Source organism: Plantimonas leprariae, from assembly GCF_008802405.1.
Classification (GTDB): Bacteria; Pseudomonadota; Alphaproteobacteria; order Rhizobiales; family Rhizobiaceae; genus Plantimonas; species Plantimonas leprariae.
In genome coordinates this window covers 1-55562 of record NZ_VZDO01000007.1, presented here as the reverse complement: position 1 = coordinate 55562, position 55562 = coordinate 1, and the positions used below count along the sequence as shown (strand labels likewise).

General features: G+C 69.3%; 54 protein-coding genes (1 of these 54 running past the window's edge). 40 read left to right on the top strand and 14 right to left on the bottom strand.

The annotated features are described in order from the left end of the window. The 3 genes in view from F6X38_RS10325 to F6X38_RS10315 are tightly spaced (at most 13 nt apart) and all read right to left on the bottom strand, a layout consistent with a single transcriptional unit that may run on beyond the window. On the bottom strand, positions 1-351 hold the 5' portion of the coding sequence (locus F6X38_RS10325; protein ID WP_150969652.1) for a DUF1254 domain-containing protein. 261 nt of this gene lie to the left of the window's left edge; the window shows 351 of its 612 coding nt (coding positions 1-351); its start codon is at positions 349-351; its stop codon lies beyond the left edge, outside the window. After that, positions 344-928, bottom strand: a complete 585-nt coding sequence (locus F6X38_RS10320) for a DUF1214 domain-containing protein (protein ID WP_150969651.1) — start codon at positions 926-928, stop codon at positions 344-346. The genes F6X38_RS10325 and F6X38_RS10320 overlap by 8 nt, the downstream gene beginning before the upstream one ends. Before the next feature lie 13 nt (positions 929-941). Further along, positions 942-3113 carry a transglycosylase domain-containing protein gene (locus F6X38_RS10315; RefSeq protein WP_150969650.1) on the bottom strand — a complete coding sequence of 724 codons (2172 nt, stop codon included), beginning with the start codon at positions 3111-3113 and terminating at the stop codon, positions 942-944. A gap of 146 nt (positions 3114-3259) precedes the next feature. On the opposite strand from F6X38_RS10315, the gene F6X38_RS10310 reads away from it, so the two are divergent. Next, entirely contained in the window at positions 3260-3742 is a 483-nt protein-coding gene (locus F6X38_RS10310; protein WP_150969649.1) for a YcgN family cysteine cluster protein, read from the top strand. 7 nt (positions 3743-3749) lie between these two features. Here the strand turns inward: F6X38_RS10310 and F6X38_RS10305 are convergent, their stop codons facing one another. Then, positions 3750-4010, bottom strand: a complete 261-nt coding sequence (locus tag F6X38_RS10305) for a hypothetical protein (protein ID WP_150969648.1) — start codon at positions 4008-4010, stop codon at positions 3750-3752. A 192-nt stretch (positions 4011-4202) separates the two neighbouring features. Between F6X38_RS10305 and F6X38_RS10300 the strand changes: the two genes are divergently transcribed. The 31 genes from F6X38_RS10300 (at position 4203) to F6X38_RS10150 (ending at position 32914) form a co-directional block, all read left to right on the top strand. After that, a complete protein-coding gene (locus tag F6X38_RS10300; RefSeq protein WP_161992702.1) occupies positions 4203-4601 on the top strand; it encodes a hypothetical protein in 399 nt (132 codons plus the stop codon). Positions 4602-4693: 92 nt separating this feature from the next. Next, positions 4694-5914 carry a DNA-packaging protein gene (locus F6X38_RS10295; RefSeq protein ID WP_150969788.1) on the top strand — a complete coding sequence of 407 codons (1221 nt, stop codon included), beginning with the start codon at positions 4694-4696 and terminating at the stop codon, positions 5912-5914. A 73-nt stretch (positions 5915-5987) separates the two neighbouring features. Next, entirely contained in the window at positions 5988-7181 is a 1194-nt protein-coding gene (locus F6X38_RS10290) for a phage portal protein (RefSeq protein ID WP_150969646.1), read from the top strand. Positions 7182-7258: 77 nt separating this feature from the next. Continuing rightward, positions 7259-7591 carry a DUF6107 family protein gene (locus tag F6X38_RS10285; protein WP_150969645.1) on the top strand — a complete coding sequence of 111 codons (333 nt, stop codon included), beginning with the start codon at positions 7259-7261 and terminating at the stop codon, positions 7589-7591. After that, a complete protein-coding gene (locus F6X38_RS10280; RefSeq protein ID WP_150969644.1) occupies positions 7588-8133 on the top strand; it encodes an HK97 family phage prohead protease in 546 nt (181 codons plus the stop codon). Before F6X38_RS10285 ends, F6X38_RS10280 begins: the two co-directional genes overlap by 4 nt. Positions 8134-8153: 20 nt before the next feature. Continuing rightward, positions 8154-9401, top strand: a complete 1248-nt coding sequence (locus tag F6X38_RS10275) for a phage major capsid protein (RefSeq protein ID WP_150969643.1) — start codon at positions 8154-8156, stop codon at positions 9399-9401. Positions 9402-9477: 76 nt separating this feature from the next. Then, complete coding sequence (locus tag F6X38_RS10270; protein WP_150969642.1) at positions 9478-10038, top strand: head-tail connector protein; 561 nt, start codon at positions 9478-9480, stop codon at positions 10036-10038. Next, positions 10039-10371, top strand: a complete 333-nt coding sequence (locus F6X38_RS10265) for a phage head closure protein (RefSeq protein WP_150969641.1) — start codon at positions 10039-10041, stop codon at positions 10369-10371. Beyond that, a complete protein-coding gene (locus F6X38_RS10260) occupies positions 10371-10601 on the top strand; it encodes a hypothetical protein (protein WP_150969640.1) in 231 nt (76 codons plus the stop codon). The genes F6X38_RS10265 and F6X38_RS10260 overlap by 1 nt, the downstream gene beginning before the upstream one ends. A gap of 61 nt (positions 10602-10662) precedes the next feature. Then, a complete protein-coding gene (locus tag F6X38_RS10255) occupies positions 10663-11073 on the top strand; it encodes a DUF3168 domain-containing protein (RefSeq protein ID WP_150969639.1) in 411 nt (136 codons plus the stop codon). Positions 11074-11155: 82 nt separating this feature from the next. Continuing rightward, the gene (locus tag F6X38_RS10250; protein WP_150969638.1) at positions 11156-11569 is read left to right on the top strand and encodes a phage major tail protein, TP901-1 family; all 414 of its coding nucleotides are present in this window, start codon (positions 11156-11158) and stop codon (positions 11567-11569) included. A gap of 2 nt (positions 11570-11571) precedes the next feature. Then, entirely contained in the window at positions 11572-11901 is a 330-nt protein-coding gene (locus F6X38_RS10245; RefSeq protein ID WP_150969637.1) for a gene transfer agent family protein, read from the top strand. 17 nt (positions 11902-11918) lie between these two features. Beyond that, positions 11919-12125 carry a rcc01693 family protein gene (locus F6X38_RS10240; protein ID WP_150969636.1) on the top strand — a complete coding sequence of 69 codons (207 nt, stop codon included), beginning with the start codon at positions 11919-11921 and terminating at the stop codon, positions 12123-12125. Between the two features lie 3 nt (positions 12126-12128). Beyond that, positions 12129-12713 (top strand): phage tail tape measure protein, encoded by a 585-nt coding sequence (locus tag F6X38_RS10235; RefSeq protein WP_150969635.1) that lies wholly within the window; start codon positions 12129-12131, stop codon positions 12711-12713. After that, positions 12714-13349: a DUF2460 domain-containing protein gene (locus tag F6X38_RS10230; protein WP_150969634.1), complete on the top strand. Its 636-nt coding sequence runs from the start codon at positions 12714-12716 to the stop codon at positions 13347-13349. Further along, the gene (locus F6X38_RS10225; RefSeq protein ID WP_150969633.1) at positions 13346-14233 is read left to right on the top strand and encodes a DUF2163 domain-containing protein; all 888 of its coding nucleotides are present in this window, start codon (positions 13346-13348) and stop codon (positions 14231-14233) included. The genes F6X38_RS10230 and F6X38_RS10225 overlap by 4 nt, the downstream gene beginning before the upstream one ends. Then, positions 14233-14667, top strand: coding sequence for an NlpC/P60 family protein (locus tag F6X38_RS10220; RefSeq protein ID WP_150969632.1), 435 nt, complete (start codon positions 14233-14235; stop codon positions 14665-14667). Before F6X38_RS10225 ends, F6X38_RS10220 begins: the two co-directional genes overlap by 1 nt. A gap of 3 nt (positions 14668-14670) precedes the next feature. Then, a complete protein-coding gene (locus F6X38_RS10215; protein WP_150969631.1) occupies positions 14671-18570 on the top strand; it encodes a baseplate multidomain protein megatron in 3900 nt (1299 codons plus the stop codon). Continuing rightward, complete coding sequence (locus F6X38_RS10210; protein WP_246191291.1) at positions 18567-18797, top strand: hypothetical protein; 231 nt, start codon at positions 18567-18569, stop codon at positions 18795-18797. Before F6X38_RS10215 ends, F6X38_RS10210 begins: the two co-directional genes overlap by 4 nt. 92 nt (positions 18798-18889) lie before the next feature. Further along, a complete protein-coding gene (locus F6X38_RS10205; protein ID WP_150969630.1) occupies positions 18890-19153 on the top strand; it encodes a hypothetical protein in 264 nt (87 codons plus the stop codon). A 42-nt stretch (positions 19154-19195) separates the two neighbouring features. After that, complete coding sequence (locus F6X38_RS10200; RefSeq protein WP_150969629.1) at positions 19196-19867, top strand: response regulator transcription factor; 672 nt, start codon at positions 19196-19198, stop codon at positions 19865-19867. After that, complete coding sequence (locus tag F6X38_RS10195; protein WP_150969628.1) at positions 19854-21248, top strand: ATP-binding protein; 1395 nt, start codon at positions 19854-19856, stop codon at positions 21246-21248. Before F6X38_RS10200 ends, F6X38_RS10195 begins: the two co-directional genes overlap by 14 nt. 55 nt (positions 21249-21303) lie before the next feature. Next, positions 21304-21708 carry a hypothetical protein gene (locus F6X38_RS10190; protein WP_150969627.1) on the top strand — a complete coding sequence of 135 codons (405 nt, stop codon included), beginning with the start codon at positions 21304-21306 and terminating at the stop codon, positions 21706-21708. Positions 21709-21830: 122 nt separating this feature from the next. After that, positions 21831-23003, top strand: coding sequence for a c-type cytochrome biogenesis protein CcmI (gene ccmI / locus F6X38_RS10185; RefSeq protein WP_161992701.1), 1173 nt, complete (start codon positions 21831-21833; stop codon positions 23001-23003). Then, positions 23000-23500 carry a cytochrome c maturation protein CcmE gene (ccmE, locus tag F6X38_RS10180; RefSeq protein ID WP_150969625.1) on the top strand — a complete coding sequence of 167 codons (501 nt, stop codon included), beginning with the start codon at positions 23000-23002 and terminating at the stop codon, positions 23498-23500. Before ccmI ends, ccmE begins: the two co-directional genes overlap by 4 nt. After that, entirely contained in the window at positions 23497-25491 is a 1995-nt protein-coding gene (locus tag F6X38_RS10175; protein ID WP_150969624.1) for a heme lyase CcmF/NrfE family subunit, read from the top strand. Before ccmE ends, F6X38_RS10175 begins: the two co-directional genes overlap by 4 nt. 86 nt (positions 25492-25577) lie before the next feature. Beyond that, a complete protein-coding gene (locus F6X38_RS10170) occupies positions 25578-26021 on the top strand; it encodes a cytochrome c-type biogenesis protein (RefSeq protein ID WP_246191299.1) in 444 nt (147 codons plus the stop codon). A 127-nt stretch (positions 26022-26148) separates the two neighbouring features. Further along, positions 26149-27705: a Do family serine endopeptidase gene (locus tag F6X38_RS10165; protein ID WP_150969622.1), complete on the top strand. Its 1557-nt coding sequence runs from the start codon at positions 26149-26151 to the stop codon at positions 27703-27705. Positions 27706-27860: 155 nt separating this feature from the next. Continuing rightward, positions 27861-28538: a response regulator transcription factor gene (locus tag F6X38_RS10160; protein WP_150969784.1), complete on the top strand. Its 678-nt coding sequence runs from the start codon at positions 27861-27863 to the stop codon at positions 28536-28538. A gap of 7 nt (positions 28539-28545) precedes the next feature. Continuing rightward, positions 28546-29991, top strand: coding sequence for a sensor histidine kinase (locus tag F6X38_RS10155; protein WP_150969621.1), 1446 nt, complete (start codon positions 28546-28548; stop codon positions 29989-29991). After that, on the top strand, positions 29960-32914 hold the full coding sequence (locus F6X38_RS10150) for a bifunctional [glutamine synthetase] adenylyltransferase/[glutamine synthetase]-adenylyl-L-tyrosine phosphorylase (RefSeq protein ID WP_161992700.1): 2955 nt from the start codon (positions 29960-29962) through the stop codon (positions 32912-32914). Before F6X38_RS10155 ends, F6X38_RS10150 begins: the two co-directional genes overlap by 32 nt. 7 nt (positions 32915-32921) lie before the next feature. On the opposite strand, the gene F6X38_RS10145 is transcribed toward F6X38_RS10150, so the two are convergent. Together F6X38_RS10145 and pepN are read right to left on the bottom strand one after the other, a co-directional pair. Then, positions 32922-35216 carry a PAS domain-containing sensor histidine kinase gene (locus F6X38_RS10145; RefSeq protein WP_246191290.1) on the bottom strand — a complete coding sequence of 765 codons (2295 nt, stop codon included), beginning with the start codon at positions 35214-35216 and terminating at the stop codon, positions 32922-32924. Positions 35217-35412: 196 nt separating this feature from the next. Next, positions 35413-38064, bottom strand: coding sequence for an aminopeptidase N (gene pepN, locus F6X38_RS10140; protein WP_150969618.1), 2652 nt, complete (start codon positions 38062-38064; stop codon positions 35413-35415). Positions 38065-38246: 182 nt separating this feature from the next. Between pepN and F6X38_RS10135 the strand changes: the two genes are divergently transcribed. From F6X38_RS10135 to F6X38_RS10125, 3 genes are read left to right on the top strand one after another with little or no spacing between them, the layout of a single operon-like run. After that, positions 38247-40547 carry a xanthine dehydrogenase family protein molybdopterin-binding subunit gene (locus F6X38_RS10135; RefSeq protein WP_150969617.1) on the top strand — a complete coding sequence of 767 codons (2301 nt, stop codon included), beginning with the start codon at positions 38247-38249 and terminating at the stop codon, positions 40545-40547. A 45-nt stretch (positions 40548-40592) separates the two neighbouring features. Continuing rightward, positions 40593-41549: a DMT family transporter gene (locus tag F6X38_RS10130; protein ID WP_150969616.1), complete on the top strand. Its 957-nt coding sequence runs from the start codon at positions 40593-40595 to the stop codon at positions 41547-41549. A gap of 4 nt (positions 41550-41553) precedes the next feature. Next, positions 41554-41988 carry a GNAT family N-acetyltransferase gene (locus tag F6X38_RS10125; RefSeq protein WP_150969615.1) on the top strand — a complete coding sequence of 145 codons (435 nt, stop codon included), beginning with the start codon at positions 41554-41556 and terminating at the stop codon, positions 41986-41988. 8 nt (positions 41989-41996) lie between these two features. On the opposite strand, the gene F6X38_RS10120 is transcribed toward F6X38_RS10125, so the two are convergent. Next, positions 41997-42995, bottom strand: coding sequence for a YadA C-terminal domain-containing protein (locus tag F6X38_RS10120; protein WP_150969614.1), 999 nt, complete (start codon positions 42993-42995; stop codon positions 41997-41999). A 113-nt stretch (positions 42996-43108) separates the two neighbouring features. Next, entirely contained in the window at positions 43109-43966 is an 858-nt protein-coding gene (locus tag F6X38_RS10115) for a uracil-DNA glycosylase (RefSeq protein ID WP_150969613.1), read from the bottom strand. A gap of 173 nt (positions 43967-44139) precedes the next feature. Here F6X38_RS10115 and F6X38_RS10110 point away from each other — a divergent pair, with 173 nt between their 5' ends. Both F6X38_RS10110 and F6X38_RS23370 read left to right on the top strand, forming a co-directional pair. After that, positions 44140-45804, top strand: a complete 1665-nt coding sequence (locus F6X38_RS10110; RefSeq protein WP_150969612.1) for an electron transfer flavoprotein-ubiquinone oxidoreductase — start codon at positions 44140-44142, stop codon at positions 45802-45804. 5 nt (positions 45805-45809) lie between these two features. After that, positions 45810-45983 (top strand): hypothetical protein, encoded by a 174-nt coding sequence (locus F6X38_RS23370; RefSeq protein WP_210248886.1) that lies wholly within the window; start codon positions 45810-45812, stop codon positions 45981-45983. Positions 45984-45995: 12 nt separating this feature from the next. On the opposite strand, the gene F6X38_RS10105 is transcribed toward F6X38_RS23370, so the two are convergent. The 4 genes from F6X38_RS10105 to F6X38_RS10095 form a co-directional block, all read right to left on the bottom strand. Beyond that, positions 45996-46955 carry an endonuclease/exonuclease/phosphatase family protein gene (locus F6X38_RS10105; protein ID WP_150969611.1) on the bottom strand — a complete coding sequence of 320 codons (960 nt, stop codon included), beginning with the start codon at positions 46953-46955 and terminating at the stop codon, positions 45996-45998. Positions 46956-47035: 80 nt separating this feature from the next. Further along, complete coding sequence (locus F6X38_RS10100) at positions 47036-48541, bottom strand: AMP nucleosidase (RefSeq protein WP_150969610.1); 1506 nt, start codon at positions 48539-48541, stop codon at positions 47036-47038. A gap of 52 nt (positions 48542-48593) precedes the next feature. After that, positions 48594-48770 carry a hypothetical protein gene (locus F6X38_RS23365; protein ID WP_161992698.1) on the bottom strand — a complete coding sequence of 59 codons (177 nt, stop codon included), beginning with the start codon at positions 48768-48770 and terminating at the stop codon, positions 48594-48596. Positions 48771-48880: 110 nt separating this feature from the next. Then, complete coding sequence (locus F6X38_RS10095) at positions 48881-49225, bottom strand: DUF2147 domain-containing protein (protein ID WP_246191289.1); 345 nt, start codon at positions 49223-49225, stop codon at positions 48881-48883. Between the two features lie 312 nt (positions 49226-49537). On the opposite strand from F6X38_RS10095, the gene F6X38_RS10090 reads away from it, so the two are divergent. Then, entirely contained in the window at positions 49538-49810 is a 273-nt protein-coding gene (locus F6X38_RS10090) for a sel1 repeat family protein (protein WP_150969609.1), read from the top strand. Positions 49811-49826: 16 nt separating this feature from the next. Here the strand turns inward: F6X38_RS10090 and F6X38_RS10085 are convergent, their stop codons facing one another. Beyond that, positions 49827-50972: a pyridoxal phosphate-dependent aminotransferase gene (locus F6X38_RS10085; protein WP_150969608.1), complete on the bottom strand. Its 1146-nt coding sequence runs from the start codon at positions 50970-50972 to the stop codon at positions 49827-49829. Then, positions 50969-51505, bottom strand: coding sequence for a gamma carbonic anhydrase family protein (locus F6X38_RS10080; RefSeq protein ID WP_150969607.1), 537 nt, complete (start codon positions 51503-51505; stop codon positions 50969-50971). The genes F6X38_RS10085 and F6X38_RS10080 overlap by 4 nt, the downstream gene beginning before the upstream one ends. Before the next feature lie 423 nt (positions 51506-51928). Between F6X38_RS10080 and F6X38_RS10075 the strand changes: the two genes are divergently transcribed. Beyond that, on the top strand, positions 51929-53263 hold the full coding sequence (locus F6X38_RS10075) for a porin (protein WP_150969606.1): 1335 nt from the start codon (positions 51929-51931) through the stop codon (positions 53261-53263). A gap of 632 nt (positions 53264-53895) precedes the next feature. Beyond that, positions 53896-55218 carry a porin gene (locus F6X38_RS10070; RefSeq protein ID WP_150969605.1) on the top strand — a complete coding sequence of 441 codons (1323 nt, stop codon included), beginning with the start codon at positions 53896-53898 and terminating at the stop codon, positions 55216-55218. Positions 55219-55562: the final 344 nt, after the last annotated feature.

Genomic DNA, 55562 nt, shown 5'->3' with positions numbered 1-55562 from the left:
GATCGAATAGACGTTGTCGCCGCGCCGCGTATAGATGGAGGCCGACCAGAAGCTCGCCGGCGCATCGCTCGTCAGCCGCACCGGACCGTCCTCCAGGTCGAAACGGCAGCTCGCGGTGACGAAGGCCGGGTCGACGAAGGCGAAGGCGCGACGTCCGGAACCGCCATCGTCGCCGCCCGTCGCCTGCGTGCGCTGGGGATCGATACGCACGACGCCGAACATCGGCCCGAGCTGGCCGAGCCGCCCCCAGGAATTATTGGAGGCAAGCGCCGGCATCGCGAACACCACGCAGATGTGGACGATCGCCGCGCCGACGAGCCCGGCGAGCAGCGTGGCGAAGACCTTAAACACCGGTGCAGGCCTTCCGCTCGACCTTCAGGAGCTCGACCCCGCCGACGCCGCTGGAGGTGGAAGCCGGCGTGTCGTAGAGCGTCAGCACCAGCGCGAAGGACCCGGTGCCGGAAAGCGCCAGCCAGTTGCCGGGGCGCGCCTCCGCGCTGGCCGCGACGACGACCACGTTGTCCTCGCGACGCAGGAGGTTGCGGGAGACCAGCCACCCGGGCCGGCCGTCGCCCGGCTGGACGAGGCGGCCGTCCGGCGTGAAGGCCGCGAGCGTCCAGACGCGGGCGAGCGGCAGGCCGCCGGAAAGCTCGTATGAGCACTCGCGGCGCAACGGCGCGCCGGAGCCGTCCGTGAAGGTCTTGAACTGGATGCCTTCGCCGATGCCGAGCGTCAGGTCGCCGATCTGCGACAGGCGCGCCTTCTCGTAGGGGCTGGCATCCGCCGAGCCGGCGAGGGGGTCCGCCCGCCAGACGCCGATGGCGATGCTGCTGGAGCCGGCGCCGGAGCCGAGCGCCCGGCGGGCGGACCAGCCGCCGAGGCCGAGCGCGATCGCCACCGCCGCGAGAAGCAGGATCAGGGAGCGCAAAAGACGAGCGACCTTACGGGCCGGGAGCCGGGCCGGCGGCGGACGCGTTGGCTGTCAGCGTCGAGGCGTTGGCGGCGACCGTTTCGGGCGCGAGCGGCGGTGCCTTCGCCATGAGGTCCGCGATGCCGCCGAGGACCTTCTGCGTCTCGTTGTTGAGCGAGGGCGGGCGGACCGGCAAGGGCGGGCCGTCCTTCGGCGCTTCCGCGACCTTGTCGGCGGCGGGCTTCGGCGGCGGCAGGTCAATATAGGGGATCTTCTTCAGGTCGATGCCCTGATGCGCCGCTTCCATCACGCGCTGCCAGGCCATCGTCGGAATGGAGCCGCCGGACAGCTTGTTGGTCGGCGTGTAGTCGTCGTTGCCGAACCAGACGGCGGCGGTGAAGTTGCCGGTGAAGCCGACGAACCAGCCGTCGCGATAGCTTTGCGTCGTGCCGGTCTTGCCGGCGGCGAGCGTCATCGTCAGGGCGGCTTTGCGCGCCGTGCCGCGGATCGGGATCTGGACGAGCATCTCGTTCATCGACTTCGCGGCCTGCTCGGACAGGACGCGATGCCGCGGCCCCATGTCCTTCGCCGCGTCCCACAGGATGTCGCCGTTCGTGTCGGTGAGCTGCATGACGGCGTGGCGGTGCGCGTCCATGCCGCCGGCGGCGAAGACGGCATAGCCGGTGGCCTGGTCCATGACGGTGACCTCGGACGTGCCGAGCGCCATGGTCTTGTCGCCTCGGAGCGGCGACTCGACGCCCATCGACTTCGCGAGCGCCGCGACGTTCTTCATGCCGACCTTCTGGCCGAGCCGGGCCGCGACCGTGTTCAGCGATTGGGCCAGCGCGTCGGTGAGCGAGACGCGGCCGGCGAACTTGCGGCCATAGTTCTGCGGCGACCAGTTGCCGATGGTGACGGGGGCGTCGGAGACGATGTCGGTCGGCTTCATGCCGGCTTCCATCGCTGCGGCGTAGACGTAGCCTTTGAACGAGGAGCCCGGCTGGCGGAGCGCGCGCGTCGCGCGGTTGAACTGCGACTCGCCGTAGTCCGCGCCGCCGACGATGGCGCGCACGCCCCCATCGTCGTCGAGCACGACCATCGCGCCCTCGTCCACTTTGTAGGCCTTGCCGAACTGGCGGAGGTGATACTGGATCGACTCGTCGGCGAGCTGCTGCATGCCGGCATCGAAGGTGGTGCGAGCGACGAAGTTGCGGTGCGGGATCTTGTCGGCGATCCGCTGCACCTCGGCGAAGGCGAAGTCGAGGAAGTAGTCGGGCGAGGTCTGCGTGCCGCGGTCGACGGCGGTGGCCGGCTGCCGGCGGGCGGCGACGACCTGGCCTTCCGTCATGAAGCCGGCCTGCACCATGTTGGTGAGGACCTCGTTGGCGCGGCCGCGGGCGGCGGGGAGGTTGATGTGGGGCGCGTATTTCGCGGGAGCCTTGAACAGGCCGGCGAGCATCGCGGCCTCTGGCAGGCTGACCTCGCGGATGTCCTTGTTGAAGTAGAACTCGGCCGCGCTCTCGGCGCCGAAGGCGCCGCCGCCCATGTAGGCTCGGTTCAGATAGGTCTCGAGAATCTGCTTTTTGGTGAGGTGCTCTTCCAGCCAGAGCGATAGGAAGGCTTCGTTGATCTTGCGGTCGATCGTGCGCTCGTTCGACAGGAACAGGTTCTTGGCGAGCTGCTGGGTAAGGCTGGAGCCGCCCTGCACCACGCCGCCGGCGCGGGCGTTCTCGCCGAGCGCGCGGAACAGGCCGATGAAGTCGATGCCCCAATGCTCGAAGAAGCGCCGGTCCTCGGTCGCCAGCACCGCCTTGATGAAGTGGTCCGGCATCTCGTCGACAGGGACCGAATCGGAGCGCAGGACGCCGCGCCGGCCGATCTCGTTGCCGTGCCGGTCGAGGAACAGGACGGAATAGTCGGTTTCCAGCGGCAGGCCGTGCGCCGTCATCTGCATAGCCGGCTGGGCGAGAACGTAGAGGAGGGCGAGACCGCCGAGGCCGAGGGTCAGACCCTCGCAGGACAATTCGACCAGCGCCTTCTTGAAGCCGCGCGCGCGAAAGCGGCGGAAGAAGATGGTGATCGCTTCCCAGAAGCCGCCCGAGCCGTGGAAAAAACGCCAAAGCCCCGAGTCGATCCAAGCGTCGATCTCGATCAGACGCGACGGGACCCAGCGTTTGGCCTTATCCTCGGATGATCCGCGCAATATCTATCCGTTCAAGCCTGCGGTCCGGACGCGCCGCGAACGACGATCGGCCCTTATCACGTCCGCCCCTTCTACGAGATTAAGTGTGGCGGGCATACGGCCGCAACAGGGGCAGCGACCGGCGAACACCTCTCGACGGAAATTTGATGGAAGACGGCAACACACCCTTCTGGAAGACGAAGACGCTGGACGAGATGACGCCGGCGGAATGGGAAAGCCTCTGCGACGGCTGCGGGCGCTGCTGCCTCAACAAGCTGGAGGACGCCGATACCGGCGCGATCGCCTGGACGAGCGTTGCCTGCCGGTTGCTCGATGGCGAGGCCTGCCGCTGCCGCGACTATCCGAACCGCCAGCGGACCGTGCCGGACTGCATACCGTTGAACCCGGACACGGTGCGAGAATTGACTTGGCTGCCGCCGAACTGCGGCTACCGTTTGGTTGCCGAAGGACGCGACCTCTACTGGTGGCACCACCTCGTTTCCGGCGACCGCGACACGGTGCACGAGGCCGGCGTCTCGGTGCGCGGACGGACGGTGAGCGAGGAGGGGATGGATCTCGACGACTTCGAGCGGCACCTCGCGAACTGGCCGGGCCGGATGCCGAAAGGCGCGGCACGGCGGAAACGCTGAGGCGGCGTCAGAAGCGCCGGCCGATGCAGTCGTCGTCGGCCGGATGGAGTTGGCAGTACTGGATGTTCCGCGCCTCGTCGTGCTTGAAGCCGCGCCGGTACTCGCCGCGGGCGAAGCGCTCGGCCTTGGTCTCGTCCGTATCGTTCTGGTTGCCGACTACCGCCACGGCGTCGGCTCGGGCGCTGCGGGAATCGTCGCTGACGCAACCCGACAGGGATGCAACGGTGATGAGTAGTACTGAGGCCGACAGAATTGGGCGCTGACGCATCGTCACTCCTTTTTCATATCGAACTGGAGCGCCGCCGGAAGGCGGCAACGACCGCGGAAACGCGTCGCGGAAAATAGGAAAATAGTCCTTGACTGCGTGACGGTGCTCGGGTAGGTTACGGCTACAGTCGAGAAATTGGGTCGGGCGGGAAGCGGTAAGCTTCGCCGCCCGTTTGCGTTTCCGGGGGCGGGGATGGCGGACGGAACGGCGGACGGCGGCGCGTTGGCGGCTCTGCCGAAGCGGAAGCGGACGATGTCGCAGCGGCTGCTCGCGGTGCTGACAGGCGAGGTCCGGGGGTTCGAGTGGATGATCCGCGCTTCGGCCGCGGCGGAAAGCCAAGGCGAGGACGGCGCATCGCCGGCCGGGGCCAAGGCGCGCGTCGACGCGATCGGCAGCCTGACGAAAACGCTGGAGAAGCTGATCGACCTCGGCCGCGTCGAACTGGCCGCGGCGAAGGGCGGCGCGGAGGAGGAGAGCGAGGCGGTACGGCTGCGCGCCGAACTGATGAAGCGGCTGCGGGCCATCGATGCGAGGCGCGGCAGCGGGCGGCGGCTGTTCGGCGATGCGGCGGAGGCGGCCGGTTTCGCTTGAGCGATGCCGGCGAGGTGCTGACGGACGAGGCGTTCTGGCGGCTGGCGGAGAGGGAAATCGGCCGGCACGGGCGGGCGACGCTGTTGAAGGCGATGCCGGGATGGGCCGAGATCGCGAGGGAGGCGCAGCTTCCGCCGCTTGGCGACTGGCGGCACTGGCTGATCGTCGGCGGGCGCGGCTCGGGCAAGACGCGGGCCGGAGCGGAATGGGTGCTAGGGCTGGTCGCCGGCAAGGCTCCGTTTGCGGCGCGGCCGCACGAGCGGATCGCGCTCGTCGCCGAAACGCTGGCCGATGCGCGGGAGGTGATGATCGACGGCGAAAGCGGCATCCGCACCGTCGCGGTCGGCGAGAGGCCGGTCTACGAGGCGACGCGCCGGCGGCTGGTGTTCGCGAACGGCGCGACGGCGCAGGTGTTCTCGTCGGAGGACCCGGAGTCGCTCCGGGGCTACCAGTTCGACGCGGCCTGGGGCGACGAGCTGGCGAAGTGGGTGCGGGCCGGGGAGACGTTCGACAATCTGCAGTTCGCGTTGCGGCTAGGGAGCCGGCCGCGCGCGCTTTTCACCACGACGCCGAAGCCGGTGCCGCTGCTGAAGCGGCTCATGGCGGACACGGCGACCGCGACGACGCATATGCGGACGGTCGAGAACGAGGCGAACCTCGCGCCGCGCTTCGTCGATGCGATGCGCGGTCTCTACGGCGAAACGCGGCTGGCGCGGCAGGAACTCGACGGCGAGCTGATCGAGAGGCGCGAGGACGCGCTGTTCGACCGCGCCCGGATCGAGCAGCTGCGGGTCGGGCAGGCGCCGGAGCTTCGGCGCGTGGTGGTGGCGGTGGATCCGCCCGCGACAGGCACGGCGCGGTCCGACGCCTGCGGCATCGTCGCGGCCGGCCTCGCGGCGGATGGGACGACCTACGTCGTGGCGGATGCGAGCCGGCAAGGGTTGAAGCCGCCGCAATGGGCGCGGATCGCGGTCGATCTCTACGAGCGGCTGGAGGCGGATCGCATCGTCGCCGAGGTAAACCAGGGCGGCGACATGGTGGCGAGCGTGATCGACGCCGTGTCGCCCGGCGTGCCGATCCAGATGGTGCGGGCGACGCGCGGCAAGTGGCTGCGCGCCGAGCCGGTCGCGGCGCTCTACGAGCAAGGGCGGGTGCGACACGCGGGGAGCTTCCCGGCGCTGGAGGACGAGATGGCCGACTTCGGCCCGGACGGGTTGTCCGGCGGGCGTTCGCCGGACCGGCTCGATGCCTTGGTCTGGGCGGTGACGGCGCTGATGGCGCCGCGGGCCGAGCCGCGGGTGCGGGGGTTGTGAAGCTGCCTCCTTCTCCCGCTTCGGGAGAAGGGAGGGCGCGAACTCGCTGGCATATTCGAAAGAGGAGAGAGGCATGGGACTGCGGTCGGCGATCGCGGCAAGGTTGGTGCGCGCCCGGGCGAACGAGGGCGTGCGCGAGGCGAAGTCGTATGGGTTCGCGGGGACGCTGCTGTTCGCCGGGAGCGAGGGGGCCGGGGCCGCCGAGCGGCCCTACGAGACGCTGGCGCGCGACGGGTTCATGCGCAATCCGGTGGTGCACCGTTCGGTGCGGCTGATCGCCGAGAACGCGGCAGCGGTGCCGCTCCTGCTCTACGACGGCGCGCGGGAGGTGGAGGATCATCCGATCCTCGGTCTCCTGCGCCGGCCGGGCAGCGTCAGCGACGGCGCGGCGCTGGTGGAGGCGGTGTGCGGCCACCTGCTCCTGGCGGGGAACGCCTATCTCGAGGTGCTGACGGTGGACAGCGTCCCGCGCGCCCTCCACGCGCTGCGGCCCGACCGGGTACGGATCGTCATGGGGCGCGACGGCTGGCCGGAGGCCTACGAGTACCGGGCCGGTTCGACGGTGCGGCGGATCGCGATCGAGGAGGAGGGGCCGAGCCCGGTCCTGCATCTGAAGCTGTTTCACCCGCTCGACGACGGGCAGGGTTTCGCGCCGCTCGGCGCGGCGGGACAGGCGCTCGACCTGCACAACGCCGCGGCGCGCTGGAACCGGGCGCTGCTCGACAACTCGGCCCGGCCGAGCGGGGCGCTCGTCTACCAGCCAGGCGACGGCGCGAACCTTTCGCCCGACCAGTTCGACCGGCTGAAGGCGGAACTGGAGGCCGGCTATACCGGCGCGGCGCGGGCCGGGCGGCCGATGCTGCTTGAAGGCGGGCTCGACTGGAAGGCGATGAGCCTCTCGCCGAAGGAGATGGATTTCATCGAGGCGAAGAACGGCGCGGCGCGGGACATCGCGCTCGCCTTCGGTGTGCCGCCGATGCTGCTCGGCGTACCGGGCGATGCGACCTACGCGAACTACGCGGAAGCGAACCGCGCCTTCCTGCGCCTCACCGTCCTGCCGCTGCTTGGGAAGCTGACCGCCGCGCTCGGCGGCTGGCTGGCGGCGCATCACGACGGGGACGGATTGCGGCTCGGCTTCGACGCCGACCGGATCGAGGGTTTGAGCGTCGAGCGCGACGCGCTCTGGGCGCGTGTCGGCGGGGCGGGGTTCCTCGACGAGGACGAGAAGCGCGAGGCGGTCGGCTACGGGCCGAGGAAACGCGGCTGAGGGGTCGGTCGCGACCATCGACGAGGGGTGAAGGGCATGGTGCGGGAAGCGGCAGCGACCTTGCGGGGGAGGGTTGGATGAGCATCGAGGACGGATCGCTTGCGGCGCTCTGGGGAGCGAAGTTCGCGGGTGCGGCGGCGGGGTCGGCGATCTCGGTCGCCTACCTCCTGCCTCACGGGCGACGGGAAGCGGCGGCGCGCTTCATGATCGGCATCGTGACGGGGCTGGTGTTCGGCGCGCCGGCGGGGATGGCGATCGCCGACCGGCTGGCGCTGGCGGACAGGCTGGAGCCGGCGGAGCTGGCGATGATGGGATCGGCGGCGGCGAGCCTTTGCGCCTGGTGGGCGCTGGGCGTGCTGGCGCGCTTCGCCGCGACGCTGTTCGCCGGCAAGGCGGAGGCGGCGCGATGACGGCGGCGGTGATCCGCATCGCGCCGGAGAAGCGCGAGGACGGGACCGTGCGCGGCTATGCCAGCGTGTTCGGCGCGGTGGACCTTTCGGGCGACGAGGTGCTGCGGGGGGCCTTCGCCACCTCGCTGCGCCAGCGCGGGGCGGCGGGCGTGAAGATGCTCTGGCAGCACGATCCCGGCCGGCCGATCGGCGTCTGGACGGCGCTTCGCGAGGACAAGGTCGGGCTCTGGGCGGAAGGGCGGCTGGCGCTGGACACCAGCGGCGGTCGCGAGGCCTACGGACTGATCCGCGCCGGCGCGCTGGACGGGCTGTCGATCGGCTTTCGCACGAAGCGGGCGGAGCGAGGCGGGGGGCTGGCGAAGCGCCGGCTGGCGGAGATCGACCTCTGGGAGATTTCGGTCGTGACCTTCCCGATGCAGGAACTGGCGCGGCTCGCGATGAAGCGGGCGCTGAAGGCGCCGCTCGCGGCGGCCTCCGACCTTGTGGCGCGGATTCGCGCCGGTGCGCGCTCGCTCGGCTCCCCGCTGGGGGTGCCGGCATGACGTTTCAACAGGAGAGAAGCATGACGGACTTCAATCAGGTTCCCGAAACCAAGGCGCGCACCGGCGAGGTCGCCGAGGCCTTCGGCGAGTTCATGCGGGCCTTCGAGAGCTTCCGCGAGGAGAACGACGGGCGGCTCGCGGAGATCGAGAAACGGATGAGCGCCGACGTCGTCACCGACGAGAAGGTCGACCGCATCTCGAAGGCGCTCGACGAGCACGAGAAGCGCGTCGAGCGGCTGGTGCTGAAGGAAATGCGCCCGCGCCTCGGCGGGACCGGCGAGACGGCGGCCGGCGCGCCGAGCGAGCACCGCCAGGCATTCGAATCCTACGTGCGCGGCGGCGACGAGCGCGGCTTCCGCCGCATGGAGGAGAAGGCGCTGTCGTCGCTGACCGGCTCGGACGGCGGCTTCGTCGTGCCGCCGGAAACCGAGCGCGAGATCGGCAAGCGGCTGGCGGCGCTTTCGCCGATCCGCGCGATCGCGGCGGTCCGGACCGTTTCCACGCAGGTGCTGAAGAAGCCGTTCTCGATCGCCGGGGCGCAGGCCGGCTGGGTCGGCGAGGCGGATGCGAGGCCGCAGACCGCGACGCCGCAACTCGCCGAGCTCGCCTTCCCGACGATGGAGCTCTACGCGATGCCGGCGGCGACCAACGCGCTGCTCGACGACGCGGCGGTCGACATCGACCAGTGGATCGGCGAGGAGGTCGAGCAGGCCTTCGCGGCGCAGGAGGGCGCGGCCTTCGTCAACGGCGACGGCGTCAACAAGCCGAAAGGCTTCATGACCGCCGCGACGGTGGCGGAATCGGCCTGGGCCTGGGGGAAGGTCGGCACGGTCTCGACGGGGGCGGCGGGCGCTTTTACGGCCACCAACGGCTCGGATGCGCTGATCGATCTCATCTACGCGCTGAAGGCGGGCTACCGGCAGAACGCGTCCTTCGTGATGAACCGGCGCGCGCAGAGCGTGATCCGCAAGATGAAGGACGCCGACGGCAACTATCTCTGGCAGCCGCCGGCGACGGCGGGCGGCAAGGCGACGCTGATGGGTTTCCCGGTGGTGGAGACCGAGGCGATGCCGGACATCGCCGCCGGCTCGAAGTCGGTCGCCTTCGGCGATTTCGGGCGGTTCTACCTGATCGTCGACCGCCAGGGCGTGCGCGTCCTGCGCGATCCGTATTCCGCCAAGCCCTACGTGCTGTTCTACACGACGAAGCGCGTCGGCGGCGGGATCATGGACTACGACGCGGCTAAGTTCCTGAACTTCGCGGTCTGAGGGCAAGTCGAGGGGCAAGCGGCGAGGGCCGGGCGCGAACGTCCGGCCCCTTTCTTTCTCGGGGCGAGCGGTTGCGATGGTCGTGGTGGAGCTGGGCGGCGGCGGGGCGGAGCCGGTCTCGGTCGCGGAGGCGAAGGCGTGGTGCCGGATCGAGAGGAGTGACGAGGACGACCTGATCGCGGCGCTGGTGACGGCGGCGCGTGAGATGGTGGAGCGGGAAACGCGCGCGGTGCTGGTGAAGCGGGGTTTCCGGATTGCGCTGGAGGCGGTGCCGGCCGACCGCCGGGTGCGGCTGCCGCGGACGCCGCTCGGGGCAGTGACGATGATCACGGCTTACGGGGCGGACGGAACGTCGAGAAACTTTATGCCGGCCGGCGCGACGCCCGATCGAGCGAGCGGGGAGGATGTCGTGGTTCTAGCGGACGACGTGGTTGCCGCGGCGGCGAACGGCGTCGAGGTCGAGTTCATCGCCGGGTTCGATGCGGGGTCGGTGCCGGAAGCGCTGAAGCTCGCGGTGAAGGAGATCGTCGCGGCGAGCTACGAGATGCGCGGGGCGGTGGCGGCGGACATGCAGCCGGGCTTCATCCCGAAGGCGGTGCGCGATCTCCTGGCGCCCTTCCGCGAGCGGAGGCTGTAGATGACGCCGCTGTTCCTCGATCCGGGCCTTCTGCGCAAGCGCGTCTCGCTGCAGGCCGCCGATCTCGTGTCCGACGGTTCGGGCGGTACGGTGCCGAACTGGCGGGAGGTGGCCGAGGTTTCCGTCCGCGTCGAGCCGGTGTCGGTGCAGGCGGCGGAGCGGTTCGAGCGGCGGGAGGCGACGATCACCCATCGCGTCATCTGCAGGGCTCGCGACGATGTCGACCGCGGCATGAGCTTCGTGCTCGGGAACCGGCGGCTCGTCGTCGTGTCGGTGCACGATCCCGACGAGAGCCGACGCTACCTCGTCTGCCGCTGCCAGGAGGAAGTGTGATGCGACTTGCCGCGCGGCTTGCCCGCCGGGTTTCCGGCACGGCGCGGCGTGGCCGCATCGTCGCGGCGGCGCTGGCGAGGGTAGGTGGGCAATCGGCGGAGGGCGAAAGATTGCTCGACCGTGAACTTCCGGCGTCGTCCCTGCTGAGCGGCTTTCACTTCCGCGAAACCTCGCCGGACGAAAGGCCGACAGCCAATAACGGAAATTTCAGCGGGCGCGCCGTCTTGTGAAACGGCGCGACGCACCATCTTTCTCGAATATCGTCGCAATATTGGCGGGAGGAAATACCGCATGCTGCGTTCCAGCGCCGAACTGCAAACCTCGATCTTCAAGGCGTTGACGACGGATGCCGGGATTGTCGCCAAGCTCGGCGGGCCGAAGGTGTACGACGACGCGCCGGAACATGCGAGCTTCCCCTACCTGACGCTCGGCCGCACCACGGTGGTCGACTGGTCGACGGGCAGCGAGGACGGCGCGGAGCACGTCCTGACCCTGCACGTCTGGGGCCGGGGCGGCGGCAAGGCCGAGACGTTCGCGATCATGGACGAGGTGACGAACCGGCTGCACGACGCGCATCTGCCGCTCGGCAGCCACCGGCTGGTGAACCTGCAGCTCCAGTTCGCCGAAGCGCGCCGGGAACCGGACTCGCCGAATTTCCACGGCATTCTGCGCTTCCGCGCGGTGACTGAACCGCTGGCCTGACCGGCTAGACACAATCGAACGAATGCGAAGGGCGGTCCGAGGGGCCGCCCTTTTTCTTTTCCGCGATGGCGAGAGGTGAAGGATGGGCGCGCAGAAGGGCAAGGACCTGCTCCTGAAGCTGGACGCGGCGGGCGGTACGAACTTCCAGACGGTGGCGGGACTGCGCACGAAGCGCATCGCCTTCAACGCCGAAACGGTGGAGATCACCGATTCGGAAAGCGCCGGGCGCTGGCGCGAGCTGCTCGGCGGCGCGGGTGTGCAGCGCGCCTCGATCTCGGGGGCGGGCATCTTCAAGGATCTCGCGTCCGATGCCGCGGTGCGCCAGCTCTTCTTCGACGCGAAGGTCGCGCCCTTCGAGGTGACGGTGCCGGATTTTGGCCGGATCACCGGGCCGTTCCAGGTCGCGGCGCTGGAATATTCGGGCGAGTTCAACGGCGAGGTGACGTTCGAGATGACGCTGGAATCGGCCGGCGCGCTCGCCTTCGCGGCGATCTGACGATGGCGGCGAACCGGCGGCGGGGCGAGGTTTCCGCCATGATCGACGGGCGCGAGCGGGTGTTGTGCCTGACGCTCGGGGCGTTGGCCGAGCTGGAGGATGCCTTCGGCGAGGAGGATATCGGCGCGCTGGCCCGGCGCTTCGGCACGGGCGCGCTTTCGGCACGCGACATCGTGCGCGTCGTCGCGGCGGGTCTGCGCGGGGCAGGCGAAACGATCGCCGACAGCGACGTCGCCGCGATGCGGTTCGAGGGCGGCGCGGCAGGCGCGGCGGCGCTGGTGGCGGATCTGCTTGGGGCCGCTTTCGGCGAGGCGGTGCCCGCAAACCCTTGATTGCGTCGCCGGCTGCGGTGGCGAGCAGGGCCGGCGACGCTTTTCCTTGGGACGAGGCGATGGCGGCAGGCTTCGGCCTGCTCCGCCTGACGCCGGATGCCTTCTGGCGCTTGAGTCCGCGCGAGTTCGCGCAGGCGATCCGGCCTTTCGTGCGCGACGGGCGCGACGCGCCTTCGCGTGCGGCGCTCGACCGGTTGCTCCAGCGATTTCCCGATGCGAGGTAGAGAATGGCGGCGGACGAGACCTATCGCGTCGGCATCGAGGCCGACACGAGCGCGCTCGACAAGGCGCTCGGCGACATGACCGCGAAGGCCAACGCCTTCGGCTCCGCGATGAACGCGGCGTTCCGGGGTGCGGTGGTGAGCGGGCAGTCACTCGACGGCGTGTTCCGGCAACTGGCCTTGCGGATTTCGACGATCGCCTTGAACGCGGCGCTGAAGCCCGTGACCTCGATCGCGGGCGGGCTGATCGGCCAGCTCGCGAACGGCGTCGGCTCACTCTTCGCCGGCGGTGCGGCGGCGAGTGCGAGCGTGGTGCCTTTCGCGAAGGGCGGTGTCGTGGCGAGCCCGAGCTACTTCCCGAACGGCCGGCAGATCGGGCTGATGGGCGAGGCCGGGGCGGAGGCGATCCTTCCACTTCGGCGCGGGCCGGACGGAAGGCTCGGCGTCGCGACCGGAGAGGGCGGCAAGGGTGGCGGCCAGCCGATCGTCTTCAACGTGACGGCGGCGGACGCGGCGAGCTTTCGGCGGTCCGAAGCGCAGATCCAGGCAATGCTGGCGCGGGCCGCCAACCGTGGACGGCGGGGGCTCTAAATGACGATCGCGGCTTTCAGCGAGGAGCGGTTTCCGCTCCGCGTCGCCTTCGGCACGAGCGGCGGACCGGAACGGCGGATCGAGGTCGTGCGGCTTTCGACCGGATTCGAGACCCGCAACCAGCGGCACGCCCACGCCTTCCGCCGCTACGACGCGGGGTCGGGGGTGAAGAGCCTCGCCGACCTCGCCGCAGTGCTCGCCTTCTTCGAGGCGCGGCGCGGCAAGCTCGTCGGGTTCCGCTTCCGCGATCCGCTGGACAGCCGGTCCGGCGCGTTCGGGACCGCGGTGACGGCGTTCGACCAGACGATCGGCACCGGCGACGGCGCGACGAAGAGTTTCGCGCTGGTGAAACGGTATGGGGTCGGGGCCGACGCGTATGTGCGGCCGATCGGGAAGCCGGTCGCGGGCACGCTCGAGGTGGCGGTCGGTGGAACCGCCGTCGGTTCGGGCGTGTCGCTGGACGCCGGGACGGGGATCGTGAGTTTCGCGAGCCCACCCGCGAAGGGTGCCGCAATCACGGCCGGCTTCGAGTTCGACGTGCCGGTGCGCTTCGACATCGACCATCTCGCCGTGAACGTCGCCGCTTTCGAGGCGGGCGACATCCCCACGCTGCCGTTGGTGGAGATCCGGCCATGAGAACCGTTCCGGACGGCCTGAAGGCGCATCTCGCCGGCCAGGCGACGACGCTCTCCCATTGCTGGCGGCTGACGCGGAAGGACGGCGTCGTGCTCGGCTTCACCGACCACGACGAGACGGTGCGCTTCGACGGGACGGTGTTCGAGGCGGCGAGCGGGCTATCCGGCAGCGAGGCGGAGGCCGAGGTCGGACTTGCCGCCGGCACGCAGGAGGTGGACGGGGCCCTCTCGTCGCTGAGTCTCGACGAGACGGATATCGCGGCCGGGCGCTACGACGGCGCGAAGGTCGAGACTTTCGTCGTCAACTGGGCGTCGCCCGAACAGCGGATGCTGCTGGACGTCGCGGAACTCGGCGAGGTGACGCGACGCGGCGAGGCGTTCACGGCGGAACTGCGCGGGATCGCCGCGCAGCTCGATCGCCGGCGCGGGCGCTTCTACCGGCGGCGCTGCGATGCGGTGCTCGGCGATGCGCGCTGCCGGGTGGATCTGGAACAGCCGCGTTTCCGCGCCGAGGTGACGGTGAAGGCGGTCGATGCCTCGGGCATCGTCAGCTTCGCCGGGGCGGAGGGGATCGAACGAAGTTTGTTCGAGCAGGGCCGCGTCGAGTGGACGGGCGGCGCGGCGCGAGGTCTCGTCTCGGATTTGGCGTCGCTTGCCGTAAACGGCGGCGTGCGCGCGTCTTTTCTCGGCGGGGCTCCGGAGGGGATCGTCGTTGGCGACGGGGCGACGCTCAAGGCCGGCTGCGACAAGAGCTTCGCGACCTGTCGGGCGGTCTTCGCGAACGGGCTGAACTTTCGCGGTTTTCCGCATCTGCCGGGCGGCGACGCCGCGTTCGCCTTCGCCAAGAAGGACGGCCGGCACGACGGTTCGCCGGTGGTGCCGTGATGGACGGTCCGGTTCGGGAACTCGTGCTGGCGGCGGCGCGAGGCTTCGTCGGCACGCCGTACCGCCATCAGGGCTCGCGCCGCGGCGTCGGCTGCGACTGTCTCGGCCTCGTTCGGGGGGTGTGGCGAGAGGTGTACGGGCGCGAGCCGGAGGAGGCGGGCGCCTATACGGCGGACTGGGCGGAGCGTGGGCTCGGCGAGCGGCTGCTGGAGGCGGCGGGCCGCCATCTGGTTCCGGTTGCGGCGAACGAGATGCGGCCGGGCGACGTCGCGGTTTTTCGTTGGCGGCCGGAAGCGGTCGCCAAGCATTGCGGCATCCTCGACGAAGGGGATTGCCTCATCCACGCCTACGAGGGGATGGCCGTCGTTTCGTCGCCGCTCGGCCCGAGCTGGCGGCGGCGGATCGTGGGCACGTTCAGGTTTCCGGAGCGCTGATCGATGGCGACGATCCTTCTGCAGGCGGCGGGCGGCGTCTTCGGGACGCTGATCGGCGGTCCGGTCGGCGGCGTGGTGGGGCGGGCGCTCGGCGCGCTCGGCGGCGCGGCGATCGACAGTTCGCTGCTTTCGCCGCAACGCCGCGTGGAGGGGCCCCGGCTCGCCGCCGCGCGCATCCAGGAGGCCGACGAGGGCGCGGGCGTCGCGCGCCTCTACGGCACGGCGCGGATCGCGGGCCAGATGATCTGGACCACGCGCTTCGAAGAAGAGAAGGACACCGAGCGGCAGGGTGGCAAGGGCGGCGGTGGCGAGCAGACCGTCACCACCTACAGCTACTTCGGCAATGTCGCGATCGGGCTTTGCGAGGGGCCGATCGCCTGCATCCGCCGCGTCTGGGCGGACGGCGAGGAACTCGACCTGACGGCTGTGAGCCTGCGCGTTCATCTCGGGCGCGAGGATCAGATGCCGGACCCGCTGATCGAGGCGAAGCAGGGAGCGGGGAACGCGCCGGGCTATCGCGGCCTCGCCTACATCGTGATCGAGCGGCTGCCGCTGGAGAAATGGGGCAACCGCATCCCGCAGATCGCCTGCGAGGTGGTGCGGCCGGTGGGCGATCTCGAACGGAACATCCGGGCCGTTACGATCATTCCCGGCGCCAGCGAGCACGGGCTCGACCCGTCGAGCGTGCGCGAGCGGGTGCGCCGGGGCGAAGATCGGCTGCTGAACCGCAACATGCTGTTCGGCGCGAGCGACTTCGAGGCCTCGATCGACGAGCTGACGGCGCTCTGCCCGAAGCTGGAGCGGGCGGCGCTCGTCGTCGCGTGGTTCGGCGACGACCTGCGCGCCGGCTCGTGCACGATCCGCCCGGGCGTCGAGGCGGGCAGCCGGAACGAGTCGAAGCCGTGGCGGGTCGGCCCGACCGATCGCACCGGCGCGCGGCTGATCAGCGAGAGCGGTGGCGGTCCGGCCTATGGCGGGACGCCGAGCGACGCGGGCGTGCTGCGAGCCATCGCCGATCTGAGAGCGCGCGGGCTGAAAGTCACATATTACCCGTTCCTCCTGATGGACGTGCCCGCCGGCAACAACCTGCCCGATCCTTACGGGTGCGCCGAACAGGCCGCCTATCCCTGGCGCGGTCGCATCACGCTGGACAGGGAGCCGGGCCGGGCGGGATCGGGCGACGGCACGACGGCGGCCGCGGACACGGTGCGGCGATTCGTCGGGGCGGCTCGGGTGGAGCACTTCGCGATCGGCGGCGGAACGGTGAGCTATGCCGGGCCGGCGGAATGGTCTTATCGCCGGATGGTGCTGCATCAGGCGCATCTGGCGAAACTCGCCGGCGGCGTCGATGCCTTCGTGATCGGCTCCGAGCTGCGCGGCCTGACGCGGGTGCGGGATGCGGGCGGCGGTTTCCCCTTCGTTGCGGCGCTGGCCGCTCTGGCGGCCGACGTGAAGCTGGTGCTGCCGCGCGCGAAGGTGATCTATGCGGCGGACTGGAGCGAGTATTTCGGCTACCAGCCGGCGGACGGCTCCGACGACGTCTTCTTCAACCTCGATCCGCTCTGGGCGCATCCGGCGATCGATATGGTCGGGATCGACAACTATCTGCCGATCGCCGACTGGCGGGACGAGGATGCGGGCGGCGAGGGGCTGGACGCGGCGCGCTCGCCCTACGACCGCGACGCGCTTCGGCGCGGCATCGCGGGCGGCGAGAACTTCGACTGGTACTACGCGAGCGAGGCGGACAGGGCGGCGCGGCGGCGCACGCCGATCGCCGACGGGCGCGGCAAGCCGTGGGTGTTCCGCGGCAAGGACCTGAAAGGCTGGTGGTCGAACCCGCATTACGAGCGGCGCGGCGGCGTCGAGGTGGCGGCGAAGAGTGCCTGGGTGCCGATGTCGAAACCGATCTGGTTCACCGAGCTCGGCTGCGCGGCGATCGACAAGGGCGCGAACCAGCCGAACGTGTTCCTCGACCCGAAATCCGGCGAGAGCGCCAAGCCGTACTTCTCGACCGGCGCACGCGACGACCTGATGCAGCGGCGCTTCCTCGACGCCCATCTCGGCTTCTGGGATCCGGCGGTCGAAGGCTTCCGCGACGCGGACAACCCGCTATCGCCGGTCTTTGGCGGCCGGATGGTGGACCCGGCCGGCATCCATCTCTGGGCCTGGGACGCGCGGCCCTATCCGGCCTTTCCAGGTCGGGCCGACGTCTGGAGCGACGGTGCGAACTGGCGGCGTGGGCACTGGCTGACCGGCCGGCTGGGACAGGCGCCGCTGGACGGCCTGATCCGCACGCTGCTCGCCGATCACGGCTTCGCCGCCGTCGATGCCACGCAGGTGGATGCGGTCGTCGCCGGCTACCTCGTCGGCACGCCCGGCTCGGCGCGGGCGCAACTGGAGGAACTTCTGCGACTTTGCGGGGTCGTGACCCATGCGGAGGCCGGCCGGCTCGTGTTCCGCTCCACGGCCTCGCTCGAAACGGCTGCGTCGATCGAGGCCTTTGCCGAGACCGACGAGGACCAGCCCTTCGTGGAGGCGCGGCGGGCGGAAGAAAGCGAGACCGCCGAGGAAGTGGTCGTCGGGTTCATCGATGCCGCGCGTTTCTACCAGCCGGGAGCAGCGGGGGCGGTGCGTCCCGACGCTGAGTTTCCGCGGCAGGATACGATCGAACTGCCCGTGGCGCTGGAGGAGGATGACGCGCGGCGCTTCGCGGCGGGCGTGCTGGGCGCGGGGTTGAGCGGGCGCGAGACGCTGCGGTTCGCGCTCGCGCCGACGGAGCTCGCCGTCGAGCCGGGCGATGCGGTGAACGTGGCCGGCCGGCCGGGCCGGTGGCTCGTCACGCGGATCGAAAGCGGGCTCGCGCGGCGTGTCGAGGCGCGGCGGCTGCCGGGCGCGGTGGCGTTCGCCGGCGATGGCGGGGTGCCGACGGCCCCGCTCCCGAACAAGCCGGAAGGTGCGTCGCGACCCTTCGTGCTGCTGCTCGACCTTCCGCAGGGGGACGCGGCCGTGCCGGAAGAGGCGGCGCGGATCGCGGGCTTCGTCCACCCGCCGAAGCCGCTCCTCGTTCAAGCGTCGGCGGCGGGCGGACCGTTCGAGACGCGGCTCGTTCTCGACGTGCCGTCCACGATGGGCGAACTGCGATTCGGTCTCGCGGCCGGTCCGGTCGGCGTCATCGACGGCGCGAACGTCTTGGAGGTCGAGCTCTATCGCGGCGCGCTATACTCGATCGAGCGCGAGCGGCTTCTCGCTGGCGCCAATCTTTGCGCCGTGCAGTCGCGTTCGGGAGCGTGGGAAGTGCTGCAGTTCGAGAGCGCGGAGGAGATCGCCCCTTCGCGGTTCCGGCTTCGGACGCTGGCTCGCGGGCAGGGCGGCACCGAGGACGCCACGGTGGCCGGCGCCGAGGCCGGCGCGGCCTTCGTGCTGCTGGACGCCGCCACGCAACCGCTGCACTTGAAGACCCGGGAGATCGGCCGGACGCTGGATTGGCGGGTGGCGGTGCTCGGGCAGCCGCTCGACGGCGAGGGCGTGGCGCGGGAAGCCGCCGCGCTCGGGCTTCGCGCCGTCAGGCCGCTCTCGCCGGTGCATCTGCGCTGCGCCTTCGCGCCGGACGGTTCGGCGACGTTCGGATGGGTGCGCCGGACCCGGATCGCGGGCGACGGCTGGGACGGCATCGACGTACCGCTCGGGGAGGAGATCGAACGCTACCGCGTCACGTTGTCGGACGGGTCCGGCGTGGAACTCGTGCGGGAAAGCGATGCGGCGTCGCTCATCGTCTCGGCCGGCGAGCAGATGCAGGTCTTCGGCAGGATGCCCGCGACGCTTACGGCGCGCGTGGCGCAGCTCAGTCTTCGGCACGAGGCCGGAACGGAGCGCTCGGCGGTCTTCGGCCGACCGGGAGCATGAAGTGGCGGAAAGAGGAAGGCATGATGCAGACGAAGGAATGGTATCGTTCGAAGACGATCTGGGGCGGTGCGTTGGCGCTCGCCGCAGCCGTCGCCGGCCTGTTCGGGGTGAAGGTGGATGCCGCGACCGGGGTGGACCTGGCCTCGGCGGTCACCGACGCGGCCGCCGCCGTCGGCGCGCTGGTGGCGATCGTCGGGCGGCTCGACGCGAAGTCGACCATCGGCTGATGGAAGCGGGGCGGGGCGGCCTGCCCCGCCCCATTCATGCCGCGTTCACGAGGCGCGGGCGATATGTTTCTCCGGCCGAGATCGGACTGACGATGATCCTTCGCTTGCTTCTTTCGATCTCGACTCTGGGCGCGGTCGTGCCGCTGCAGGCAGCCGCCGAAACGCCGTCGCCCCTGCTGGTGGCCGCGGCGGATTGCTCGCAGGCGGCTGCCGATGCGGCGGCGCAGACCGGCGGGCGGGTTCTTTCCGTACGCAGCCGCAACCAGGATGGGCGCATGGTATGCGTCGTCACGGTCATCGTTCCGGCGAAGGATGGCGGGCGACCGCGGCGGCAGACGGTTGTCGTGCCACAATGACATGCGCATCTTGACTGCCGTGGAAATCGGCGCGCGGAGCCCATGCGAATCCTGATCGTCGAGGACGACCCGAACCTGAACCGCCAGCTCTGCGAGGCGGTGGCCGATGCCGGCTATGTCGTGGATCGCGCCTTCGACGGCGAGGAAGGGCACTTCCTCGGCGATACAGAGCCGTACGACGCCGTGGTGCTCGATGTCGGCCTGCCGAAGATGGACGGCATCAGCGTGCTCGAGCGCTGGCGGCGCGACGGCCGCAAGATGCCGGTGCTGATCCTCACCGCCCGCGACCGCTGGAGCGACAAGGTCTCCGGCATCGACGCCGGCGCCGACGACTACGTGACGAAGCCGTTCCACATCGAGGAGGTGATGGCGCGGGTGAGGGCCCTGATCCGGCGCGCGGCGGGACACGCTTCGTCGGAGATCAACTGCGGCCCGCTCCGGCTCGACACACGCGCCTCGAAGGCGACCGTGAACGGCACGCCGCTGAAGCTCACCTCGCACGAATACCGGCTGCTCGCCTACCTCATGCACCATCGCGGCAAGATCGTCTCGCGCACGCAACTGATCGAGCATCTCTACGACCAGGATTTCGACCGCGACTCCAACACAATCGAGGTCTTCGTCGGACGGCTGCGCCGCAAGATCGGGCTCGACCTCATCGAGACCGTGCGCGGCCTTGGCTACCGGATGAACGACGCCGATGCCGGGGTTTGACCGGCTCGCCGTCCGCGTCATCGCGTTTTCGAGCCTCTGGGTTCTCGCCGCGATCTTCGTGATCGGCGGCGTCATCTCGGCGATCTACAGCCAGACCGCCTCGCGCGGCTTCGAGAACCTTCTCGTCGCGCAGCTCTACAACATCGTCGCGAGCGTCGCGGTCTCGCCGGAGGGCAACCTCGCCGGGTCGCCCGATCTCGGCGACCTGCGCTACTCGCAGCCGCTGTCCGGCTGGTACTGGGAAGTGCTGCCGGCCAGCGACAACCTGAAAGGGCGTCTCGCCTCGATCTCGCTCGGCCCCGCCGACATCCCCGCGCCGTCACCGGTGCTGGCGCCGTTCGATCCATCCTATCGCCGGACCTACGAGGCGAGGGGTCTCGAAGGCGAGGCACTGACGGTGGTGGAGACCGAGATCGTGCTGGACGGCGACAACCGCGCCGCCCGGTTCCGGGTGATGGGGAATGCCAGCCTGCTGCAGGCCGACATCCGGCAGTTCGACCGCACCCTCGCCATCTATCTCGCGGTATTCGGGCTCGGCTCGATCGTGATCAACGCGCTGACGATCCTGTTCGGCCTCAAGCCGCTGACCGGCGTGCGCCGCGCGCTCGGCGAGGTCCGGGCGGGACGCGCCGAGCGGCTCGTCGGCACCTTTCCGATCGAGATCCGGCCGCTGGCGGTGGAGATGAACGCGCTCATCGACAACAACCGCCGCATCGTCGAGCGGGCGCGCACGCAGGTCGGCAATCTCGCCCATTCGATGAAGACGCCGCTGGCGGTGCTAAAGAACGAGTCTGTGACGATCGGCGGCGAGAAGGGGCGGCTCGTGCTCGACCAGTGCGAGCGCATGCAGTTTCAGGTGCAGCACTATCTCGATCGCGCCCGCGTCGCGGCGCAGAGCGAGGGCGTCGTGTTCCGGACGCCAGTCGCGCCGGTGCTGGACCGACTCGTCCGGGTGATCGGCAAGCTGAGCCCGGAACTGACGATCGAGGGACCCGCCGCCGCCGCCGCGGGACCGGGCGAACTCGTCTTCGCCGGCGAGCAGCAGGACTACGAGGAGATGGTCGGCAACATCCTCGAGAACGCCTCGAAATGGGCGGCGGCCCGCATCCGCGTCGCCGTCGCGCCGGTCGATGGCGAGCCCGACATGTTCGCGACCGTGGTCGAGGACGACGGCAAGGGGCTGGACGAAGCCGAGATCGCCGAGGCCCTGAAGCGCGGACGCCGGCTCGACGAGCGCAAGCCCGGCAGCGGACTCGGGCTTTCCATCGTTTCCGACCTTGTTCGCGAGTATCGCGGCGATCTCGCCCTGTCGCGATCCGACCTCGGCGGGTTGCGCGCGACGATCCGTCTGCCGCTGGCGCTCGATCGGCAACTCTCCTAAATGTGATCCCGCGCGCCCGGCATGACCGGGCCGGCGAGACGGGCAGGTTTTCGGCATGCGGAACGGGTTCGGGGTCGGCGTTCTTCTCGTCTGCCTGTCGGCGTTGTCGGGCTGTCTTTCCGGCGGCCTCGGCGGCAGCGACGGGCCGGCGCTGTCCGACGGCGCGCAGTCGCTCGGCGACGGCCTCGTCGGTCAGATCAAGGACGTGAAGCTGCGCGGCGACGCGAAGGTGAAGGCCATCGACGCCGAGTTCCAGGCGCTCCAGTTCGCGCCCGCCGGCAAGGAAGTCGACTGGAGCGAGGGCAAGTGGCAGGGGCAGGTGATGCCGACCCAGCTCTACCGCATCGGTTCGCAGGACTGCCGCGGCTTCACCCACATCGTCCTGGAAGGAGCCAAGTCCTGGAAACAGGTCGGCACCGCCTGCCGCGGCGAGGACGGGGCTTGGAAGATCGTCGTCTAGGATCGTTCCAACCCTAGCCAATTCCAGCACTATCCGTGATATGAGGGCGTCGCGCATCGCCGCTCGCGTCTTCGGCGGAGACTGCGCTCGCCCGCGCGTCCTTTCCGGGGCTGGATTGGAATTTGTTCTGGACCCTTGCGATCTTCCTGACCGTCCTTGCCGCCGCGACGCTCGCCAGCCCCTTCCTGCGGGGCTTCCGGCCGCTGCCGTCGCGCGCCGGACATGACGTCGAGGTCTACGGCGCGCAGCTTCGCGAACTGCAGGGCGACCTGCGGCGGGGCGTTCTGCCGTCCGAGGAAGCCGCGAGCGCGAAGGCCGAGATCGGCCGGCGCCTGCTGAGGGCCGCAGCCGAAAGGGACGGAGCCGCGGGCCCGGAACGCCCGTCCGCGAGCGGCCGGCTCGCCTCCGTCGGGGCGGTCGTGGCGATCGTCGCCGCATGCGCCGCTGCGATCCCTTTCTACGAACGCATCGGCAAACCGGGCGAAGCGGACCGGCCGCTCGCGGCGCGGCTGTCGTCCGATCCGGCGAACATGGATATGCGGACGCTCGTCGCCGCTGCGGAAGCGCGGCTGCGCGCCGATCCCGACGACGGGCGCGGCTGGGAGGCGGTGCTACCGGTCTATCTTCGCCTCGGCCGCGGGGCGGATGCAGTGAAGGCCGCGGACAACGCCATCCGCCTGCTCGGGAGCACGGCCGACCGGCAGGCGATGAAGGGCGAGGCGCAAGTCCAAGTCGCGTCCGGCACGGTGACGGACGAGGCCGACAATACGTTCCGACGGGCGATCGAACTCGATCCCGCCAACGGCCCGGCGCGCTTCTACCTGGCCCTCGGCCTGTCGCAGCGCGAGCGCTACGCCGAAGCAGTCCCGGCATGGCAGACGATCGTCGATGCGGGGCCGGCGGACGCCCCGTGGATAGGCCCTGCGCGCAATGCCCTCGAAGAGGCTCGCGTGAAGACCGGTGCGAAGGAGCAGCCGCCTGTCGCATCCGCCGCGCCGCAGTCGGGCCCCGATGCAGGCGAGATGGCAGCCGCCGCGGAGCTGTCGCCCGCCGACCGGGTCGCCATGGTGCAGGGGATGGTGTCGCAGCTCGCCGAACGCCTGAAATCCGCCCCGAACGATCCCGATGGGTGGAAGCGGCTGATCCGCTCCTATTCGGTGCTCGGCGACGCGGCGAAGGCCGGCGAGGCCTATGCCAGCGCCCGCGCGATCTTTGCGGACGGCTCGTCCGAACGGCGCTCGCTCGACGAATTCGCGGCGAGTCTCGGGCTTGGCGAACGGAAGGCGACGCAATGACGCGAAAGGGCAAGCGGCTTCTGACGATCGGCTCGATGCTCGCCGTCGTCGGCGCTGCGACGGGGTTAGTGCTCTTCGCCTTTTCCTCGTCGATCAGCCTGTTCTCGTCGCCGACCGAGCTTGCCTCGCACGCGCCGAACCCGGCGCAGCGCATCCGCCTCGGCGGGTTGGTCGAGAAGGGCTCCGTGCAGCGAGGCGGCGGCGACCTCGTGCGCTTCCGCGTGACCGACTCGGTGGAAAGCGTGGCCGTCGTCTATCGCGGCATCCTGCCCGACCTGTTCCGCGAGGAGCAAGGCGTGGTGACGGAAGGGACGCTCGGGCCCGACCGCGTCTTCACGGCCGACGCGGTGCTTGCCAAGCACGACGAGAACTACATGCCGAAGGAGGTGGTCGACGACCTGAAGCAGCGCGGCCTCTGGGAGGACGGCAAGCCGAAGCCCGCCGCGACGTCGGCGAAGGCCGTTCCGGTGGCGAGCGCGGCGGCTCCCGGCTCGTGATCGTCGAACTCGGCCACTACGCGCTGGTGCTGGCGCTGGCGACGGCGCTCGTCCAGTCGACCTTGCCGCTCGTCGGCGCGCGGATCGGCGACGGGCGCCTGGCCGAACTCGGGCCGCTCGCCGCCGTCACCGGCTTCTCGCTCATCGCCCTATCCTTCGCCTCGCTGACGATGGCGCATGTCGGCTCGGATTTCTCCGTGCTGAACGTCTTCCAGAATTCGCATTCCGAGAAGCCGCTCCTCTACAAGATCACCGGCGTCTGGGGGAACCACGAGGGCTCGATGCTCCTCTGGGTGCTGATCCTCGGCCTGTTCGGCACGCTGCTCGCACTGTTCGGGCGCGACGTGCCGGCCGAGCTGAAGGCGACGGCGCTTGCCGTCCAGGCCTGGATCACCTCGGCCTTCCTCGTCTTCATCCTCGCGACCTCGAACCCGTTCGCGCGGCTCCTGCCGGCGCCGTTCGAAGGCGAGGATCTCAATCCCATCCTGCAGGACATCGGCCTCGCGATCCATCCGCCGCTCCTCTATCTCGGCTATGTCGGCTTCTCGATCGCCTTTTCCTTCGCGGTCGCCGCCCTGATCGACGGGCGCATCGACGCGGCCTGGGCGCGCTGGGTGCGGCCGTGGATCCTGACCGCCTGGATCTTCCTCACGCTCGGCATCGCGATGGGCTCCTACTGGGCCTATTACGAGCTTGGCTGGGGCGGCTGGTGGTTCTGGGACCCGGTCGAGAACGCGTCCTTCATGCCATGGCTGTCCGGCACGGCGCTGCTGCATTCCGTCATCGTCATGGAGAAGCGCTCGGCCTTGAAGGTCTGGACGATCCTCCTGTCGATCCTCACCTTCTCTCTCTCGCTGCTCGGCACCTTCCTCGTCCGCTCCGGCGTTCTCACTTCCGTCCACGCCTTCGCGACGGACCCGACGCGCGGTGTCTTCATCCTCTGCATCCTCGTCGCGTTCGTCGGCGGCTCGCTGGCGCTCTTCGCGTGGCGCGCGAGCGCGCTGGCGCCGGGCGGCCTGTTCCAGCCGATCAGCCGGGAAGGAGCGCTGGTCTTCAACAACCTCTTCCTCGCCACGGCCTCCGCCACCGTGCTCGTCGGCACGCTCTATCCGCTCGGGCTGGAGGTCCTCACCGGGCAGAAAATCTCGGTCGGCGCGCCGTTCTTCGACCTCACCTTCGGCACGCTGATGGTGCCGCTGCTCTTCGCCGTGCCGTTCGGGCCGCTGCTGGCCTGGAAACGCGGCGATCTCCTCGCCGCCGCGCAGCGCCTCTATGCCGTTGCCGGTGTGGCAGTCGCGGCGATCGTCCTCGCGGCGGCGCTGACGGGGGGAACGAAGATCCTCGCGGCCTTCGGCTTCGGGCTCGCGGCTTGGCTGCTCGCCGGCTCGCTGGTCGACCTCGTCGGCCGAGCGGGCTTCCCGAAGGCCGGTCCGATGCTCGCGCTTCGCCGGCTCGCCGGCCTGCCGCTATCCGCCTTCGGTTCGGCGCTGGCGCATTTCGGCCTCGGACTGACGCTGCTCGGCATCGTCGCGACCTCCGGCTTCGGCACCGAGACGATCCGCATGATGCGGCCCGGCGACACGCAGGAGGCCGGCGGCTACTCGCTCCGCTTCGACGGAGTCACGCCACGTCAGGGGCCGAACTATGTCGAGGAGGTCGGGCGCTTCACGCTGCTTAGCGGCAGCGACGAGGTGGATGCGATCGAGGGCGCCAAGCGCTTCTACCCGGCACGGCAGATGCCGACGACCGAGGCGGGCATCCGCACGCACTGGCTGAGCCAGCTCTACGTCGCCGTCGGCGATGCGTCCGGTGCGGACGGCAAGGGGCGCGTGGTGCGCATCTGGTACAAGCCGCTGATCACGCTGATCTGGCTCGGTGCGGTCGCGATGGCGCTCGGCGGCGGCCTGTCGCTCGCCGACCGGCGCATGCGGGTCGGCGCGCCGGCGCGCGTCCGCCAGCGTCCGAAGCCCGGTGCGGTGCCGGCGGAATGAAGCGCTTCGCGGAACTCCTCGTCGCGGCGATCCTGCTTCTGGTCTGGCCGGTCGTCGCCACCGGTCCGTCGCGCCTGCCGTCAGGAATGGTCGATTCGTTCGGCGGCATCGCCTTCGCGGTCCAGCCGGACGAGATGCTCGCCGACCCGAAGCTGGAAAGCCGGGCGCGCACGATCTCGGCGGAACTCCGCTGCCTCGTTTGCCAGAACCAGTCGATCGACGACTCCGACGCCGATCTCGCCAAGGACCTGCGCCTCGTCGTGCGCGAGCGGCTGCAGGCGGGCGACGACGACGAGGCGGTGCTCGACTATGTCGTCGTGCGCTACGGCGAATTCGTGCTCCTGCGGCCGCGTCTGCATGTCTCGACGCTGCTGCTCTGGGGGGCACCCGTGCTGTTGATCGTCGGCGGCGCCCTCTATGCGGTATGGACCGCGCGCCGGCGCCGGACTTCCGGGCCGGAACTCAGCTGCGACGAAGAAGCCGCGATCGAGCGGCTTCTCGCGGAGCGTGAGGGCACACCCTCGGCTTAGAACCTTGTCCTCGGTTCTTAACAAGATTTCATGGACGGGAAGGGGTCCCGTAATCTGCCGGGACTTACCTATCTCTCCGACACGACCGGCGGGCGACGCCGGAGCGATCGAGAGAAGGACCACTCCCATGCAGCCCACCGAGACCAAGCCCCGCCGCTCCCGCCTGTTCGCCGCCGCCCTCGCGGCCGGCGTCGCCAGCGCCGCGATTGCCGGCGGCATCGTGACAAGCGTCCATCCGACTTTCGCCGAGCCGGTTTCCGTCACGCCCCCCGCGCAGAACCCCGGCTTCGCCGACGTTGTGTCGAAGGTCGCGCCGGCCGTCGTTTCGGTCCGCGTCAAGGAGAAGGCGAACGTCGTCGCCTCCGACGACGAGGACGGCAACAACGGCGACCAGTCCGGCAACGGCAACCCGTTCGAGAGCCTGCCGCGCGACCATCCGCTGCGCCGCTTCTTCGAGTTCGGCAACCCGCGCGGCGGCGGCAACGACAATGGCCAGCACGGCATGCGTCCCCGCCGCGACGGACCCCGCGCGATGGCGCAGGGCTCCGGCTTCTTCGTGTCCGAGGATGGGTACCTCGTGACGAACAACCACGTGGTCGACGGCGGCGAGACCTTCACGATCGTCACCAACGACGCCAAGGAGTTCGACGCCAAGCTGATCGGCACCGACAAGCGCACCGACCTCGCGCTTCTCAAGGTCGATCCGAAGGGTCAGAAGTTCACCTATGTCGAGTTCGGCGACGATTCGAAGTCGCGCGTCGGCGATTGGGTGGTCGCGGTCGGCAACCCGTTCGGCCTCGGCGGCTCGGTGACGGCGGGCATCGTCTCGGCCCGTGGCCGCGATATCGGCGCCGGCCCCTACGACGACTTCCTGCAGATCGACGCGGCGGTGAACCGCGGCAACTCGGGCGGTCCGGCCTTCGATCTCTCCGGCCGCGTCATCGGCGTCAACACCGCGATCTTCTCGCCGTCCGGCGGCAATGTCGGCATCGCCTTCGCGATCCCCGCCACCACGGCGAAGACGGTGATCCAGTCGCTGCGCGACAACGGCAGCGTCCAGCGCGGCTGGCTCGGCGTGCAGATCGGCCCGGTGAGCCAGGACATCGCCGACGCGGTCGGCCTCGCCAACACGGACGGCGCGATCGTGACGCTGCAGGAGACGGACACGCCGGCGGGCAAGGCCGGCATCCAGACCGGCGACGTGATCACCGCAGTGAACGGCGAGACGGTTACGAGCCCGCGCGAGCTGTCGCGCAAGATCGCCGGCTTCGCTCCGGACACCAAGGTCGACGTCACCGTCTGGCGCGGCAACGCCGCGAAGACGCTGCCGGTCACGCTCGGCAACATCTCGTCGCTCGACCAGGCGTCGAACGGCAAGGACGACGACGAGGACAAGCCGGCGGTCTCGCCGTCCTCGCTGTCGGGCTACGGCATGACGCTGACGCCCTCCGACGACGGCAAGGGCGTCGTCGTCACCGACGTCGACCCGGACTCGTCGGCCGCCGACAAGGGCGTCCAGACCGGCGACGTGATCGTGACCGTGAACGGCAAGGAGGTCGCCTCCCGCCGCGACGTGCAGGGCGCGCTCGACGAAGCCGGCAAGACCGGCCGCAAGGCGGTGCTGTTCCAGCTCCGCAACGGCGACCAGAACCGCTTCGTCGCCCTGCCGATCGCCAAGGGCTGAGACGCGAGCCGGCCTCGCCGTCGCAAGGTGGCGAGGCCTGATCCGAGGGGCGGCGCGTCGGTTCGACCGCCGCCCTTTTTCGACCGGACGAGGTCTTTCCGCCGCCCCGAGGAAACGCCATGATGTCGCTAGCGAAGTCCAGCGCGCCGGAGCCGATGCGCATCCTGATCATCGAAGACGACCGCGAGGCCGCCGCCTATCTCGTGAAGGCCTTTCGCGAGGCGGGGCATGTGCCGGACCACGCGGCCGACGGCAATACCGGCTTCCACATGGCGGATACCCACGACTACGACGTGATGGTCGTCGACCGCATGCTGCCCGAACGGGATGGCCTGTCCGTCGTCGCGGGCCTGCGCGGCAAGGGCGTCGATACGCCGGCGCTGATCCTTTCCGCCCTCGGCCAGGTGGACGATCGCGTCACGGGCCTCCGGGCCGGCGGCGACGATTACCTCGCCAAGCCCTACGCCTTCGCCGAACTTCTCGCCCGCGTCGAGGTGCTCGGCCGGCGGCGCGGCGGAAGGGATGTCGAGACCGTCTACCGAGTCGGCGACCTGGAACTCGACCGCCTCAGCCACGAGGTGAAGCGGGCTGGCCGGCCGATCGTCCTGCAGCCGCGCGAGTTCCGCCTGCTCGAATACCTGATGAAGCATGCGGGGCAGGTGGTGACGCGCACCATGCTGCTCGAGAACGTCTGGGATTACCATTTCGACCCGCAGACCAACGTCATCGACGTCCATGTCTCGCGGTTGCGCTCGAAGATCGAGCGGGAAGCCGGGCCGGCGATCCTCCACACGGTGCGCGGTGCCGGCTACATCATCCGCGCCGACGCCTGACCGCGTGATGTCGCCGCCCCGCCGTCCGGGCTTCCGCGCCCTGATGCGGATGACGGCGGTGCGCCTGTCCGCCGTCTATCTCGCGCTCTTCGCGGTCTTCGCCGTGGTGCTCGTCGTCTATGTTACGGCGAGCGCGACGAGCCTTCTCCAGAACCAGAGTCGCGACACGATCGGCGACGAGATCGGCGAGCTCGGGCAGGTCTACCAGAAGACCGGCATCGTCGGCCTCGTCCGCTCGATCGAGCGCCGCTCGCGCCAGCCGGGCGCCTCGCTCTACCTCGTCACCGATCCGACCGGCCGCATCCTCACCGGCAATGTCGAGGCGCTGGAGCCCGGCGTCCTTGATCGTGCCGGCTTTACCGAGAGGGCCTTCGCCTACGACCGCTTCTCCGACGATACGTCCGAGCGGCTGCATTTCGCTGTCGCCCAGATCATCAACCTGCCGAACGGCATGCGCGTTCTCGTCGGGCGCGACCAGACGGAGCAGGAGCGCTTCCGCACGCTCGTCCGCCGCGCGCTGATCCTGGCGCTGGCGCTGATGGGCGCCGGGGCGCTCTTCGCCTGGGTCTTCGTCGGCCGCCGGGCGCTGGTGCGGCTCGACCGGATGTCGGCCTCCTCCGCCCGCATCCTCGCCGGCGACCTCGACGAGCGGCTGCCGGTCACCGGCGCGAACGACGAGTTCGACCGTCTGTCGGCGAACCTCAACGCGCTGCTCGGCCGCATCGCGCTCCTGCGCGAGGGGCTGAACCAGGTGTCCGACAACATCGCCCACGATCTGAAGACGCCGCTGACGCGGCTGCGCAACCGCGCGGAAGCGGCGCTCGCGGACGCCTCGACCGGCGGCGACCCGCGCACCGCGCTGGAGGCGAACATCGCCGAGTCGGACCAGATGATCCGCACCTTCGACGCGCTCCTGATGATCAGCCGCGTCGAGGCCGGTTTCCACCCGGCCGAGATGGGGGCGGTCGACCTCGCGGCCTTGGTCTCCGACCTCGCCGAGCTCTACGAACCGCTGGCGGAAGAGGCCGGCGGTCGCATCGAGGTCGCCGCAAGCGGTGCCATGCCGGTGCGCGCCAGCCGCGAGCTCGTCAGCCAGGCGGTGTCGAATCTCATCGACAACGCACTGAAATACGGCGCGGGCGCGGGTGGCGAGCCGGTGGTGCAGATCGCGCTGGAGGACCGCGGCCAGACGCGCCGGCTGACCGTCGCCGACAACGGCTCCGGCATCCCGGAGGACAAGCGTGGCCGGGTGCTGGAGCGCTTCTTCCGGCTGGACGGCAGTCGCACGAAGCCCGGTTCCGGCCTCGGCCTGTCGCTGGTGCAGGCCATCGTCCGCCTGCACGGCGGCACGCTCGCCCTTGAGGATGCCGAGCCCGGCCTTAAAGTCGTCGTCGATCTGCCGGCGGCGGGAGGCGAGGCGCATGACGGAACGGCGGTCGCGATCCGCGCCTGAAGGTGACGAGTTCGTCCGGATCGGCGGCGAGGCTGTCCCGACGCCGCTCGATTCGGCGAAGGCCGCCGTCTGGCTCGCCGATCTCGGCCGATCCGCCGACGAGGCCGGATGCGAGCGGCTTGCGCGACTCTGCCGCCGCCCCGACGACCCGGCCGCCCGGCGTCTCGGCGCGATCATGGACCTGTCGTCCTACCTGAACGGCATCCTGCTCCGCCGCCCGGACTGGCTCGAACGCCTGTTCGATACCGATGCCGCGGATCGCATCGCGGCGATCCTAGCAAGTCTCGATACGCTGCATGCCGGCGATATGACCGAAGCGCGCCTGATGACGGCGCTGCGCGAGGCGAAGCTCGAAGCCGCGCTCCTGATCGCGCTTTGCGACCTCTTCGGCGCGGCCTCGCCGGACCAGACCACCGCCGATCTCTCCGATCTCGCCGAAGCCACCGTTCGCGCCGCCTTGCGCTTCCTCCTGCTCGACGCCGACCGGCGCGGTGCCCTGAAGCTCCCTGACCATGCCCAGCCCGAGGACGGGACGGGGCTCTTCGTGCTCGGTATGGGCAAGCTTGGCGGGCGCGAGCTGAACTATTCGAGCGACATCGACCTCGTCGTCCTCTTCGAGCCGGACGCCGCGGCGGTCGTCGACCGCGACGAGGCGGTGGAGACCTTCTCGCGCATCGTGCGCCGGCTGATCCGGCTTTTGAGCGAGCGCACCGGTGACGGCTACGTGTTCCGCACCGACCTGCGGCTCCGGCCCGATCCCGGGGCGATGCCGCTGGCGGTGCCGGTTCCGACGGCGCTCGTCTACTACGAGGACAGCGGCCGGAACTGGGAGCGGCTGGCCATGCTGAAGGCCCGACCGGTCGCCGGCGACATGGCCGCGGCCGAAGCCTTCGTGCGCGAAATGGCCCCCTTCGTCTGGCGGAAATACCTCGACTTCAACTCGATCGACGAGGTCCGCTCGATGAAGCGGCGGATCGATCGCCATCACGGCTTCGACTGTGTCGGCATCGCCGGGCACGACCTGAAGCTCGGCCCGGGCGGCATCCGCGAGATCGAGTTCTTCGCGCAGGCGCAGCAGCTCATCGCCGGCGGCCGCTCGCCGGAACTGCGCGTGCGGCGGACGGACGAAGCGCTGCGGCTGCTCGCGGAGGGCGGCTGGATCCTGCCCGAAACCGCTGCGCGCCTCACCGAAGCCTACTGGTTCCTGCGCCGCGCGGAACATGCCGTGCAGATGGTCGCCGACGAGCAGACGCATTCGCTTCCCGAAGACGCCGCCGGGCTCGCCCGCATCGCCGGCCTGCTGGCCTTTCCGGACGCGGATGCCTTCGGCAACGAGCTGCTGGAGCGGCTCGGTTTCGCGGAAGCGCAGTTCGACCAGCTCTTCGCCGGCGGCGAGGCGGCGGAGGACGAGGGGCAGCGTCTGTTCCGCATGATCGAGGCCGGCGACCTCGGCGGCCTGTCGGCGGCGCTGGAAGCGCTCGGCTTCGCTCGTGCCGAGCCGAGCGCGCGCGTCCTTGCCGGCTGGGGCGCCGGTCGCTACCGGGCGACACGCTCGCCCGCCGCGCGCCGGCATCTGGCGGACGTGCTCGGCCCGCTGCTCCGCTCGCTCGCCGCGGCGAGCGACCCGGACGGCTCGCTGGTGGCCTTCGACGCCTTCATCGCCGGGCTGCCGGCCGGGCTGCAGTTCTTCTCGCTGCTCGCCTCGAACCCGCGCGTCCTCGACCTCCTGACGCTGATCGTCACCTCCGCGCCGCGGCTCGCCGCGACCATCTCGCAGCGCCCGCACGTCTTCGACGCCTTCCTCGATCCGACCTTCTTCCGCGAACTGCCGAAGCGTTCGCTGCTGGAGGACCGGCTGCGGTTCTTCATGAACGACGTCGTCGACTACGAAGACGAACTCGTCCGGCTGCGCCTCTTCGCTTCCGACCAGCGCTTCCTCGTCGGGGCGCGGCTCCTGTCCGGCGCGATCGAGGGCGAGGAGGCGGGCCTCGCCTTCGCCGACGTCGCCGACGTCGCGATCGCGCGCGCTTTCGAGGCGGTGGTGAGGTCCTTCGCCGCGCGGCACGGCGCGGTTCCGGGCGGGCGCATCGCCCTCTTCGGCATGGGGCGGCTTGGCAGCCGCGAACTCACCGCCGGCTCCGACGTCGACCTGATCCTGTTCTACGATCATCCTCAGAATGAGGATGAATCGGATGGCGAAAAGCCGCTGCCCGCAAGCGTTTACCATGCGCGGTTGACGCAGCGCCTCATCGCGGCGCTCGGCAGCCCGATGGGTGAGGGCGTCCTTTATGAGGTGGATTTCCGCCTGCGCCCATCCGGCAACAAGGGGCCGCTCGCCACCCATATCGACGCCTTCCTGCGCTACCAAGCCGACGAGGGTCGCACTTGGGAGCGTATGGCGTTGACCCGCTCGCGCTTCCTCGCCGGCGACGCGGGATTCGGCGAAAAGGTCAGCGCCGCGATCCGGCGGATCATCGCCGAGCGGAACCACGACCCAGCCATTAGCGCTGAGGTGGCGGCGATGCGCGCGCTGATCGGGCGCGAGAAGCCGGCGCGCGGGCCGCTCGACCTGAAGCTCCGGCTGGGCGGCCTGATCGACCTCGAATTCCTGGCGCAGTGGTCCGTGCTGACCGGCGCGGTGCCTGCCGACCTGATCGGCCACCCGACCGCCGAAATCCTCGCGGCATCGAACGTCGTCTCGCGGGACTGCGTCGAGGCGATGCGTCGGCAGACCCGCGTGCTGCAGCTTCTGCGGCTCGGCCCCGAGAAGGCCTTCGCGGTGGACGCGCTGCCCGAACCCCTCGCCAGACGCCTCGCCGCCTCGCTCGGGCTGGACGGCGCGGCGGCGATCGAACCGGCGGTGGAGGCGATGGCAGCGGAGGTCCGCCGCGAGTTCGAGCGGCGGCTGCCGAACGGCGGCTAGCCTCGGATCAGGCGGCGCGCGCTGCCCGCCCGTCCTCGACCGCCGCGAGCGTGCGAAGCGGCATGCGGAGCGAGACGACCGTGCCGCGGCCCGGTTCGGAGGCGATGCGCACCGCGCCGCCGTGCAGCTCCGTCAGCGACTGGGCGATGGCGAGCCCGAGGCCCGTGCCTTTGTGCGTCCGCGTCAGCTCGTTCTCCACCTGCTCGAACGGCTTGCCGAGCTGTTTCAAGGCGTTGCGCGAGATGCCGATGCCGGTATCGGCGATGGTGACGACCGCGCGGTCGCCGACGGCTCTTGCCCGCATCTCGACGCGACCGCCGGGATTGGTGAACTTCACCGCGTTGGCGAGGAGGTTCAGGAGGATCTGCTTCGTCGCCCGGCGGTCGGCGGACAGCGCGATCTCGTCGGCGAGGTGCATCTCGAAGCGGATCGACTTCTGCGCCGCCTGCACCTCGATGATCTTGCGGGCCTCGCCGATGATCTCGGTGAGGTCGACCCGCTCCTTCGAGAGGAGGAGACGCCCGGCCTCGATCTTCGACATGTCGAGGATGTCGTTGATCAGCTTCAGAAGGTAGTGGCCGCTGGCGTTGATGTCGGCGGCATATTCCACGTACTTGTCGTTGCCGATCGGGCCGAACGAGCCGTCGCGCATGATCTCGGAGAAGCCGATGATCGCGTTCAGCGGCGTGCGCAGCTCGTGGCTCATGTTGGCGAGGAAGGTCGTCTTCGCCCGGCTCGCCCCTTCGGCGCGTTCCTTCTCGCGGATGTAGTTCGCGTTCAGGAGTTCCAGCTCCTTCGCCTTCGCCTCGGCGTCGAGCCGCGCGACCGAGAGGGCGTTGATCGTCGCGATGAGTCGCCGCTCGGAGGTGCTGAGGCGCTCCTGATGCGCCTTCAATTGCGTTACGTCGGTGCCGATCGAGACGAAGCCGCCGTCGCTCGTCATGCGCTCGGAAATCTGCAGCCAGCGACCGTCGGCGAGCATCGCCTCGACGACGCGCTCGCCCGCCGCGGGGTTGAGGTTCGGAATCGGCCGGATCTCGATCGGCCGGCGCGAGCGCCCGATCACCGTCTCGTAGAGCGCGCCTGAGACGACGTCGCCATTGGCGAGACCGAAGACCTCCTGGTACTTCTCGTTGCACGAGACGAGCCGGTGCGAGGCGTCCCACAGCACGAAGCTTTCCGAGATGTTCTCGATGGCGTTCTTCAGCCGGGCGTTCGCCTCGTCGGAGCTTTTCGCCAGCGCGTGCTGCTCGGTGACGTCCACCGCGACACCGATCAGATGGATCTCGTTCTCGGCGTTCCGCGTCACCTCGGCGCGGGCGCGGACCCAGATATAGGCGCCGTCCGAACGGCGCATGCGGAAGGTGCGGTCGAGATGCCGCACCTTGCCGGACGCGACCACACGGGCGACGTCGATGAGGCTGCCGTCTTCCGGATGCATCAGTTCGGCGACCTGCCCGAAGGAGAGCGTGCCGTTCTCGCTCTCCATGCCGAGGATCTCGTGCATCGAGCGAGACCAGAACATCCGGCCGCGCGCGAGGTCCCAGTCCCAGAGGCCGCAGCGGCCGCGCGACAGCGCCGTTTCGACGCGGCGGTGCGTGTCGCTGAGTTGCGCGTCGGCGGCCCGCGCCCGCAGCGCCTGGCAGAAATAGGCATAGAGGATCACGAGGAGGATCAAGCTCGTGATCGCGTAGAGCGTGGCGCAGAACGAGACGAGGTGCCGCCAGCGCGCGAAGAGGGCGCTCTTCGCCTGCACCATCACCATCGAGCCGAACTCGCCGTCGAGGCGGGAGGTGGAAACCAGCGCCGGCTCGCCGCCGAACTGCGTTTCGAGGACGCCGGCGCGCTCGCCGAACATCAGGAGAGGCTGGATGCCGGCGAGGATCACGTCGGCCTTTGCGCCGACGAGCGCCTCGCGCCCCGGCGTCACGGCGACGACGGTGCCCTCGGCGTCGGTGATCAGGCCGAAGCGTCCGCCGGTCAAGAGTTCCGGCGGGACGGTGCTCGTCAGGAGCGCCTCGGCCTCCGACTTCGGATCGAGCCGCTCGGTCCGCTCGGCGCTGTTCCACTCGGCCCGGACCAGGCTGACGCCGACCTTCATGTCCTGCAGGGCGTCGGCTTGGATGAAACTTCGCTGCTCGAACAGGAGCGCGCCGGATGCGATGCCGAGAATGAGCAGGAAGGAGATCAGGAGCACGGGGACGACGCGGCGGAGCGCCGGCTCCGCCAGGGCGAGGGCCGGATGATCCCGCCGGACCAGCGACCGCCAGTCGGCGAACGCGAGGTTCCGGAAAGATGGCATCCGGGACCAGCGAGACAAACGCTTCCCCTCCGCCGGTACGCAAGTTGCGTCCGCGTTCATCCGCACCGCTCTAGACTGTTGATTCCCCGAAACGATCCGGAACGCCGCACATCCGAATCGTGGTTAATTGATCAGACGCGAATCAGCTTGTCCATGCCTTGACGGGTTGCGAAATTTCCGCATTCCCCAGAGTCAATCAGGCGAGCGACCTTTCCACGATATCCTTCAGGTCTGTGGAAAGACCGGGCCGGGCGGCGAGTTCCTCAAGCGCTGCGCGGGCTTGCGCGCGTCGGTTCGTCTCGAAGCACCGCCAGGAACGGAATGCGGTGGCGATGCGGGCCGAAATCTGCGGATTCAATCCGTCGAGCGAGTGAATCATTTCTGCAACGAACCAGTAGCCCGCGCCGTCCGCCCGGTTGAACGAGATCTGGTTGCCGGAGGCGAAGGCGCCCACCAGCGCCCGCGCCCGGTTGGGATTGGCGAGGCGGAACTTCGGATGGCGCGCGAGCGTCCGCACCCCGTCCAGCGCGTCCTCGCGCGGGATCGTCGCCTGGATCGCGAACCACTTGTCGACGACCAGGGCGTCGTCCTCGAACCGCGCGTAGAAGTCGGCGAGCGCCGCGCTCGTCTCGGCCGCCTCCGGCAGGCGATGCGCCAGGATGCCGAGCGCCGCCAGCCGGTCGGTCATGTTGCCGGCCTCGGCGTACTGCGCCGCCACCGTTTCGGCTTCGCCTGTCGCCGCTACCCGATATTCGAGAAGCGCGTTGGCGAGCGCGCGCCGGCCGGCGCTGGCCGCGTCCGGCGAATAGGCGTCGGCACGCGAGCGGAACTCCCGGTGCAGATCGTCGAAGCGGCGGCCCGCCCGCTGCCCGACCGCCTCGACGACGCCGTTCCGCGCCGCGTGGATCGCGACCGGGTCGACGTCGACCCCGATCAGCCGGGCGATGTCGGCTTCGCTCGGCAGCGCCAGCATCTGCGCCCGGAACGCCGGGTCGAGCGAGATGTCGCCGGCGGAAGCGATCAGCGCGTCCGCCACCTCCGGCTCCATCGCCGCCGCCTCGCCCCGGCGCGCCGCGGCGGTCGCGTCGACGAGGGCTTGGCCGACGAGGTCCGACAGGGCGCGCCAGCGGTTGAACGGGTTCGGATCGAGCCGGGCGAGGGCGAGCCGGTCCGCCGCGCTCTGCTCGTCCTTCAAGGTGACGGGCGCGGAGAAGTCGCGCAGGATCGAGATGAAGGGCTTCTCCGCAAGGCCGCCGAAGACGACCGTCTCCTCGGCCTTCCGCAGGTGGATGACGTCGCCCTCGATCGCCGCGCCGGAAACGGGCGAGGCCTCGATGTCCTGGCCGTTCGGGCCGACGAGGCCGAAGCGGACCGGGATGTGGAAGGGTTCCGTGCCGGTTCCGGCCGAGCCGCGCGCCAGCGACTGCGCGAAGCTGAGCGTCAGGCGGCCGGCGTCGTGGTCGAACGCCTCCTTCACTTCCAACACCGGCGTGCCGGCCTGGTTGTACCAGCGCGCGAACTGCGAAAGGTCGGCGCCGCCCGCCTCCTCGAAGCAGCGGACGAACTCCTCCACCGTCGCGGCCTCGCCGTCGTGCCGCTCGAAGTAGAGGTCCATGCCGGCGCGGAACTGGTCCGCCCCGAGGATCGTCTCGATCATTCGGACGAGCTCCGCGCCCTTGTCGTAGACGGTCGAGGTGTAGAAGTTCGAGATCTCGCGGTACTCGCGCGGCCGGACGGGGTGCTGCAGCGGCCCCTGGTCCTCCGGGAACTGGTGCGCCTTCAGCCCCCGCACCGAGGCGATGCGCTTCACCGGCGCGGAGCGCTCGTCGGCGCTGAACTCCTGGTCGCGATAGACCGTCAGCCCTTCCTTCAGGCAGAGCTGGAACCAGTCGCGGCAGGTGATGCGGTTGCCGGTCCAGTTGTGGAAGTACTCGTGCGCGATCACGGTCTCGACGCCCTGGTAGTCGCCGTCGGTCGCGGTCTCGGGGTCGAGCAGCACGTATTTGTGGTTGAAGACGTTGAGGCCCTTGTTCTCCATCGCCCCCATGTTGAAGTCGGAGATCGCGACGATGTTGAAGACGTCGAGATCGTATTCCCGGCCGAAGCGCCGCTCGTCCCACCGCATCGAGCGCTTCAGCGCATCCATCGCGTAGGCCGCGCCGCCGGCCTTGCCCTTTTCGGTATAGATGCCGAGCGCGACCTCGCGCCCGCTCGCGGTTGTGAAGCGATCCTCCAGCAGGTCGAGGTCGCCCGCCACCAGCGCGAAGAGGTAGGACGGTTTCGGGAACGGGTCGTCCCAGACGGCGAAATGCCGTCCCGACCCGAGATCGCCCGTTTCCGTCAGGTTGCCGTTCGAAAGCAGCACCGGAACCACCGCGCGGTCCGCCTCGATCCGCACCCGGTAGGTGGCGAGGACGTCCGGCCGGTCGAGGAAATAGGTGATGCGGCGGAAGCCCTCGGCCTCGCACTGCGTGCACCAGATGCCGTTCGACGAGTAGAGGCCCATCAGCTTGGTGTTCGCCTCCGGCCGGAGCACCGTCTCGATCGTCAGCCGGAACGGCCCGGCGGTCGGCAGCCCGCTGATCGTCAGGCCGTTCTCGTCGGCGGCGTAGCGATCGGGTCCGAGCGTCTCGCCATCCACGGCGACGCGGGCCGGCTCGATCTCGTCGCCGCTGAGCCGCAGCGCCTCGTCCGGCGCGGTGCCGGCGCGGCGCTCCAGCGTGGTGGTCGTCTCCACCTCCGTCCGGTCGGCGAACAGGCGGAAGATCATCTCGACCTGGCTCGCCGCGAACGCGGTCGGCCGGTAGTCCGCGAGCCGGATCGTCACGTCGTTGTCGGTGCGCTGCATGGTCTCGTTCCGGCTCGGTCGAAAGGGTCTCGATAGACCGAAGGCCGTCGCTTGCCAAACGCCGTGTCGCAGGGTGGCCGCGAAGGGTCGACGCGCGGCGGGGCATGGCGTAGGCTCGGATTCTCACGTCCCATCGCCCGCGCGGGGCCCGCCCGGCGCGCCTGCCTCCGGGGAAGCCAGCCTTGACCATCATGACACCGAAGTTCGGCCTCGGCGCGTCGGCGCTGCGCAAGGAGGACGACGCGCTGATCCGCGGCGCCGGGCGCTACACCGACGACGAGACCCGCGAGAATCTCCTCCACGCCGTCGTGGTCCGCTCGCCGCACGCGCATGCGCGCTTCACCATCGGCGATCTCGCCGCCGTCCGCGAGGCGCCGGGCGTCCGCCTCGTCCTCACCCATGCCGACATCGCGCATCTCGGCGAGGTCGCCTGCCACGGCATTCCGAAGATGGCGGGCGGCGAGAAGTTCGTGCCCCAGAACACACCGGTGCTCTGCGCCGATACCGTCCGCCATGTCGGCGACGCGGTCGGCTTCGTCGTGGCGGACACGGCGATGGAAGCCCGCGACGCGGCCGAACTGTTCGAGGTCGACTACGAGCCGCTTCCCGCCGTGCCGACCATCGCGAGCGCGATGAACGGCACGCAAGCGCTCGTCCATCCTGAGCGCGGCTCGAACCTCGCCGGCACGCTCCACGAAGGCGACAAGGCTGCGACGGAGGCAGCCTTCCTTGAAGCCGCGCATGTCGCGGAGATCCGGCTCGTCCAGAACCGCATCGTCGCGAACTATCTCGAAGTCCGCTCCGCCATCGGCGAGTTCGTCGAAAGCGAGGACCGCTATCTCCTCACCACCGGCAGCCAGGGCGTGCATGGCCTGCGCGACAATCTCGCGAAGGACGTGCTCGGCATCGAGCCGGAGCGGGTGCGCGTGGTGACCCGCGACGTCGGCGGCGGTTTCGGCACCAAGGCCTTCCTCTACCGCGAGCATGCGCTCGTCCTCGTCGCGGCCGAGAAGCTGCGGCGGCCGGTAAAGCACACCGCCGACCGCTCCGAGCATTTCGTCTCGGACACGCACGGACGCGACAACGTCGTGACGGCGCGGATGGCGATGGACGGCGAGGGGCGCTTCCTCGCGCTGAAGGTCGACCTCCACGCCAATCTCGGCGCCTACTCCTACCAGTACGGCCCGATGATCCCGTGGTTCGGCATGTCGATGGCGACTGGCCTTTACGACATCCCGGCGATCGACGTCGAGTGCCGCCTGCATTACTCGCACACCGTGCCGCTCGACGCCTATCGCGGCGCGGGGCGGCCGGAAGCGGCCTATTGCATTGAGCGGCTGGTGGACGAGTGCGCCCGCGTCGCGGGGCTCGACCGCGAGGCGATCCGGCGGCTGAACTTCATCAAGCCCGACCAGCTTCCCTACCGCACCCCGATCGGCCGCCTCTACGACACCGGCGAGTTCGAAGGGCACCTCGCGGAGGCGCTGCGCCAGTCGCACTGGAGCGAGATCGATGGGCGGCGGGCGGAGGCTGAAGCGCGCGGTCGCCTGCGCGGCATCGGCCTCGCGACTTATGTCGAGGCCTGCGCCTTTCCGGGCTCGGAGCCCGCCTATGTCGAGCTGCAGCCGAACGGCCGCGTCCTCTGCAAGATCGGCACGCAGACCAACGGCCAGGGCCATGCCACCGCCTACGCCCAATTCGTCGCCGAGGCCCTGAAGCTCGACTACGACCTCATCGACGTCCGGCAAGGCGATACCGACGACACGCCGACCGGCGGCGGCACCGGCGGCTCGCGCTCGATCCCGCTCGGTGCGGTCTCGGTGCGGCGCGCCAGCGAGACGCTGGCGGAAAAGCTGAAGAAGATCGCCGCCGACGAGCTGGAAGCCGCCGCAGCCGACATCGAGCTTGGCGACGGCGCGGCGCGGATCGTCGGCACCGACCGGGCGATCGATTTCGCCGCCATCGCCGCCGCGGCGAAGTCCGCCGACGACATCAAGGCGGTCGGCGAGTTCAAGCAGACCGAGGCGACCTATCCGAACGGCACGCATGTCTGCGAGGTCGAGATCGATCCCGAAACGGGTCGCACCGAGATCCAGCGCTACGTCATCGTCGACGATTTCGGCGTGACCGTGAACCCGATCCTCCTTGCAGGTCAGATCCACGGCGGCGTCGCGCAGGGGATCGGGCAGGCGCTCTGCGAGGACGCGGTCTACGACGAGGAAGGCCAGCTCGTCACCGCGACGTTCATGGACTACGCCATGCCGCGCGCCACCGACTTCCCGATGTTCGAGTTCCGCACGCGCAACGTGCCCTCCACCACCAACGCGCTCGGCATCAAGGGCGCCGGCGAGGCTGGAACGATCGGCGCGGCGCCGGCGGTGATGAATGCGGTGCAGGACGCCTTGCGCTCGGCGGGCGCGGGGCATATCGACATGCCTGCGACGCCGCTGCGCATCTGGGAGGCGCTGCACCCCGCATCGTGAGGAAAGGGAGCGCGGGCTTCCACCGCCCGCGCCCGTTGGCATTTCATGGCGATCTCGCAACCCGTCGCGGAGAGCGCGGCGAGTCCGGCACGCGGTATTCTCCTGAAGGTGATCTCGGTCGTCTTCTTCGTCGGCATGCAGACCGCGATCAAGCTCGCGGGCGAAGGCATACCGGCGGGCGAGATCGTCTTCTTCCGCTCCTTCTTCGCGCTGATCCCGGTGGCGGCCTACCTGTTCTGGCTCGGCGACCTCGCGACCGCGATGCGGACCGACGACTTTCCGGGCCACGTCCTGCGCGGCCTGATCGGCGTCACCTCGATGGGCCTCGGCTTCTTCGCGCTGACGCGGCTGCCCTATCCGGAATGGATCTCGATCTCCTATGCCGCGCCGCTGTTCACGGTCGCCGCCGCCGCGCTCGTCCTGAAGGAGCGGGTCGGCATCTACCGTTGGACTGCGGTGCTCATCGGCCTCGTCGGCATCCTCGTCGTCTCCGCGCCGAACCTGACGCTTCTGTCCGAGGGGCTGGACCCGGCCGAAGGCTGGGGCATGATCGCCTCGCTCTGCGCTTCGGTCGTCTCGGCCGTCGCGATGATCCAGATCCGCCGGCTGGTGCGCACCGAGAAGACCGCGACGATCGTCGTCTACTTCTCGCTGACCTGCAGCGGCATCGCGCTGTTCTCGCTCCCCTTCGGCTGGATCGTGCCGGAGCCGCGGCAGGCCGCCTACCTGATCCTCGCCGGGCTCTGCGGCGGCGTCGGCCAACTCCTGATGACAGCCTGCTACCGCTATGCCGACACGTCCACCATCGCGCCGTTCGAATACACCTCGCTCTTCCTCGCGATCACCATCGGCTACGTGCTGTTCGACGAGGTGGTCGCGCCGACGACCTTCGTCGGCGGCCTGATCGTCGTCGCGGCCGGCACCTTCATCATCTTCCGGGAGAGCCGGCTCGGCATCAAGCGGCGCAAGTCGCGCAAGGTCACGCCTTCGCCGGCGAGCTGACGCGATGACCGAAGACCTGCCCCTCGAAGTCACCGACGTGCCGGACGGGGCCGACGCCGCGACGATCCTCGACGAGCTGTCCGCTTTCAACGCCGGCGAGGTCGGCCCCTCGGACCGCCGGCCGCTCGGGGTTTTCTTCCGCCCGGCGCCCGGCGAGCCGCCGGAAGCCGGTCTCACCGGCTACACCGCCTGGAACTGGCTGTTCACCGGCAACCTCTGGATCGCCGAGCGGCATCGCGGCCGCGGACTCGCCGCCCGTCTCCTCGATGCGGCGGAAGCCGAAGCGCTCCACCGCGGCTGCCGCGGCGCCTGGATCGACACGTTCAACCCGAAGGCGAAGGCGGCCTACGAGCGCTGCGGCTACGCCGTCTTCGGCGAGCTGCCGGACTTCGTCGCCGGCCGCAGCCGCTTCTTCCTGGCGAAACCGCTCGGCCCTTAGGTGCTCCGTCACCAGGCGAGCGTCGCGCCGGCCCGGCCGCCGACGCTGCCCCGGTCGAGCCCGACCGCGACCCCGGCATCGAACTGCAGGGCTTCCGTCGCGCGGACGCCGCCGGCGAAGGCCAGCGCCGTCTGCCCGTCGAACGCGCCGAAGCTGCCGAAGATCGCGAAGTTTTTGTCTTCCGGCACGGCGGGCGACTTCATCGCCATCGCCATCGCGACGCCCTCGGTCGCCTTGTCGATCCGCCGGCTCTGGTGGCGGAGCTCGTCGTCGATGCCGGCGAAGCCGCTCGCCATTTGCGACTGCAGGTCCCCGATCGCCGCCTCGTGCCGCTGGATGTCGCTGGTGTTCTGCGTGATTCGCCGCTCGTGGTCGTTCAGCACCAACTGCTGCCCGGCGACGACGTTGGTCACCTGGGTGATGCGCCGGTCGTGGTCGTCGAGCCGGAGGTCCTGCTTCGCGTCGTTGTTCTGCAGCACGCCGATGTTGACGTTGGCGTTCGCGAGGCCGGTCGCGTTCGCCGCCACCGACACCGCCTGCCGGTTCAGCGACCCGACGATGCTGGAAACGTCGACCGGCCCGGTGACGTCGATCACGTCCGGCACGTCGAGATTGCCGAGGAGGTCGCTGAGGTCGCCCACCGTGACGCGCAGGTCCGCGAGGTCGGTGGTGTTCGTCGCGAGCTTCGCATTCACGCCGTCGAGCGCCGTATCCACCGCCGTCAGGCCGGTGCGCAACTCGCCGACATCCGTCTTCAAGCCGGTGAGGAGACCGTCGTGGACGGAAAGGAGATTGCCGTTCGCCGCCGTCTTCGTATCGAGCAGGCCGAGGGTCGACTTCGTGCCTTTTGCGCTGTCCTCCAGCGTCGTGAGCCGGTTCAGGAGATCGAGCGAAACGACTTGGGCATCCGCAGCGAAGGTGCCCGCTCCGATGAGGAAAAGAGCCGCACCCGAGGCTGGAAAGAGGGCGCGCGGCAACGCCCGACGAGCACCGCGAAGGATCGTCATGGTTTGAACTCTCAGGTTGTGTTCTGTGAACTAACAACCAGAGGTTATTGTTGAGATGGTTAACGCTTCCTTACGTTACGTATATCATAGGTTGAAAAATCGAATGATACAACTTAACCCATCTCGGGTGCCAGCCGAGCCTTCAGCGCGAGGAGGTCGCGCCATGCCAGCCGCTTCTGCGCCGGCTGCCGGAGGAGGTAGGCGGGATGCAGCATCGGCATGGCGGGGATGGTCTGATCCGCCTCCAGCCCGAAGCTGTAGCCGAGCCAATGGCCGCGCAACCTGAGGATGCCGTCCTCCGCCTGCAGGATCGCCTTGGTCGCGGGCGAGCCGAAGCAGACGAGCACCTGCGGGCGCACGAGCTCGATCTGGCGGGCGACAAAGGGCAGGCAGATCTCGGTCTCGGCTGGCGTCGGCGGCCGGTTGCCGGGCGGCCGCCACGGCACGGTGTTCGTCACCCAGACGTCCTCGCGGGCGATGCCGATCGCTGCCAGCATCCGGTTGAGCAACTGGCCGGAGCGACCGACGAAGGGCACGCCGGAAATGTCCTCCTCGCGGCCCGGCGCCTCGCCGATCAGCATCACCGAGGCGCGCGGGTTGCCGTCGCCGAACACCAGCGATTTCGCGGTGAGCCGCAGGTTGCACCCGCCGAAGCCGGCGAGCGCCTCGCGCAACGCGTCCATCGACTCAGCCCGCCGCGCCAGTTCCCGCGCGTCCGCCACCGCGACCTCGCTCGGCACGGCGACCTGCAGGCGCTCGATCGCCGGCGGCCTGTCCGCGGCCGGCGGCGCGGACGGTGCCTCGCGGCGCTCCGGTGCCCGGGCCGGCGCGGGCTCGGCTTCCGCCGCGCCTTCCGCGAACCGGTCGCGCGGCGCGTCGAGCAAGGCGACGTCGACGCCGGCGAGCGCGTACCATTCGAGCAGTGCCGCTGCCGCCCCGATGCCCGCCGCGCCTTGCCTGTCGTCCGTCATGGCCCCTTCATACGGGGAACCGCGCCCGGAGGCGACATGCGACCGAAGCGCCCGGCCGAGACCCGAGGCGTTTGATGACGCAGGCGAAGCCGACTATGTCTCGGCCGGGCGGTTTGGAAGCGTTCCAAGCCGTTACTGTTTGCCGATGAGTCGTAACGCGGACCCGACAGTTGATGAGTGAAGCCAGAGCGCTCCCCGAGCGCGAATCGATGGAGTTCGACGTCGTGATCGTCGGGGCGGGGCCGGCCGGCCTGTCGGCGGCGATCCGGCTGAAGCAGCGGAACCCCGACCTGTCGGTGGTGGTGCTGGAGAAGGCGGCCGAGGTCGGCATCCACATCCTGTCCGGCTGCGTGCTCGACCCTTCCGCGCTGGACGAACTCCTGCCCGAATGGCGTGTCGAGGAGACGCCGATCCGCCAGCGCGTGACGAAGGACCGCTTCTACTTCTACGGGTCCCATGGCCGGCTGCCGCTGCCGGTGGCGCTGATGCCGAAGATCATGGACAACGAGGGCAACTTCGTCGTCTCGCTCGGGCTCGTGTGCAAATGGCTGGCCGAGAAGGCCGAAGCGCTCGGCGTCGAGATCTATCCGGGCTTCGCCGCGACCGAGCTCCTCTACGACGATTCGAACGCGGTCGTCGGCGTCGCCACCGGCGACATGGGCATCGGGCGCGACGGAGAGCCGGGCGGCGCCTACCAGCGCGGCATGGCGCTCGTCGGCAAGTACGTGCTTCTCGGCGAGGGCGTGCGCGGCTCGCTCGCCAAACAGGCCATCCGCGAATACGGCCTAGCGGAGGGGCGGGAGCCGCCGAAGTTCGGCATCGGCATCAAGGAGCTTTGGGAGATCGAGCCGGCGAAGGCGGTGCCCGGCCTCGTGCAGCACTCCTTCGGCTGGCCGCTCGACATGAAGACCGGCGGCGGCTCGTTCCTCTACCACCTCGAAGGCAATCAGGTTTACGTCGGCTTCGTGGTGCACCTCAACTACGCGAACCCGTATCTGTCGCCCTTCGAGGAGTTCCAGCGCTACAAGACGCATCCCGACGTGGCGGAACTCTTGGAAGGCGGCAAGCGCCTCGCCTACGGCGCACGAGCGATCACTGAGGGCGGTTGGCAGTCGGTGCCGAAGCTCGTCTTCCCCGGCGGCGCGCTGATCGGCTGCTCGGCCGGCTTCGTCAACGTGCCGCGCATCAAGGGCGTCCACAACGCCATGGCGTCCGGCATCCAGGCGGCGGACGCGGCGGTGGCGGCGATCGGCGAGAGCCGCGCGCACGATCGGCTGCATGTCTACGAGAACGGCTGGCGCTCGTCGTCGATCGGGCGGGACCTCCGCCCCGTGCGCAACGTCAAGCCGCTCTGGTCGCGCTACGGCACGGCACTCGGCGTGATGCTCGGCGGCATCGACATGTGGGTGCAGCAGCTGTTCGGCGGCTTCTCGTTCTTCGGCACGATGCGGCACGGCAAGCCGGACTACGCCGCGACGAAGCCGGCCGCCGAGTGCGAGCCGATCGACTACCCGAAGCCGGACGGGGTGCTGACCTTCGACCGCCTGTCCTCGGTGTTCCTGTCGAACACCAACCACGAGGAGGACCAGCCGGTCCATCTCAAGGTCAAGGACATGGAGCTGCAGAAGCGCTCGGAGCACGACGTCTACGCCGGGCTGTCGCAGCGCTACTGCCCGGCCGGCGTCTACGAATGGCACGAGGACGGCGGCGATCCGAAGTTTGTGATCAACGCACAGAACTGCGTCCACTGCAAGACCTGCGACATCAAGGACCCCAACCAGAACATCGTCTGGATCCCGCCCCAAGGCGGCGAAGGCCCGGTGTACCAGACGATGTGAGCTGGATGTTCGTCGAGTGTTTCGTCGCCGGCTCCGCCGGCTACCTCCTGCCGTCCGGCCAGATCGGGTTCTACGTCGCTTCGCTGTCTTTCCAAGCGCTCGGCACCGACGCCGCAACGCAGCTCCTGCCGCTGTTCTACGCGGCACCGAGGCTGGCAGCGCCCTTCTGCGGCTGCTGAGATCGGCCGCTCTCAGTCCGGTCGGCGCCCCGCGCTCCTTACTTCCGGCTCGTCCGGCACGGCGAAGCGCATGGTGAAGGTGACGAGCACCGGCAGGTGGTCGGAGCCGACCGCGCCCAACCGCTCGACCTCGAGCACGTCCACCCCGTCCGATACGAGCACGTTGTCGATCGGCAGTCCCGCATAGCGGGCGAGCGACGCCGGCAGGAGGTCGGTGATCCAGGTCGGGCCGATGCCGGCGAGGACGCGCGTGCCGCTCGCAGCCGCGAAGCCCCGCACGGCCGCCGACCAGGGGGCGGCGTTGAAGTCGCCCGCGATGATCGTCGGATCGCGCAAGGCCGCGAGGGTCGGCTCGACGCTTCCCAGCATGCGCTGCTGCCGCCACGGCCACGGCCATTCGAGATGTTCGGAGCCGATCGCGATGCTGAGCCCGTTGAAGTCGACCGTCTTCACCGAGAAGCGCTCGCGCTCGTCGCACAGCGTCCGGCCGGTCAGCCGGCTCTCGTCGAACGGCCGGCGCGACAGGATCGCCGTGTCGGCGTAGCGGAACGGCTCGGCGCAGGTGAACTGGTACGGATAGTCGCTGCGCAACCGCTCGAAGTCGGCCCGCCACGCCGCCGTCATCTCCTGCGCCGTCACGACGTCGGGCTTCACCGTCTCGATCAAGCGCAGCGCCTGCGAGCGGTCCGGCGAATCGTAGCGCAGATTCATCTGGAGGAGGGTGTAGCGCGGCGTGCCGGGCGCGGCCTTCGCCGCCCCGCCGCCGTTGGCTGGCAGCATGAAGGGCAGCACCGAGTAGAGGCCGATCGCGGCGAGCCCCAGCGAGCCGAAGCCGAAGCTGCCCTCGCGCATCGCCAGCAGAGCGAGGCCGCAGAGCCCGAGCAGTATCGAAGCATGAGCACGGAACTGCGCGAGCGTATCGAGCGGCGCGGCGAAATCGCCGAGGAAGCCGACCGCAACGACCGCCGCCAAGACGGCCACCGCCGCAAGCAGCGCCGAGCGGCGGCGATGCCGCGACCCTGCGGGACCCGATTTCGGCACGCCGTCGGCCGCTACTGGAAGGCCGGCTCGAAGAACGAGCGGAGCTTCCGCGAATGCAGCCGCTCCGGCGGCATCTCGGCGAGCTTCTCCATCGTGCGGATGCCGATCTGCAGGTGCTGCGCCACCTGCCGCTTGTAGAATTCGGTCGCCATGCCGGGAAGCTTCAGCTCGCCGTGCAGCGGCTTGTCGGAAACGCAGAGCAGCGTGCCGTAGGGCACGCGGAAGCGGAAGCCGTTGGCGGCGATCGTCGCCGACTCCATGTCGAGCGCGACGGCGCGCGATTGCGACAGCCGCTCCACCGGCTCGGTCTGGTCGCGCAGCTCCCAGTTCCGGTTGTCGATCGTCGCGACCGTGCCGGTGCGCATGATCTTCTTCAACTCGTAGCCGGAAAGCCCGGTGATCTCGGCCACCGCCTGTTCCAGCGCCACCTGCACCTCGGCCAGCGGCGGGATCGGCACCCAGACCGGCAGGTCGGCGTCGAGCACGTGGTCCTCGCGCACATAGGCGTGCGCCAGCACGTAGTCGCCGAGCGCCTGCGTGTTCCGGAGGCCCGCGCAGTGGCCGAGCATCAGCCAGGCGTGCGGGCGGAGCACCGCGATATGGTCGGTGATCGTCTTGGCGTTCGACGGGCCGACGCCGATGTTCACCATCGTGATGCCGGCACCCTCGGCCTTGGTCAGGTGGTAGGTCGGCATCTGCGGCATGCGCGGGGCGGGCAGGCCGCTCGTCGGTTCGCCGTGCCCGGCATAGGTGATGAGGTTGCCGGGCTCGACGAAGCTCTCGTAGCCCATGCCCCCGTTCCGCATCGCCTCGCGGCCGAGCGCGCAGAACTCGTCGATGTAGAACTGGTAGTTGGTGAACAGGACATAGTTCTGGAAATGCTGCGGGCTCGTCGCCGTGTAATGCGACAGGCGGTGCAGCGAGTAGTCGACGCGTTGCGCCGTGAAGGGCGCGAGCGGCATCGGCTCGCCGGGGCGCGGCTCGAAATTGCCGTTGACGATCCGGTCGTCCGTCGAGCCGAGGTCCGGCACGTCGAAGAGGTCGCGGAGCGGCTTCGCCAGCCGGTCGGCCGAAGCGCCGTCGACATGGCTGCCTTCCGGAAAGGCGAAATGCAGCGGGATCGGCGTCTGGCCGTCGCTGACGATCACCGGCCGCTCGTGATTGCGGATCAGGAGGGCGAGCTGCTCGGTGAGGTAGTTCTCGAAAAGGTCCGGCCGCGTCACGGTCGTGGCATAGGCGCCGGGCGTCGGCACGTGGCCGAACGGCAGGCGCGAGTCGATCCGCGCGTGGCTATCGGTGACGAGCGAGATCTGCGGGTAGAAGGCGCGGTAGCGCTTGCCGCCGTCGCCGCCCTCGGCCAGCACCCTGGCGAAGCTGTCGCGCAGGAAGGCGGTGGAGCCCTCGTAGAGTCGCCGCAATTCGGCGACCGCCCGGCCCGCATCGTCGAAGGGGCGCCCGGGCGAGGCCTCGGGCGTTGCGAATGCGAGGTTCGACCGGGCCGTGAAGAGTTCCGTCATGGCTTCCTGTAGACGCCTTCCGCGACGGGCGGAAGACGGCTGCGGTGCCGGCTCAGCCTCGCGCCGCGCCGCCTGGCGCGCAGAGAAGGCCGGTGGTCAGGCAGTCCTGCCCGGCCTGCACGGCGGCTGGGGCGGCAAGCGAGCGTTGGCGGCCCATGTCGACCAGCGCGCTGAACGACAGCGCGAAAAGGGCGATCAGCGTTGTGACGACTGCCAGCCTGACGACCATCGCGAGCCTCCCGAGGTGTTCGGTCGATGATATGGCGACATGGCTGAAGCGAGGCTGGCGGCGTCGCTCACCCGCCGTTCGGAGCGGTGAACGCGCTTCCGCTCGAACCGTCAGAGCTTCGTCCAGGTCTGCGAACGGCAGAATATCTTCAGGGCGCAGCCGGTGAGCTTCAGGGACGAACCGTTGACCGTCGCGGTGCCCGCATAGGTGCGGTCGGTTTCCGGATCGGTGATCTCGCCCGCATAGCCGTCGCCGGACTCCGTCATCCGGCCGATCTGCTTGTCCTTGAACTGCGGCGCCGTCGCGAAGATGCAGAAGGCCGCGCCGCAGGCTTCGATCCGCGCGACATGGCCGCTCGGCGTATGCCAGTTCCCGACGATCCGCTCCGCACCGCTCGCGCTGCCCGCCGCAGTCGTCAGCACGAGGAGCATCGCCGCCATGCGCCGCTTCGCCATCCGCCTGCTCCCTCAGGATTTTCTCCCGTTTTTCGCCTTTTCCACCCGCATCGCAAGGCGCGCCGCGGCGACCGACCTCGATCAATGGTTAGGCGGGCATTGCCCAGCAGGGTGAACGCCATCTCACCGTCTTTCGGCGCACTGAGCAAAAGCAACGGCTTATCCGGCCGGCCCGTATCCGTTACCGGAAGATGAGCGGAGCATTTAAGCCGAATTAGCCTTGCATTTTAAGCGCCCCTTCAAGCGCCGCTGCCATCCTCGACTCATGAGCCGCCACGATGAACGAAGGCGGCCAGGCACAGGAATAAGTACATGGCCCGCTTCGACTTCTCCGAGATGACCTCCGGCGGCATCGGTGCCGCGCTGGCCGACGGCGCCTCCATCCTGTTCGAGATGGGCATGCGCGCGGCGAATGGCCGCGACGGCGCGATCGACCTCGTTTCCGCCCACATGTACTTCAACCTCGCCGACCGCGAGGGCGACGAGCGCGCCGCCTTCCACCGCCAGGACGTCGCGGCGCAGATGTCGAAGCCGGAGATCGGCCGGGCGCTGCGCGCCGCGCGCGACTGGCTGGCGATCCACTGATCTCCGGCTCGCTGGTTCAGCCGAGTTCCCGCAGCGTCTCCCCCAGCACCTCGGCGAAGAGCGCCAGTTCCTCCTCCCGCCCGACCGTCACGCGGATCAGCCGATCGAGCGGCGGCACCGCCGGCTTCCGGATGAAGACGCCGCGCCGGATCACGCCGTCGAGCACCGCCTTCGCGAAGGCGCCGTCGCGTCCGCAATCGATCGCGACGAAGTTCGTCGCCGAAGACAGCGGCCGCAGCCCCGCGTCCCGCGCGATCGCGGACAGCCTGTCGCGCGCTGCCACGATGCGGGCGATCGCATCTTCGAGGAAGGCCCGGTCCGCCAGCGCGGCGACGGCCCCGGCCTGCGCCATGCGCGACACGCCGAAATGGTTGCGCACCTTATCGAACTGCCGCACCGCCTCCGACTCGCCGAAGGCGTAGCCGACCCTGACGCCCGCCATGCCGTAGGCCTTCGAGAAGGTGCGGAAGCGCAGGAGATTGGGTCGCAGCAGCGATGTCGGCGGCAGGCTCGAAGCCGGGGCGAGGTCCGAATAGGCTTCGTCCAGCACGAGGATCGTTTCCGCCGGCGTTTCCCGGACGAGCCGCTCCACCGCCGCCGCCTCGTGCCACGAGCCGGTCGGATTGTCTGGATTCGCGAAATAGAGAAGCTTCGGCTTCAGCGCCCGGGCCCGTTCGAGCAGCGCGTCGATGTCCTCGCGGTCGTCCCGGTACGGCACCGTGTGCAGCGCCGCGCCGTGGCCGGCGACATGATAGTTGAAGGTCGGATAGGCGCCGAACGAGGTCAGCACCGCATCGCCCGGCTGCGTCGCGAGGTGGACAAGGTGGCCGAACAGGCCGTCGATGCCTTCGCCGACCGTGACGTTCGCAGGCGCGAGACCGAGATGCCGGGCGAGCGCGACCTTGAGATCGTGCTGCTCCGGATCGCCGTAGGCCCAGCTCCGCGCCGCCGCCTCGGCCACCGCTTCCAGAACGGCCGGCGAGGGGCCGAAGACGCTCTCGTTCGCGCCGAGCCGCGCGCGGAAGCGGACGCCCGTCTCGCGCTCGATCGCCTCCGGCCCGACGAACGGCGTCGTCGCCGCGAGCGAGCGGGCCAGCGGCGAGAAAAGCACCGCCTCCTCGGGTTCCGCCCGGCCCGCCGCCCTGATCTGTCCGCCTGTCATGCCCTGTCGATCCTCGTCAGACCCGCCGCGAAGCGCCGGGCGTTCTCGGCATAATGCCGCGCCGAGGCCCGCAACCCCTCGATGGCCTCATCTTCGAGCGGGCGGATCAGCTTCGCCGGCACGCCGACGATCAGCGAGCCGGCCGGAAACGTCTTGCCCTCGGTGACGAGCGCGCCCGCGCCGATGATCGAGTTCTCGCCGATCCGCGCACCGTTCAGCACCGTCGCGCCCATGCCGACGAGCGAGTTGTCGCCGATCGTGCAGCCGTGGACGATCGCGCCGTGCCCGATCGTGCAGCCGGCTCCGATCGATAGCGGCGAGCCGAAATCGCTGTGGAGCACGGCGTTGTCTTGGATGTTCGTGTCGGGGCCGATCTCGATCCATTCGTTGTCGCCGCGCACGACCGCGCCGAACCAGATGCCGATGCCGGGCCCGAGCCGCACCCGGCCGATCACCCGGGCACCCTCCGCGACGAAGCATTCGCCCGGCGACGGGAGTTCGGGCCGGTCGTCATCCAACGCGTAGACCGCCATCGTCGTCTCCATCCCGTCCGGGCGCGTGTCCTGCCGCGGCCGGATCAGTAGGGCACATCCGGTTTCGCTGCCAGAGGCGGCTTCGTCTCCGCATGGCAGTCGCGCAACAGCCCCGTGAGAAGCCGCCGTCCTGCCCTCGAATGCCGTTCCCCGGCATCGATATCCTTAACGGGTTCTTAACCTCCCGTCCGATCCACGGATTCGAATCGTGACATCTAGGGCACAGGGTCGACACCAAACTGCCTGGTTCGATTCAGTGTGGCCGGCGTGCAATTGTCAGAGTCCGGTTCGTGAACGATGTTGGCCGCAGACGACGACGCGGAAGTTCGCTTCGCCGGAACGATCGAGGGATCGGGCAGGGAAGAGTTCGCTCTTCGAACAAGGTCCGACCCACGGCAAGCATCTCTGACTGGAGGTCAGGACATGAACATCAAGGCTCTGCTTCTCGGCTCGGCTGCGGCCTTTGTCGCAGTCACCGGCGCGAAGGCCGCCGACGCGCCCGTCACCATGGTCGAGCCGGAGCCGGTCGAATACGTCCGCGTTTGCGACGTCTACGGCACGGGCTTCTTCTACATCCCGGGCACCGAGACCTGCCTCAAGATCGGCGGCTACATCCGCGAGCGCCTGAACGCTTCCAGCGATGTCGGCGGCATCGCGGACAACTTCAACGGCGACAACGGCACTCGCAGCCCGGACCTCGACGACAACGATCGCGAGTACGACTTCAACACCCAGATCCGCGCGCGTCTGGAGATCGACGCCCGCGAGGAGACCGAACTCGGAACGCTCCGCGCCTGGACCCGTCTGCAGGCCACCAACATCGGTGGCGGCAGCAATCAGGGCTACGGCACGAGCGACAACGAAGTCGCCATCGACCAAGCCTTCATCCAGCTCGGCGGCCTGACGGTCGGCAAGCTCGACTCGCTCTGGGCGGAAGAGGACGGTCTCTACACCGACAACGACTGGTCGGTCGGCGACCTTTCGAACAACCAGGTCCGCTACACCTTCGCCACCAACGGCTTCACGGTCTCCGGCTCGATCGAGGATGACGGCGATGGCGACGGCGTTCCGGACGGTGTCGTGCAGGTCGGTTACCAGTTCGCCTACGGCTCGGCCTACGTCTCGGCGGTCTACGACGAGGACGCGGTCAGCCCGAACCTGAGCTATCTCGACAACCTGAATCTTGGTACCTTTGTCGATCCGGTCACCGGTGCCGTGCTTCCGCTCACGGACGCGCGTGATCCGTTCTACGACAACAACAGCAACGGCAAGCGCGATAACGGTGCGTTCGCGTTCAAGGCTGGCGTCGAACTGAAGGACCTCATCACCGCCGGCAGCGCGGTGAAGATCGAAGGTCATTACGCCACCGATCCGACCGAATACGCTTCGCTTGCTCCCGGTGGGTATCTGCTCGGCATCGAGGCCGAGGGCAACGCCAACTCCGTGCAGAACTTCAGCTTCGTCTCCATTCCGGAAGAGTGGCAGATCGGTGCCGGCTACCAGCAGTCGTTCGGCAAGCTCACCGCCTACGTGTCGGGCGTCTACGGCCAGTCGTTCAGCATCGACTATGCCAACCTCACCGGCATCGACTCCAGCGAGAAGGCGGACATCTGGGGCGTCGCCGGCAACCTTGGCTACCAGCTCACGTCGAACCTGACGACGCTCGCCGAAGTATCCTACCGCAAGGTCGACCTCGCGGGCGGTCTCGATGACGCCGACCAGACCCGCGGCTTCCTCGAACTGCGCCGCGACTTCTGATCGGGTCGAGCGATCCAAAAACCCGAAGGCCCGGCGGCGACGCCGGGCCTTTTTCGTTTGGGGAGGCTCCGGGATATCCCGATACCTCCAAACTTCCGGCATCGACCCTGCGCCGCGTTTCGATCCATCCTGGCGCAAGTGTGCGGGCTCGTCGGCCCGCAGCATTCGATCGATCGCCGCCGGATGGTCTCGTCGGCGGGCGTCGTCCCGCCCATCGTTCGATAGGCGTCGCTCAGCCGAGTTGCGCTGCCCTACGCGGGAACATCCGGCGGCCCCGGGAGCCGCGGGCCGCGCCCCGTAGCTTGCGCGAGTCTGACGCAATCGCGCCGCTTGAACGCCTTCTCTTCCGGGCGTCGCCTCGCTGTTGCCGCGGTGGTTAATCGTTTCTTCAGGAAGGTTAATGGTTGCTTGCCGAAATCGTGACTTCTCGGACACAGCACTGTGTCCAAAGGGCCCGCCGCCAGCCCCGAAGCACTTTTGCGGATTGCAACCGAACCGGCCGTGGATAATGGTCTCGTCAGAAAGAACGCGGCACCGAGCTTCGGACTTTCAAAGCAGGGGATGGGGCAGGGAAGGCTGTCCTTCGAAACAAGGCCCAACCCTAACCTAGTAACTTGACTGGAGGTCAGGACATGAACATCAAGGGCCTACTTCTTGGCTCGGCTGCGGCCTTCGTCGCAGTCACCGGCGCGAAGGCCGCCGACGCGCCCGTCACCATGGTCGAGCCGGAGCCGGTCGAATACGTCCGCGTTTGCGACGTCTACGGCACGGGCTTCTTCTACATCCCGGGCACCGAGACCTGCCTCAAGATCGGCGGCTACGTCCGTATGCGCGTAAACGCGGCGGGCGATCTCGGTGGCGTTGCCGACAACTTTAACGGCGACAACGGCGTCCGCAGCCCGGACCTCGACGACAACGACCGCGAGTACAACGTTACCACCCAGACCCGCGCGCGTCTCGACGTCGATGCTCGCGAGGAGACCGAACTCGGCACCCTGCGCGCCTTCATGCGTCTGCAGGCCACCAACACCGGCGGCGGCAGCAATCAGGGCTACGGCACGAGCAACAACGACGTCGGTATCGACCAGGCGATCATCCAGCTCGGTGGTCTGACGGTCGGTAAGATCGACTCGCTCTTCGCGGAGAACGACGGTCTCTACACCGACAACGACTGGTCGGTCGGCGATATCTCGAACAACCAGGTCCGCTACACCTTCGCCACCAACGGCTTCACGATCGCCGGCTCGATCGAAGACGACGGCGACGGCGACGGCGTTCCGGACGGTGTCGTGCAGGTCGGTTACCAGTTCGCCTACGGCTCGGCCTACGTCTCGGCGGTCTACGACGAGGACGCGGTCAGCCCGAACCTGAGCTATCTCGACAACCTGAATCTTGGTACCTTTGTCGATCCGGTCACCGGTGCCGTGCTTCCGCTCACGGACGCGCGTGATCCGTTCTACGACGGCAACAGCAACGGCAAGCGCGACAACGGCGCTTTCGTGATCAAGGCTGGCGTCGAACTGAAGGACCTCATCACGGTCGGCGGTTCGCTGAAGATCGAAGGTCACTACGCGACTGATCCGTCGGAATACGCCTCGCTGGCTCCCGGTGGCTACCTCGTCAGCAACGGCACTTCCGGCAGCATCGACGCGGTCGACAACCCGAGCTTCGCTTCCATTCCGGAAGAGTGGCAGATCGGTGCCGGCTACCAGCAGTCGTTCGGCAAGTTCACGGGCTACCTGTCGGGTATCTACGGCCGGTCCTTCGACATCGCCTACGCCAACGGTGCGAACGAGCATGCGGACATCTGGGGCGCGGCCGGCAGCGTCGGTTACGCTATCACGACGAACCTGACGACGCTCGGCGAAGTGTCGTACCGCAAGGTCGATCTGGCCGGCGGTCTCGACGACGTCGATCAGTGGAAGGGCTTCCTCGAACTGAAGCGCGCCTTCTGATCGGATCGAAAGATCCCGGAACATACGGAGGCCCGGCGGAAACGCCGGGCCTTTTTCGTTCGCGCTGGAGGGAGTGAGCGAAGCTACCGAGAGAAGGCACGATCGATATCGATGTGCCCGCTGAGCGCCGGAAACCGCGAGAGCCTCGCGGTGCCCTCCTGTTCGCGGCTTCAGCCTCCGGCCCGCTGGCCGCACCCCTGCCGCTTCTCTCGAAAACTTATCCCCGCCGCCCGCGCTTCGCATAACCTCCGCTGACCGCCGCTCTGTCGAGGGAGCGCGAATGATCACCGGGATCGTTCGGTGGGGTGGCGGGCGGGTCCGGGTTGCTGATCCTTTCCGGAAGG

What these genes read in the sequence shown, in the direction of transcription:
- F6X38_RS10245 (WP_150969637.1), top strand. Translation starts at nt 11,572, where the DNA reads ATGGCGGCGAACCGGCGGCGGGGCGAGGTTTCCGCCATGATCGACGGG.
- F6X38_RS10220 (WP_150969632.1), top strand. Translation starts at nt 14,233, where the DNA reads ATGGACGGTCCGGTTCGGGAACTCGTGCTGGCGGCGGCGCGAGGCTTC.
- F6X38_RS10215 (WP_150969631.1), top strand. Translation starts at nt 14,671, where the DNA reads ATGGCGACGATCCTTCTGCAGGCGGCGGGCGGCGTCTTCGGGACGCTG.
- F6X38_RS10070 (WP_150969605.1), top strand. Translation starts at nt 53,896, where the DNA reads ATGAACATCAAGGGCCTACTTCTTGGCTCGGCTGCGGCCTTCGTCGCA.
- F6X38_RS10285 (WP_150969645.1), top strand. Translation starts at nt 7,259, where the DNA reads ATGAGCATCGAGGACGGATCGCTTGCGGCGCTCTGGGGAGCGAAGTTC.
- F6X38_RS10280 (WP_150969644.1), top strand. Translation starts at nt 7,588, where the DNA reads ATGACGGCGGCGGTGATCCGCATCGCGCCGGAGAAGCGCGAGGACGGG.
- F6X38_RS10295 (WP_150969788.1), top strand. Translation starts at nt 4,694, where the DNA reads ATGCCGGGATGGGCCGAGATCGCGAGGGAGGCGCAGCTTCCGCCGCTT.
- F6X38_RS10195 (WP_150969628.1), top strand. Translation starts at nt 19,854, where the DNA reads ATGCCGGGGTTTGACCGGCTCGCCGTCCGCGTCATCGCGTTTTCGAGC.
- F6X38_RS10115 (WP_150969613.1), bottom strand. Translation starts at nt 43,966, where the DNA reads ATGACGGACGACAGGCAAGGCGCGGCGGGCATCGGGGCGGCAGCGGCA.
- F6X38_RS10235 (WP_150969635.1), top strand. Translation starts at nt 12,129, where the DNA reads ATGGCGGCGGACGAGACCTATCGCGTCGGCATCGAGGCCGACACGAGC.
- F6X38_RS10170 (WP_246191299.1), top strand. Translation starts at nt 25,578, where the DNA reads ATGGTCGATTCGTTCGGCGGCATCGCCTTCGCGGTCCAGCCGGACGAG.
- F6X38_RS10310 (WP_150969649.1), top strand. Translation starts at nt 3,260, where the DNA reads ATGGAAGACGGCAACACACCCTTCTGGAAGACGAAGACGCTGGACGAG.
- F6X38_RS10250 (WP_150969638.1), top strand. Translation starts at nt 11,156, where the DNA reads ATGGGCGCGCAGAAGGGCAAGGACCTGCTCCTGAAGCTGGACGCGGCG.
- F6X38_RS10255 (WP_150969639.1), top strand. Translation starts at nt 10,663, where the DNA reads ATGCTGCGTTCCAGCGCCGAACTGCAAACCTCGATCTTCAAGGCGTTG.
- F6X38_RS10200 (WP_150969629.1), top strand. Translation starts at nt 19,196, where the DNA reads ATGCGAATCCTGATCGTCGAGGACGACCCGAACCTGAACCGCCAGCTC.
- F6X38_RS10110 (WP_150969612.1), top strand. Translation starts at nt 44,140, where the DNA reads ATGAGTGAAGCCAGAGCGCTCCCCGAGCGCGAATCGATGGAGTTCGAC.
- F6X38_RS10290 (WP_150969646.1), top strand. Translation starts at nt 5,988, where the DNA reads ATGGGACTGCGGTCGGCGATCGCGGCAAGGTTGGTGCGCGCCCGGGCG.
- F6X38_RS10165 (WP_150969622.1), top strand. Translation starts at nt 26,149, where the DNA reads ATGCAGCCCACCGAGACCAAGCCCCGCCGCTCCCGCCTGTTCGCCGCC.
- F6X38_RS10275 (WP_150969643.1), top strand. Translation starts at nt 8,154, where the DNA reads ATGACGGACTTCAATCAGGTTCCCGAAACCAAGGCGCGCACCGGCGAG.
- F6X38_RS10205 (WP_150969630.1), top strand. Translation starts at nt 18,890, where the DNA reads ATGATCCTTCGCTTGCTTCTTTCGATCTCGACTCTGGGCGCGGTCGTG.
- F6X38_RS10120 (WP_150969614.1), bottom strand. Translation starts at nt 42,995, where the DNA reads ATGACGATCCTTCGCGGTGCTCGTCGGGCGTTGCCGCGCGCCCTCTTT.
- F6X38_RS10190 (WP_150969627.1), top strand. Translation starts at nt 21,304, where the DNA reads ATGCGGAACGGGTTCGGGGTCGGCGTTCTTCTCGTCTGCCTGTCGGCG.
- F6X38_RS10100 (WP_150969610.1), bottom strand. Translation starts at nt 48,541, where the DNA reads ATGACGGAACTCTTCACGGCCCGGTCGAACCTCGCATTCGCAACGCCC.
- F6X38_RS10130 (WP_150969616.1), top strand. Translation starts at nt 40,593, where the DNA reads ATGGCGATCTCGCAACCCGTCGCGGAGAGCGCGGCGAGTCCGGCACGC.
- F6X38_RS10145 (WP_246191290.1), bottom strand. Translation starts at nt 35,216, where the DNA reads ATGCCATCTTTCCGGAACCTCGCGTTCGCCGACTGGCGGTCGCTGGTC.
- F6X38_RS10080 (WP_150969607.1), bottom strand. Translation starts at nt 51,505, where the DNA reads ATGGCGGTCTACGCGTTGGATGACGACCGGCCCGAACTCCCGTCGCCG.
- F6X38_RS10230 (WP_150969634.1), top strand. Translation starts at nt 12,714, where the DNA reads ATGACGATCGCGGCTTTCAGCGAGGAGCGGTTTCCGCTCCGCGTCGCC.
- F6X38_RS10300 (WP_161992702.1), top strand. Translation starts at nt 4,203, where the DNA reads ATGGCGGACGGAACGGCGGACGGCGGCGCGTTGGCGGCTCTGCCGAAG.
- F6X38_RS23365 (WP_161992698.1), bottom strand. Translation starts at nt 48,770, where the DNA reads ATGGTCGTCAGGCTGGCAGTCGTCACAACGCTGATCGCCCTTTTCGCG.
- F6X38_RS10265 (WP_150969641.1), top strand. Translation starts at nt 10,039, where the DNA reads ATGACGCCGCTGTTCCTCGATCCGGGCCTTCTGCGCAAGCGCGTCTCG.
- F6X38_RS23370 (WP_210248886.1), top strand. Translation starts at nt 45,810, where the DNA reads ATGTTCGTCGAGTGTTTCGTCGCCGGCTCCGCCGGCTACCTCCTGCCG.
- F6X38_RS10125 (WP_150969615.1), top strand. Translation starts at nt 41,554, where the DNA reads ATGACCGAAGACCTGCCCCTCGAAGTCACCGACGTGCCGGACGGGGCC.
- F6X38_RS10305 (WP_150969648.1), bottom strand. Translation starts at nt 4,010, where the DNA reads ATGCGTCAGCGCCCAATTCTGTCGGCCTCAGTACTACTCATCACCGTT.
- F6X38_RS10155 (WP_150969621.1), top strand. Translation starts at nt 28,546, where the DNA reads ATGTCGCCGCCCCGCCGTCCGGGCTTCCGCGCCCTGATGCGGATGACG.
- F6X38_RS10075 (WP_150969606.1), top strand. Translation starts at nt 51,929, where the DNA reads ATGAACATCAAGGCTCTGCTTCTCGGCTCGGCTGCGGCCTTTGTCGCA.
- F6X38_RS10260 (WP_150969640.1), top strand. Translation starts at nt 10,371, where the DNA reads ATGCGACTTGCCGCGCGGCTTGCCCGCCGGGTTTCCGGCACGGCGCGG.
- F6X38_RS10095 (WP_246191289.1), bottom strand. Translation starts at nt 49,225, where the DNA reads ATGGCGAAGCGGCGCATGGCGGCGATGCTCCTCGTGCTGACGACTGCG.
- F6X38_RS10270 (WP_150969642.1), top strand. Translation starts at nt 9,478, where the DNA reads ATGGTCGTGGTGGAGCTGGGCGGCGGCGGGGCGGAGCCGGTCTCGGTC.
- F6X38_RS10160 (WP_150969784.1), top strand. Translation starts at nt 27,861, where the DNA reads ATGCGCATCCTGATCATCGAAGACGACCGCGAGGCCGCCGCCTATCTC.
- F6X38_RS10225 (WP_150969633.1), top strand. Translation starts at nt 13,346, where the DNA reads ATGAGAACCGTTCCGGACGGCCTGAAGGCGCATCTCGCCGGCCAGGCG.
- F6X38_RS10210 (WP_246191291.1), top strand. Translation starts at nt 18,567, where the DNA reads ATGAAGTGGCGGAAAGAGGAAGGCATGATGCAGACGAAGGAATGGTAT.
- F6X38_RS10150 (WP_161992700.1), top strand. Translation starts at nt 29,960, where the DNA reads ATGACGGAACGGCGGTCGCGATCCGCGCCTGAAGGTGACGAGTTCGTC.
- pepN (WP_150969618.1), bottom strand. Translation starts at nt 38,064, where the DNA reads ATGCAGCGCACCGACAACGACGTGACGATCCGGCTCGCGGACTACCGG.
- F6X38_RS10085 (WP_150969608.1), bottom strand. Translation starts at nt 50,972, where the DNA reads ATGACAGGCGGACAGATCAGGGCGGCGGGCCGGGCGGAACCCGAGGAG.
- ccmE (WP_150969625.1), top strand. Translation starts at nt 23,000, where the DNA reads ATGACGCGAAAGGGCAAGCGGCTTCTGACGATCGGCTCGATGCTCGCC.
- F6X38_RS10090 (WP_150969609.1), top strand. Translation starts at nt 49,538, where the DNA reads ATGGCCCGCTTCGACTTCTCCGAGATGACCTCCGGCGGCATCGGTGCC.